Genomic DNA, 56,014 nt, shown 5'->3' with positions numbered 1-56,014 from the left:
GGCGCGGCGGGGCGAGGTGGCGCCGGACGGCCGCGCGGTCCTGCCGAGGCTATTGGCGGATACCGAACGCACCGCGCTTCGCGCACCGCTCACCGGTGCATCGGGCGCGGCCACCGAATCGGCCAAGTCGGTCTTTTCCGGCCGGGCTCCCGCTCTCCCCCGGCAGCGCCTCCCGCCCCGTCCGAAACACCCCTGCATGAACGGGGGGAGTGCGGGCAGAAGGACTCGCAGACCGCTCGTGGATGCCTCCCCCCGGCAGCCGCGAGCTCTCGGCCCCGCCCGTGATTCCACTCCCCCCCGGGATCGCGCGGCGGGGCCGCCGCGTTCTCGGCGACCGGGATCCCGAGGGGCGGCCGGCGTGAAGTCGGAGGTGTCCACGCTCGCGACGGGAATGCGAGGAATTTCCGGAGAGCGGGTGTCAGCGGCCGGGAAAGGGACACCCGTCGGCCTTCGGCGGTAAACACGCCGAGGAAAGGGTGACCGTGATCCGGTCATCGAAGCGCGCACGTGCAGCCCCGTATGGACGGCGGCGCGCGTCCGCGGACGAGTGGAGGACTTCTTCGTGAACGAGAACCTTTGGGGTTACGGCCCGACCAGCGGTCACACCGCCGACGACGACCTCACCGGTTACCGGGTGGAAGCGACCGACGGCCACATCGGGAAGGTCGACAAGCACTCCGACGAGGTCGGTTCTCAGTACATCGTCGTCGACACCGGCGTCTGGATCTTCGGCAAGGAGGTCCTGCTGCCCGCCGGAACGATCACGTCGATCAGCCACGAGGACAAGACGGTCCAGGTTGCCCGGACCAAGGACGAGATCAAGTCGGCACCGGAATTCGACACGGAAAAGCATCTCGGAGATCCGCATTATCGCGACCAGCTCGGCGGTCATTACGGCTCCGGCCACTGACGCGAAGCGAACCGCCGGTTCCGCCCGGATTCCGGGTGGCACCGGCGGTTTTCGCTGCCGCCGGTCGCCGTGGAAATACGGCGCCGCACAATAAGGGACCCCGGCTGGACGGGGGAGACCAGCCGGGGCCGTTCATGCGGTGTGCGGAGGGCGGTCGCCGCTCGGCTCCACGGGACTTCAGCCGGACGATCGTCCCGTGGGCCGTGGGTGAGGCCCGGGGACACTGTCCCCTCCACGCCACACTCCATTGAACGGCCGACCGCGCCGAATTGTTCCGCCATCGGAGTCCTCGGAGTCCTCGGAGTCCTCGGAGTCCTGGAGTCCCCGGGCCCGCGCCGTGCGACGCGCGGTACCCGGTACGCGGCAGGGTCTTCCGGCGTGGCCCCGCATCCGCCCGGCGCGCCCGACGGGAAGATCGGTTCAGGAGGGCGCGTGCGACGGCGCGGGGCCGTCGGTCTGTGCCCGGACCACGTCCGCGCGCCGACCGGCGCGCGGACGGACCGGCTGCTCGGAGGATGATGCCCATGACCGCGAAGCGCTGTGTGTCCGATGTCCTGGTCGTCGGCGGCGGGCTCGCCGGTCTGGCCTGCGCCCGCGATCTCACCGCGTACGGCTTCGGGGTCCGCGTCCTCGAGGCGTCGGACGGGGTGGGCGGCCGGATGCGCTCCGACCCGCACGAAGGCTTCGTCGTCGACCGGGGCTTCCAGGTCTTCAACACGTCCTATCCGCAGGTCCGGCGCCGGCTCGCGCTGCGCGACCTGGGACTGCGGCCCTTCACGCCCGGCATCCTGGTGCACACGGAGGACGGGCCGCTGCGCTTCAGCGACCCGACCCGAGGTCCACGGCGCCTCGGCGACCTGCGTCCGGGGCGGCTCGCGGGCACCCGCGACCTGATCGCGCTGGCCGCCCTCTCCGGCCGGGACATGCTCGCTCCCGCACGATCGCTCAAGCGCGGAGAGGACCGTACGACACGCACCGCGCTGGCCGCGGCCGGATTCTCCGAGGAGTTCGTCGAGCGGTTCTTCCGGCCCTTCCTGTCCGGAGTCTTCCTGGAGGACCAGCTGGAGACCTCCGGCCGGGTCTTCCACCTCGTCTGGCGCAGCATGCTGCGCGGCACCCTGTGCCTGCCCGGCGCCGGCATCGGGGCGGTGCCGGGCCTGCTGGCCGAGGCGCTGCCCCCGGACGCCCTACGCCTCGGCACCCCGGTCGCGCGGCTCACGGACGACGGCGTCGAACTGGACGCCGGAGGCGAACTCGCCGCGCGGGCCGTGGTGGTGGCGACAGGGCCGGGCCCCGCCGCCCGTCTGCTGCCCGGGCTGGACCTTCCGGCCTACCGCGTCGTGACGACGTACTACCACGCCGCGACCCGTTCCCCGCTGGCCGAACCCACCCTCCTGACGGACACGAGACGGCGCTTCCTCAACACCTGCGTCCTGAGCGAGGTGGTCCGCGGCTACGCCCCGCCCGGGATGTCGCTGATCGCCACCTCGGTCCTCGGGCACGACCAGGAGGGCCGGGAGACATGGCTGCGCGACGCGCTCGCCGACGTCTACGGCACCGACACCGCGGGCTGGGACCTGCTGACCGTGCGCACCGTTCCCGACGCCCTGCCGGCGATGCCTCCCCCGCAGCCGCTCGGCCGGACCGCCCGTGTGACCCCGGGCCGCTATGTGTGCGGGGACCACCGGGCCACGGGCTCGGTCCAGGGTGCGCTGGCATCGGGAGCCCGCGCGGCACGCGAGGTCGCGGGCGATCTGGCACGGTAGACGCGGTACGGCGCACCCCGCGTCTGCGGCAGGACGCGCGCCGGCCCCCCGCCTCTGGGGCGTGATCCGAACAACTGCCCCTAGGGCAGCGTCTGTTCGGTCCAGATCGTCTTGCCCTGCGCGGAGTAGCGGATGCCCCAGTTGTGGCTCATCTGCGAGCAGATGAACAGGCCGCGCCCGCCTTCGTCGACCGTGCGGGCGTGGCGCAGGCGCGGCGCCGCACCGCCGGCGTCGCTGACCTCGCAGGTGAGCGTCGAGTCCTTGATGAGGCGCAACCGGATCGGTGGCGCTCCGTACCGCACGGCGTTGGTCACCAGCTCGCTGACGATCAACTCGGTGGCGAACGCGGTCTCCTCGCTCACGCGCCACAGTCCGAGCCGCTCCCGGGCGTGGTGCCGTGCTGCCGCGGCCGCCGTGGGCACGGAGTCCAGGGCCCAGGTGGCGACCTGATCCGGCGGAAAGGCGCGGGTGCGGGCCAGCAGCAGAAGGACATCGTGATGGCCCGACGTGTCGCGCAACCTGTAGAGAATGTCGTCCCGCACGTCCCGCAGCGGGCGGTCCAGCCGGGTCAGGGCTTCGCGCAGCGGGTTCGACCGGTCTCCGTCCGGACTTCCGGTGGCCGGGAACGATGTGCTGCGCAGTGCGAGAACGCTGCCGTCCCGCATGGGGACGGAGGCGGTGGCGAAGGGAGGTCCGGCCCGGTTGCCCAGGAGAGGACCCGTCGGGATCTCCGGGACGTGCACCACACCGCCGGGGTGAGCGACGACGGGCGCGGGATGACCTGCGGCGGCCATGACACAGACCCCATGGAGCGGGTCGTGGACCGCGTAGACACAGCTGGCCCTGAGCGGCTGTTGGTGCAGTGGATCGCCTGGCGGCAGGGCCGCCCGCTCGTGGGCGAGCCGTACGACCGCGTCGTTGAGGCGGGCGAGCAGTTCGTCGGGTTCCAGGTCGAGCGCGGCAAGCGAATGGATCACCGTCCGGAGCTGGCCCATGGCGGTCGCGGCGTCGATGCCGCTCCCGCTGACCTCCCCGATCGCCAGGGCGGTGCGGGCGCCGGGCAGAGCGAAGGCGTCGTACCAGGTGCCCGCTCCCGCGTCGGCCGGGATGTGCAGCTGCGCGAATTCGATGGCCGTCCGCGAGGGCGGCTCAGGCGGCAGCAGGTGGCGTTGCAAGGCTGCCGCGATCGCGTGCTCGCGGGTGTAGCGGCGGGCGTTCTCGAGGCTGAGCGCGGTGTGCGTGGCCAGTTCATGGGCGACGGCGAGATCGTTCTCGTCGAAGGCGTCGTGCGGCCGTTCGCGATATAGGCTCAGCAGTCCGAGCACGGAGCCCCGCAGCGCCAGCGGGGCGGTGAGCAGCAGGCGGGCGCGGGAGGCCCGGATGGCGCGGGCCCGCTCCGGGTCGGCGTCGAGCCAGGGGGTGCCGCCGTCCAGGGCGACGGCCCGCGGCTTGAGATCGTTGAGCACTTGTGAGTACGGCGTCGGCGACGGCACGGCACGTACGTCGCCGACGGGATGCGCCTGAGCCATGGGGGCGGTTCCCCCGTAGCGGAAGGCCGCGCGCCGCAGCGGGACGTCGCGCCCGAGGGGGCTGAGCGGCGGATCCTCGCCCCGCACCACGGCGTCGACCACTTCGACCACCGCAATGTCGGCGAAGCCGGGCACCAGCGCGTCCACCAGTTCCTGACAGGTCGCGACGACGTCCAGGCTTCGCCCCACCCGCTCGCGCACCGAACCGAGAGCATCCAGACGCCTCTTGGTCCGCATGGACTCCGTGACCTCGGTCATGGAGACGACCGCACCGCGCGCGCTGTTCAGCGGGAACGCCGAGACCTTCGCGAAGCGCTCCGGCGACGAACCGGCCAGTGGGTCGAGCCGTACGACGTGGTCGGTGACGGACGTGCCGTCGGCCAGGACGCCCCGCAGGACGCCTTCGAATTCCTCTGGACGGGAGGGGCGGCACACATCGGCGACCGGGCGGTCGAGAGCCTTGTCCGCCTCGATGCCGCACAACGCGCAGGCCGCCGCGTTGAGGCTGAGAACGCGCAGCGCGGAGTCCAGGACGAAGAACGCCTCATGTGTGTTGGCGCGCAGGATGTCGAACACCGCGGTCCTTGTGCCGCGGGGGGCGGCACCGTTGTCCGCCTCGAAGACGCCCCACGCGACCGCGCCGTCGGAGAGCGGCACCACCTGGACCCGGAGATCGACCGGGTTCCCGTCGACGTCATGGATGACGAGGGGGCCGGATCGGGATTCCGTACCGCCGCCCGAGTCGTCGGTGTCGGAGTCCCTGGCGTCGGAGTTCCCGTTGCCGGAACCCCCGGTGTCGGGCGCGACCATGGCCAGGGCCGCTCGTCCCACGGCGTCGGAGTCCGATCGCAGCCAGATTTCGCGCGCTCTGCGACTCCACCGGACGACGACGCCCGCGCCGTCCACGACCATCAGCGGAGTAGCACCAGTCACCGGAAATCACCCCTGCTGTGCGTCCGGCTGGGCACCCCCGCGTCATGGGACGACTTCGACGGCTGAATCACCGGAGGAGGTCTTCTCGCGAACTATGTCCTTTTTGGTCCATAAAGTCATAATTCTACGGCGCGGCTGGACCGGAGGGCGATGTGACGGGGGCGGCGGGCGCCGGAGGGTGATGCGGCCGGGCGTGGCGGGCGATGTGGCCGGGCGCGGCGGCGATCCTGCGCGTTCGCTCCCGGCGCGACGGCCTGATCGGCGCCCCCGGGCGCCCCGTACGTGCCGGGACTCCCCGTTTCACCTGCCGGGCGGCCGGTCGCCGGCCGGGTGTTCCGGGGCGGGCCGGCCGCTCGGGGGCAGCAGAGATCGCAGTGCCATGTCCGTCAATTGGGCCTCCGTGGCGGCCCGGTCCGGCATCACCGCGCTGCGCAGGGGCCGCCCGGCGAGCAGCGAGATCAGCCACCAGGCGGCGGTGTCCGCGCTGATGTCGTCGCGAATGTCACCGGCGCTCTGGCCGCGGCGCAGCAGGCCTGCCAGGGCCTCGGCGAAGTTCTGGTGGATGTGCCGGGCGGCCTCGCCGAGCGCCGGGTCGTGGGCCAGGGCCGCCGCGTCGGCGAAGAGGAAACCGTGGGCGCCGCGCTGGTGGAAGCGGTCCATGTGGACCGGGTCCAGGAAGGCGGCCAGCACTTCGGGAACGGGGCGCCCGGTGTCGGCGGCCTCGGTCAGGAGCGCGGTGACAGCGGTGGTCACATGGTCGAGAGCCGCCTGGTAGAGGGCGGATTTGGAGCCGAAGTTCTGGAAGACCACCGGTTCCGTGACCCCCACCCGCCGGGCGATGTCGGAGACCTTGCCCCGCTCGTAGCCGGTCTCGGAGAAGACCTCGGTGGCCGCAGCCAGGATCGAGGCGCGCCGCTCGGCGGCGGGCATCCGGGTGCGGGTACGGGCCTTGCCCTGGTGGGCGGGGGTCTTCTCGGTGTCGGTCACGCACGCCATCGTAGGCCCCTTGCGGGTTTTCTTAGTCGAGACTAAGTTAGGGCTGTACTTAGTCGTCGCTAAGTTAAGGAGTGTGGCCGGTATGTCCATCGGGCGTCTCATGCAAGGAAAACCGCACGCGGACACCCCGGGGGTGACCATCGGTGCCCCGCGTGCCTACGAACTGTGCGGTGCGTTCTGTTTCGCGGGCCGGCGGAACCGTGCCTTCTCCCGGCTCGCCGCGCTGAGCGGGGCCGAGACCGGGGACCGGGTGCTGGACGTGGGCTGCGGCACCGGGTATCTGACGCGGCGCGTGGCCGTCGCCGTCGGACCGGAGGGAACGGTGACAGGCGTGGACCCGTCGCCCTCGGTGCTCGCCTACGCGCGGCGCAGGAACAGGGCCGGACAGGGCGCCACGTGCACCTACCGGGAAGGAGTCGCGGAGGCCCTCGACCTCCCGGACGGGACGTTCGACACCGTCGTCACCAGCTTGATGCTGCACCACCTGCCGGAAGAACTCCGGCCGACGGCCCTCAAGGAGATGTGGCGCGTCCTGCGGCCCGGCGGCCGCCTGCTGGTCGTCGAGTTCCGGCCGCCGAAGAGCACCGTCGGGCGCCATCTGGTGCACGGCGGCCTGGGCCACGCCATGTCCCACAACCGGACCGACCTGCTGGACGATTTCATCACCGGCGCGGGCTTCGAGATCCGGGGGAGCGGCGACGTCCGCCCGTGGCTGACGTACGTCCAGGGCGTCCGTCCGATGTCCAAGGAGCCTGCGGAAAAGCCGAGTTAGGACCGCCGGGCGGCGGCACCGGCCGCCGCCCCGAACGCCCCGGCCGCGTGAACTCCCGCACACCGCCGGGGCGGACGACGGCGGCCCGCGTGAACTCCCGCACACCGCCGGGGCGGAGGACAACGGCCGCTACTCGCGGGCCATGTCCGATTCGGCGGAACTCGCCGCGGACTCCGCGCCGTCGACCATCTTCTGCAGATGGGCGAGGTCCGTGGAGGCCGGGCCGGGGGAGGCGGGGGCGTTCGTGGTGTCGGTGGGGCCGCCGCACGCGGTCAGGAGCAGCGCGGTCGTGGCGACGGCCAGGGCCAAGTGCCGGGCGCGCATCAGGAGTTCGCTCCGTCCCCGTGGCTCGTGCACCACTTCTGTACGTCCGCCAGATCCTTCTGGCGGCCTTCCAGGGTCGGCACGAGCGAGCGCCGGAAGGTGAGCCTGTCGTTGAGATAGGTCTCGATCTGCGTGTGCCCGGCGGACTTGGCGTTGGCCACCCGCTGTTCCAGACGGGCGATGGAACCGCGCTGCGAGGCGTCCCCGTTCAAGCGTTCGAGGATGCGGTCGATCCGCTGGTCGATCTTCGGCGCGCGCTTGCAGAGCGCCTTCGCGCCGTCACCCGTCGGCGCGCCCGACGGGTGAGTCCCGGTGCCGTCGGCCGACGCGGCGCCCGCGGTGCCGAGCAGCGCCCCCACCGCCATCAGTGAGACGACGGTCGTCCTGGTCCTCGATGCCGCCGGCATCCGCGTCCTCGACGTACTCGACATGCTGAACTCCTCTTCGTTCCGGGGGCGGTTGCCCGCACGTCCGGAAAGCTAGGAGTCCTCTTTGTGGAATTCTTGTGGCCGGACACCGGCCGTCGTGATCATCCAGTTGCGCTGCGCGGGGAGCGTCGCCGCCGTCCCGGCCCCGCCGCCGAGCAGCGGGAGCAACACCTCGATCCGGGTCCCCGCTCCGGCCGGCGGTTCGAGGACGCGGATACGGCCCCGGTGCAGGTCGATCTGCTGCGCGACCAGGGTGAGTCCGAGGCCCGAACCCGGACTGTCCGGGCGGCGCTCGAACCGTTCGAAGACCTCGGCGCGACGCTCGGGCGCGATACCCGGCCCCTGGTCGTCGACGAACAGCACGGCCTGGTCACCGCTCGCGCGCAGTGTGACGCCGATGTGCGCCGGGCGGCCGTCGGCGCAGCCGCCGTGCACCAGCGCGTTGGTGAGGAGATTGTCCAGGACCGTGCGCAGGCCGGGCTCCCAGCCGTACACCCGCAGCCCCGGCGGACAGTCGCCGACGATGTGCGCGAGCGGATGGCGCCGCCGCTGCTCCCGCACACTCGCCTCGACGACGTCCGCGAGGTCCACCGGACCGAAGGCGTCCGCCTCGACCAGGTCACCGCGACCGAGCTCGCGCAGCATGACCAACAGGCCCAGCAGCCGGGCGTGTTCACGGCGCAGGTCGTCGAGGACCTCGTCGCGGTCGGGAGCGGGAAGCCCCGGATGCTCGGTGAGGATCTCCAGATTGGTCTGCATGCTCATCAGGGGAGTGCGCAGTTCGTGCGCGGCGGCCGAGGCGAAGGAACGGGCGGTGGCGAGCGCCTCCTCGGTCCTCGCGGCCTGTTCGTCGTAGCGGCTCAGCACCGTCTGGAGGGTGTGGGCGAGATCGTCGACCTCGGTGATCCGGGCCGGTGTGTGGTCGAGGCGGGCGGCGCTGGTCCGCGGGTCCAGACCGCTCGCACTGTTACGAAGCCGCCGCAGCGGACGGCTCGCGCGCCCGGCCACCGCCCCGGCCAGCAGCCCGGACAACGGCGCGGCGAGCAGCGCCACCGACACCACGCGCCTGCGCACCAGCCGCAGTTGGGTGTCCGCGGCGGTGTCGGGCGCGAACAGCCAGAGCGTGCCGCGCACTCCGGGCCGGCCACCGGCCACCCGCGTCGACAGAACCCGCCAGGTGTCCCCGCCGGCCCGCAGGGTGACCGGCACCCGCGCGCTCACGGGAAGCGACACCCCCTGCTCCGGCTGCGGGCCGCCCATGAAGGTCCCGCCGGGACCGGTCAGCCGTACTCCGACGTCCAGAGCGGAGGTGAACAGCCTTCGCTCACGGGCCTGTTCGACCGCCGCCGACCGGTCGGCGGCGCTCGCGCGCAGCAGTCCGCGGGCGTCCTTCGCCACGGCCGCCGCGCTCTCCCGCAGGTGCGCGTCCTGCTGGTCGTGCAGATCCGCCGCGACCAGCCGCAGCAGCAGCCAGCCGGTCGCCAGCACCAGTATCGGCACGGTCGCGCCGACGGCGAGCGCGATGCGGGTGGACAGTCTCATCTTCCGGCCTCCGGCCCGTCCTCGCGCAGCACGAAGCCCACTCCTCGTACGGTGTGGATGATCCTGGCGCGGCCCGGTGCCTCCAGCTTGCGCCGCAGATAGCTCACGAACGTGTCCACCGCGTCGGTGCGTACATCGAAGTCGTAGCCCCAGACGCGGTCGAGGAGCTGATCGCGGCTGAGAACGATGCCCGCGTTGCGCGCCAGGACATGAAGCAGCTCGAACTCGCGCCGGGTCAGCTCCAGTTGCCGCCCGTCCAGGCTGACCACGCGGGCCGCTGGATCCAGCGACAGCCCGCCCACCCGTACGGTGTCGGTGTCCCTCGGCGGCCGGCGCCGCAACAGCGCCTGGAGCCGGAGCACCAACTCCTGCAGGGCGAACGGCTTCACCAGGTAGTCGTCACCACCGGCCTGCAGCCCCGCGATCCGGTCACCGGTCTCGTCGAGCGCGGAGAGCATCAGCACGGGTACGTCGTTGTCCTCCTCGCGCAGCGTCCGGCACACGTCGATGCCGCTGAGGTCGGGCATGGAGATGTCCAGCACGATCGCGTCCGGAGGTGTCCGCCGGGCCACGGCCAGCGCGGGCCGGCCGCCGTCGGCGAGATCCACCGTGAAGCCGCCCAGCCGCAGACCGCGTTCGAGTGACCGTCGTATCGCCGCGTCGTCGTCGACGACGAGGACCCGGCCCCGATCTCCGCCCATGACCCACACCCCAGCTCGGAGTAACAGGCCGGTCGGCCGGCCCGTTTCGTCGCCCATGGTGCACCAGCCGCTTCCTCGACGGACTCGCGCGGTCCCGGCCAGGACGCTGCGGGCAGGCACGAATCGGTAACGAAGGACTTTGTGGCGAGTGAGGGCGCGACCTCGCAGCGTAATGTCCCACATGTCCTGGGCCCTCGTGGGGGGCGGCCCGGTGGTGTGGGGAGGGGAGTGTCATGCGTGCCATGACGCGGGCTCGAAGAATGTCCAAAACCGTTCGGGGCCGAGCCGTCGCGCTGATCTGCACCGGGCTCCTGTGCGCGTCGCTGACCGGCTGCGGGAACGACGGCGCGGCGACGGCCGACGCGTCGACGGCCTCCGCGAGCACCCTGGCGTCCAGCCCGCCGACCTCCGCGTCCGCCTCCGCGCCGGAGCCGACGCCCACGGTCAGCGAGGTACCGACACCGACGGAGACGCCGACGGAGGAACCGGCCACGCCGGCGACGTCGGACGAACCGGTGTCGGCCGACAGCTCGGAGGCGTCGGCCCTGTGGGGCAAGGCGTACAGCGGTACCGCGAGCGTCTCCGTCGACATCTACGACTACTGCTCCACCGACGGCTCCCGGCGCCTCGCGGACAGTCGGACTTACTCCATGAACAGCACACTCAACCTGAGCCGGCCCCGGACCGGCGGTGGCGAGACCGAGAGCAACCCGTTCTCGATGCTGTTCGCGGCGGGCAATCCCTCCCAGCCCGGAGCGGTCTCCTTCTGGTCCTCGTCGGTCAGCACGACCTCCGGCCAGGACCTGGCGGGCAACCCCCGGGATCCGAATCTCCTGCTGACCTACTGGAACATCGACTGGTCGGACGGCGAACTGGACGCCAGACTCACGGACCCGCACACCCAGCAGGCTGTCGTCCTGAACCTGCTCAACTGGCCCAGCCTGCTCGTCGCCTGCCGCTCCGACCTCGGCCAGTTGCCCGGCGGCTTCCCGCACGCACTGGCCGCCGGTACCACCTTCGCGGGCCGGCTCGACGGCTCCGGGGCGTCGCTCTCGGCCGAGGGCAGCACCGTCGACGGCGCGGTCGCGTTCCGGTTCAAGTTCGACGGCACCGCCTCGTGACGCCCATCCCGACCCTCTTCCCGACCCCCTTCTCGCGGACAACCGGGACCGGGCAGAAGGAACGCGAGGCGACCGGACCGGGGGAGGCCGGATGACGACACCTGAGCGACTGGACGTCTGGAGCGTGCGGATCGCCGAGTGGGCCGCTCCCGAGGAGACCGGGTTCGCGGCTCAGACCGCTCGCGCGTACGCCGCGGGCGGCGCGCCCCGCCGTAACCTCTTCTCCTCGCCCGGACAGGCACCCGGCGGTATGGGCGGTGGAGCGGTCTCCGTCCTTCCCGTCGTGCTGGACGGGCTGGCCTACGCCGCCGAGGCGCTCAAATCTGCCCTGGGCAGCCCGGAGTTGAACAACCTCCTGTCCGCCACCGGATTACTGGTCGGCTTACGGGCCCAGCGACACGCGGATGCCGCGTCCCGGCGACCGGGTGAGGACGGCACGGGCGCAGCCGAGCATCCCGCGGCGACCGGGGAGGGCGCGCCACCGCCACCGTCGCAGTCGCCGCCCCGGGCCGCGCGGGACGCAGAGGACGACGGGGACAGCGAAGACGTTTCAGGAGCCGTCGTACCCTCGGACGGCATGGGCGGCGCAGGCGGCGCGGACTCCGGATCGGCCGTGCCGACGCTGGAGGTCGTGCGAGCAGCTCTGCGCATGAGCGGGCGGCTCCGGGCCCGGGGGATCGCCCCGGCCGAAGCCGACGAACTGGCGGCACGGCTCACCGCCAGGCTGGTCACCGAGGACGATCCGGCGGAGGCGGCGTCCTTCCTCGACGCGCTGGTCGGTGACGAGCCGCCGCCGCCCCTGCGTGGGCCGGGCCCTTGGTGCGGGAAACTGCGCCGACTGCGTTCGGTGGCGTCGGGTCTGCTGTCCCGCGGCGGCAGCTCCCGCACGACGAGCCACGGGCCGTCGGCCGGTCCCGAGGGGACGAACCAGGGATGAGTACGGCGTCGACCGCACCGGTCCGCCGATCGTCCCGGGGCCTTGGCCACCGCCGTACGGTGTCATGAGGAGGCCGCCGCTCCGCCCCGCCTCCTCGTGGGGACCACCGCCCTGGCTGTGGCTGACCCTGGTGCTGTTCCTCGTCCAGCTCCCGACACTGATCGGACACGCTCTCGGAGTGGGCCCGGGCCTCGGCCAGTTCGGGGAGGCCGGACGTGGCCGCTTCGTCACGGCGGTGCTCATCGTGGTCCAGCTCCTGCCCCTGTTCTTCCTGCTCGCCGCGGTCCTCGCGCTCCTCGCCCCACGGGCACGCTGCCGTGTCGTCGAGCGCCGCTACGGACTCCTGGCGCCCGACGACCCGCTGATGGCGCCCCCGGTGCCGGCACCCGGGAATCCCGGCGAGCCCGCCGAACCGCACTTCTCCGTCGCGATGTCGGCGTTCGTCGACGAGCACGCACCGGGCACCCGGCTACGCCTGAGCACCCAGGACGGACTCTCCGCCCGCGTCTATCCGGGCAGTTGGCGCACCACCCGGATCGGTGTCTTCGCTCCGCTCGTCCATCTGTGGCAGACGGACGTCGAGGCGGCCCGCGCGGTGCTCCTGCACGAACTCGGCCATCTCCGTCAGGGCGAGCAGCACGTCACCGGACTCGGCAGCCCCTTCACCGCCCTGGTCCGCGTCTGGCCGTACGTCCTCGCGGCCTTCGTCGTCCTGCCGGTCACCCTGCTGTTCGCCACGGGCAACGCGACCGCCCGCCTGACGCTCGCCGAGGTCGTACTGGTCCTCTTCAGCGTGCCGAAGGTGCTGCTCCTCGTGGTCGCCGCGCTCTGGTCGGCGGAGCTCGGCGCGGACCGCTTCGCGGCTCGGACCGCGGGTGCCGACACCGTCGTACGAGCCCTGCATCGCCTGGAGAAGGGCGATCACGGGGGCCTCGCTCGGCTCTACCACCCGCCGGTCAGGATGCGGATCCGGTGCGTGTCGGGGGCCGAGACCACCAGGGTGCAGTTGCTGCTGACGCTGCTGTGGCCGCTCGCCCTGTTCGCCCAGTTGCTGCTGACGACCCTGGGGGCGGTTCCCGCGTACGCGCTGCTGGGCGCGTCGAGCGACCGCGCCGTCAGGCAGGTCCTCGCGCTGGCCCATGAGTCGCTGACGGCGCAGCCCGCCTGGTGGGCGACGCTCGCCGTCGCGGTGGTCTGGCCGCTGGTCACGGGCGGGCGACCCGCGCGGCGGGACCCGTCGGCGACGGCCCGGTCCACGAGGGCGTACGCGGTCGCGGTCCTGTTTCCGGCGGTTCTCCTGCTCCTCGGGCTGCTGCCTCTCGTCTCTCGCCCTCCCGGCGGCGTCTTCGCCGACGCCCCGGCCGGTCCGACCGCCCCGGCCGCACGGGCGCCGAGCGGCGGCGGTCCTGGTGCCGGGGGTGGGGCCGGGGGTGGCGCCACGACGACGGCGTGCCCCAGCCGTGCGGCACCGCGCGATCCGACCCGCCCGCCGGGGCTTTTGACGTTCACGCCCGGAAAACCGTCGCCGTCCGGCGACAGCGAACCGGACCGGCCGCCGGGACGACGCACCTTCCGCACACTCGACGTCACCTCCGCCGCGCCCCTCTCGGGAACCCGTACCCAGGCACAGGAAGTGGGCGATCGCCTGCGCGGCGCCCGCTGGACGCTGCACGACGACGGCACACTGACGGCCGACCTGGCGGAACTCCCCGTCCTGCGCACCACGTCCGTCGACGCCACGACACGCCTGCTGACCGGGGAGCGCACGGAACGCACCGACGTCAGCGCGACCACGACGTGGATGGAGGCCCGCCTTGTCGCCGGCGCGGGCCGGACGGCCCGGCTGGACCTCATCAGGGCCGCGACCCGGGACATGCGGGTCGTGGTCGACTGCAGGGAGTTCACCTCCACGTCGAGCACCGCCCAGTGCCTGTCGTTGAGCCTGGGCGGCTAGGACTGTCGTTCGGATCAGCGGCCCCTGGTCGTCCGGCCCCTGGTGATCCGTACCTGCCCCGTCACCGTCATGTCACAGCCCTGTGCGCACGTGAACCAGGAAAGCCGCTCGGCGATCTGTAGCGACGAGTGCCGGTGAGCGACCGGCGCCTGAACATCTCAATCGGGGGACTTCATGCAGTACGGGATGCACTTCGGGTCGCGTGTCCGCGGAGCCGCTCTGGCAATGGCGACCATGTCGGCGGCCACGCTTCTCATGACCGCGTGCCAGCCGGGCGCGGACGCCGCCGGCTCCTCCTCTTCGCCGTCGGGCAAGGCGGCCGGGCCGACGACCTCGTCCGCCGGCTCACCGACGCCCGCCACGTCGTCCGGCGGGACGGGAGCCTCGGCCGAGCCCGCGGGCGACTCCACCCCCAAGGCCCCGGTTTCGGCGTCCGTCACAGCGACCCCCGCGACGAAGACGAAGACATGTGCCGGGGAGTCGCTGAAGGCGTTCATGTACCAGGCCGATGTACGGCCCAAGGGCACCGGAACCGGCGCGGCGATCGTCGAGTTCACCAACATGTCCGGAGCGTCGTGCGCCGTCCAGGGGTATCCGACCGCGGCGGGAGCGGCCAACGGCTCCCCCGAGAAGAACCACCCGCTGGCCGTGACCCCGACGGGCTCCACGTCCAAGGTGCTGCTCGCACCCGGCGCGAAGGCATGGGTCAAGCTGACGTTCGTCCAGGTCCAGGGCGAGGGTGACGGCTACTGCGTGTCCGGGGCAACGCCGGTCACCTACCCGACTCTGGTGGTGGCTCTCCCCTCCGGAGGCGCGCACCAACTCGCCCTGGAAGACGGTGTGTTGGCAGAGTGCGACAACACGGCTACGGTCACCGCCGTCACGGCGACGAAGCCTTCCTGACCAGCACCAGCACCAGCACCAGCACCAGCACCGGGATCGGCACCGGGATCGGCACGGGAATCGGCATCGAGCTCGGCGCCGATCCCGGTGCTGGCGGGCGCCGCGCGGGTGGGTGGCAGAGAGCGGCGTCCGGAGAGGCCGTCCATAGGCTGCCGGAACCGGGCGGCGCCCCTCACGGCCCTGCGGTTGGGGACCGGAAGCATCGACCCGGGCCGGACCTACGGCACGGGCTCAGCCTGGACCTATGGCACAGGCAGGCTCGTACCGGCGGGCATGGGCCCGGCTCGGACCAGCGGAAACGGCCGGAGACGGTCAGGCCGAGCCGGTCCTCACCGCGGTGACCGCCACCGCCGCACAGGGCATGGTGAAGCGGCCTCCCATCGCGTCGATGGCGGCGCCCACCTCCTCCAGCACGGATGCCAGCGCGTTCGCGGGGAGCCGGGTCAGGGCGCCCTGGGTCGGCATCACGTCGAGCCACGCGTCTCGGGTGTAGGACCACTCCCAGGGGAAGGTCCATTCCTCCGGTTCGTCGAATCCGCCCGCCTCGCGGATCCCGTCGGCTGCCTTGGCGAGCATCGGCCGGTAGACGTCGACGGCCTGTCTCGTCATCGCCCGGAAGTCGATCGGGGAGTCGGGCATCGCCCGCCGGCAGGCCGCGGCGTAGGCATCCGCCACCTCGGGCGGCAACTGGAACACATGCCAGAACGCGGCGAACCGGCCGGTCGGCCGCGGTACCCGCTTCGCCACAGCGGCTCCCGCGACCGGATCGACCCAGTGCCAGGACTGGGCGGCGACGACGGTGTCGAACCCCCGCCCGGCCGGATCCCAGGCCTCGAACGTCGCCACCTCGACCTCGGTGCCGAGCCGCCGTGCGACATCGGCCATCCGCGCGTCGGGATCGACCCCGAGCACCGTGCGGCCCGCGGCCTGGAACTGCCGGGCCGCGATCCCTGTGCCACAGCCGACATCCAGGAGGTCGGGGCCGGGGCTGCCGGAGACGATCCGCTCCACCAGGGCCTCTGGGCCCCCGGGCCCCTGGCCGCGGGGCCTGCGGCGTGTCGTGCACCGCATGTCGGCCTGATGCCTGCGGCGTGTCGCATGCCGCGTCCGGGGCCCGGGAATGCGGACGCCGAGTGCGCTGTTACAGCTCACGTAACTGATTGGCATGCGCGACTCAAACCTCGCGCGTGGTGGGTGAAGGAGGACCTCATGGCACGCAGCAGCGCGCGCCCCGTCGTCACGCTGAAGTCGACGGCCGGGACCGGCGTCACGTACGTGACGCGCAAGAACCGTGGGAACGACCCCGACCGGCTCGTCCTGCGCAAGTACGACCCGCTGGCGGGAAAGCACGTCGCGTTCCGGGAGGAGCGCTGACCACACGCCGGGCACTGCCGGCAGACGTACCCGGCGTATCCGCAGACGTACCTGCCGTAACCGAGGAGGGAACCGCATGAGGCCCGACATTCACCCCGAAACGCGTTCGGTCGTCTTCCGGGACCGTGCCGCCGGTGTCGCCTTTCTGACGCGATCCACCGCGCACTCGACCAGGACGATCGAGTGGGAGGACGGCGCCGTCCATCCCCTCATCGACGTCGAGATCTCGTCGGCGAGTCACCCGTTCTACACCGGGACCAAGCGGGTCCTGGACACCGCCGGCCGGGTGGAGCGCTTCGAGCGCCGCTACGGCCGCACGGCGTCGAACCGGCACTGAACGCCGGAGCGCGCCGAGTTCGGCAGGAGGAGAACAGAGCCATGAAGGTACGCAACTCACTGCGCTCACTGAAGACCAAGCCCGGGGCCCAGGTGGTCCGTAGGCGCGGTGTGGTCTTCGTCGTGAACAAGAAGAACCCGCGCCTCAAGGCCCGCCAGGGCTGACGGCGTATCAGGTGAAGGACATTCGGTCCGGCCGGCGCACCGCGCGTCGGCCGGACCGGTCGCGTGTACGGCCGCCCCGCTGATTGTCCGCGACCGCACCGGGTGCGGCGTGCGGGAGCGAACGGTCCGACAGGACGCGGACCACCGGCGCTCCTATGCTGGAACGGTACGGCTTCGAGGCCAGTTGTCAGACGTGAGTTGTCTGACGTCGGTTGTCAGAGGCCTGTTGTCCGAGGCGAGGCAGTGACCCGCGACCCGCGACGCTTCGCGCTGGACCCACATCCGGTACGCACATGCCGTACCCGCGTCACGTACCCGCTGTCGCCTCGTACGCACGCGGGGGTAGTGCTCGTCAGCTGGGAGTCGGCCCATGAGGCATTCGTCCAGGCGATTGCGCAGGGGCGCCGCCACCGCCATCGTGGTGGGGACGTTCCTGGTACCGGTGGTGGGAGGCACGGCCTTCGCTGCCCCCGCGTCCGTACCCATAGCTGCCACAGCAACCGAACCGCCGTCACCGTCCGGCACGTCGAACGGGTTCCAGAACCTCACTCCGGCCGTGAGGCAACAACTCGACGACGCCGTACAGAAGATCATGCGCGAGGCGAACGTGCCCGGCGTGACCGTCGGGCTGTGGACGCCCCACCAGGGCAGCTATGTGCGCTCGTTCGGGCTCGCCGACAAGAGCAGTGGTCAACAGATGTCGCCAGATCTGTACATGCGCATGGGCAGTGAGACCAAGACCTTCACCGTCACGGCCCTGCTGCAACTGGTCGACCAGGGCGAGGTCGGTCTCGACGACACGATCGACCAGTACATCGGCGGTGTACCCAACGGCGACAAGATCACCCTGCGTGAACTCGCCGGGATGCGCAGCGGGCTCTTCAACTACTCCATGGACCCGGACTTCTTCACGGCGCTGACGTCCAACCCGCGTCGGCCGTTCACTCCTCAGGAACTGCTCGGGTACTCCTTCAAGCACCCCGTACTGTTCCCGCCGGGGGAGAAGTTCTACTACTGCAACACCAATCTCATCCTGCTCGGGCTGGTGGTCGAGAAGATCAGCGGCACTCCGCTCGGACAGTACATCCAGCGGAACATCCTGACGCCCGCCGGCCTCAACCACACCAACTTCCCCGTCGGCGCCGCCTTCCCGAGCCCGCACGCGCAGGGCTATACGGACCAGACCGCGAGCGGCAATGTCGAGGAATCGACCAACTGGGATCCCTCCTGGGCCTGGGCGGCCGGTGCGATGATCTCCGATCTGAGTGATCTGCGGGCCTGGGCACGTACGGTCGCCACGGGTGTCTTCCCCGACGGCAGGACCATGATCAGCCCCGCCACCCAGAAGCAGCGGCTCACCACGCCCCCGACTCCCATCCCGGGCGCGGGCTACGGCCTCGGCATCTTCGACGTCCAGGGATGGGTCGGGCACAACGGCTCCCTGCCGGGCTACGAGTCGCTGACCGTCTATTTCCCTCCGGCGCACGCGACCCTGGTCGTGCTGCTGAACACCGACATCAACTACAAGGGCTCGGAGCCCAGCACCCTTTTCGGAGACGCGATCACCAAGATCGTCACGCCGCAGCACGTCTTCAACCTGCCCGCGCAGCCCGCGGCTCACTGACGCACCGGTCTGCCGGGAGTTACGATCACGACCGTGACGTGCCCTTCTCCGCGGGCGACCGGATCGGCCGTGGACAGTGGTGCGGTGGATGCGTTGGATCCGATGCGTGACGGTCGCGCCGGGCGAAATACTCCGAAGGGAGCCGTTCGTGACCACGGCCAGGGACTTGTTCATCATCACGATGGACAAGGAGCCGGAACGTCCTGTGGGGCAGGGCGACCTGTCGCTCGCCCTTGCCGGCGCCGAGGTGATCGATCTCGTCGCCGGTGAGGTCATCACACTGGACGGTGACCGGATGGTGCCGGCGAGACAGCCGGCGACGGACGACCGTCTTCTGGGTGAGGCGGCGTCCTCGATCGTGCGGCAGGTCCCGTACGAGCGGGTCGAGGACTGGTTGTGGCGCAGAGGCCGCGACCTGTCGGCGGCCTATCAGAGCGATCTCGAACAGGCGGGCCAGCTCACCCGGCAGCGGCGGGGCCGTCTGCCGTTCGGCGCCAACCGTATGGAGTTGGTGGACTCACCGGCCCGCAGCCGGGCGATGCACCGCTGGGCCGCGGACGAGCCCGTCCTCGCCGCCCTCGCCGCGGTGGTCGGGATCCCCGCCGAGCAGACCGAGGACAGCCCGGCCGTCGAGGACGAGGCGGTGACGACGGTCCTGGTCGCAGTGCACGACGCGGTGATGGAACTGGAAGCCGTCCGCCAACGCCGGGCCATCGAGAACGCGGCGTTCGCCAACATCTGGCGGGGCGCCTGACAGACCGCGCGGGGCGCCCGGCGGAAACCCGCGCAGGGCGCCCGGCGGAAACCCGCGCGGGGCACCGGACGGAAACCCGCGCGGGGCACCGGACGGAAAAAAAACCGCGCGGGGCGTTTGACGGAAGCCCGCGAGTGGGGCGCGTCCGACGCGGTACGCGCGGCCGGGGCGATGGCACGAGGGCCGCTCCGATCGTACGAGGGACGGGCCCGCCGCTACGAGGGATGGGCCCGCCGCTACGAGGGACGGGCCCGCCGGTACGAGGCCGGGGCGGACGGTACGAAGGCCGGTCGCGAGTCGGTGAGGCGCGGGTTCGGATCGGCGGACGCGCCGTTTCCTCCGCGTGGTGGTCATCCGGAAGCCTCGCGGGCCCGCTCCTCGCTCTCGCGTGCCTCCTGGAGGTGGGCGTCGACGCGTGGCCCCCGCCGGGACAGCCACGAGTCCGTGACGCGCTGAAGCGTCTTCGTCAGAGGGTGCTTGTCCGGTCCCTGCGCGGAGCCCCGCACGGCGGACGCCGCGTCGCGGTACTCGGCCATGTCGGCGAGCGCCGCGTGGGCGAGTTCGGTCGCCTCGCGGTACAGGTCGCGCGACTTGGTCATGGCGTCGAGGGCTTCGGAGTACGAGGCCACCAGGGCGCGCGCGTGGGCGAGTTCCTCTTCGAGGGTCAGCAGATGCCAGTCCTCGCGGAGCGCGGTGAGGACCGCCGCCGCGTCGTCCGGCAGCGGCCAGGGCAGAGCCGCGAACTGTACGACCTTGTCGAGGAGTTCCGTCGGTTCCGAGCCGTCGAGGAAGACACTGCGCACCCTGAAGGCCTGCTCGTCGAACCCGAGCCGGGCGGGTGTGCCGGACAGAATGACGGCCCCGCCACGCGGCACGGACGTCCCGAGGTCGCCGAGCGCCCAGTTGACCGCGTGGAACTGCTCCGGCGTGGCGCGGTGTTCCACGACGCGATGCCGCAGGGCGGGCGGCAGCAGCCGGGTCAGTGGGAGGCGGCCGTCGGCGTCGGGCGTCATGGCCTCGTGCACGACGACGTTGATGCTCCAGCTGTGCCGGGCGGTGTCCTTGAGCAGACGGCGCAGTGCCGCGTCGTCCTTCGGCAGCAGGTTGATGTCCTGGAGCCGCAGCCCGGCCGCGGCGTCACGGTCCCAGGAGAGATCGCTGCGCTCGGGCCAGAGCAGGGCGGCAGGGGAGGGCCATCCGGGATCCCAGGGCTGTTCCGCCTCGGCCGCCAGCGTCCAGCGCCGGTCGCCGTCCACCTGCTCACGTCCGTCGGTGGCGAGGCGCGCCCGCACAGTGACGTCGTCGTCGACGAACCAGCGCGCCTCGAAGACGTGGGCGTCCGGCGTCGAGGCGTTCTCGGTCTCCAGGAAGTCCTGGATGCTTTCGCTGTTCTTGAGTTCCCGCAGGTGCTCCCGGAGAGCCGACTGCGGGGCGGGGCCGGTATGGCGCCCGGCGGCCAGCCAGACAGTTTCCGGGGCGGTGGGACGGTCTGTGGAGGACTTCGGCATGAGTCACTTTGCTGGTGGGGTGCGGTGTGCCTTCCCAGTATGGTCGCCTTTGGCCAAAAGTCGGGAGCCGAGGCCCCTCGGGATCACGGACCTCCGCCATCGGGTGACTATGTGCATTTCGTTGACGAACGGCCGTATTGCGGTCATCGCGAAGAATGCGAGCGGGCCGCCGATCACCGGGACGGCTCGCCTGGATGGTCCGGGCGGCAGGGTTCCCGACGTGCGTGTGCCGGCCGGCGACGGCGAGCGCCCGCCCTGGGGAAGGGCGCGGACCCGCGAGGACGCGGAGCTGGTTGACACTCTTTCAGATACCGTCGCTGGAAACGGTGTTGGCTGTTGCGCCCAGGCACTGAAAGGGCGCACACATTCCTTCCCGCGGTGTAGCTTCTACCCGTCAGTAGGGGCTTGAGCAAGGGTGGATGTGTGGTTGCCTCTCCGCAAACCGAAAAGTTCGCCGCTGGTCTACGGATGCTGAAGGACCGCAGTGGCCGGGGCTACGACCGCCTCGGCAAGGAGGCGGGCGTCAGTGGCTCCAGTCTGCATCGGTACTGCTCCGGCCTCAGCGTTCCGACGGACTACCGGGTGGTGCATTCCTTCGCCAAGGTGTGCGGCGCCAGTACGGAGGAGCTCCGTGAACTCCACCGGCTGTGGGCGATGGCGGACACCGACCGTGACGTACCGACGGCCGTGACCTCGGAGGATGTCCCGGAACCGAACCCGGACGGTCCTGCCGCGCCCGCGCAGGCGAGCCCCGGACCGGACGACGCCATCCCGCCGGAGATCAACCCCGACGAGGCCGAGAAGCCGCGGCGGTTCCGGGTGACCGAGAAGCTGTCGTCCCGTCTCGCGATGCTGGCCGCCGTGGTCGTGGTGGTGCTGGTGGCCGGTTTCGTGTGGATGCCCGCCGATGCCTCGCAGCGGGCCGACGACGGGCTGCTGTACTCCGACGCCTGCAAGTCGGTGAGCATGGGACAGCACGACGAGTGCGTCCGTGAGGTCCAGAGACTGCTGGTGCGGGCCAAGGGCACGCTCGCCGTCGACGGGGACTTCGGGCCGGAGACCCTGCGCAGACTGACCGCGTTCCAGGTGCTGGCGGGTATGCCGGCCAACAACGTGGTCGACGAGCCCACCAAGAAGGCGCTCTACGCGCAGAAGGTGAGCATGGCGACCTGGTCACCGGACAGGGTGGCGAAGCGGATCCGTGAGGTGTTCGTCGAGGATCCCCGCACCGCCGTGGCAATCGCCCACTGCGCCTCGTTCTTCGACCCGCTGTGGACGCTGCCCAACACCAACGGCAGCCGCAACTGGGGCGTGTTCCAGATCTCCGACGCCCGCCTGCGGGAGCTCGACGGCACACCGCTGAGGGCGTTCGACCCGGAGTGGAACATCCAGGCGGCCCACCGGCTGTGGAGCGCCCGGCACGACTTCCACGACTGGCCCTCCTGCGAGGCGGCGCTGAAGGACGATCCGAAGAACTGAAGCCCGGAAGTCCCGGGTACCGCCGCCGCGGTACCCGGGACTTCCGGCTCCGGATCAGCCGGGGCTGTGTCAGACCGTGCCGTCCTCCCACCACCAGTCGCGGCCGAGGTCGGCCCTGCTGTCGACGTGCTGGTGGTCGACGGTGTACGTCTCCAGTCCGGAGAACCCGCAGGTCTCCGCCTTCTGGTAGACGGTCTTGGTGGCCACGCCCGGCACATCGAGATCGGCCGCGGTGCCGTACAGGTGCATGCTGTCGCTGGCCCCGCCGATGTCGGCGTTGTGCGCGATGCTGCGGAAGCCGGAGTTGACCGTGATCGGCTTGTCGCCCAGCTTCTTGCGCAGCGCCTCCAGCTTGTACATGCAGCGGCGGGCGTTCTCCTTCACCTGCGCCGCGCTCAGCTTGCCGCCGTTGAAGTTGCCGGTCGACTGGTCCTCGAACTCACTCCAGTTGAAGTGGGCCGTGGAGCCGTCCGACTGCTCCAGCGCGTTGAGCTTCGCCTGGGTGTTGGGTCCGACGCTGGCGTCGGCGGTGAGACCGTACGCCGCCTGGAATCGCTTCACGGCCGCGGCCGTGCCGGGGCCGAAGTCGCCGTCGACGCCGACCCGGCTCTGGCCGGCGCTGTCCGCCGCCCAGCCCGCGACCCTGATCTGCAGCTCGGTCACGTCGGCGCCGGTGTCGCCCTGGTTCAGTGTGCGCGACCACGAATAGGCCTGTGCGACACCCGAGGACAGAACCTGACCGAACGCGACGCCGGCGCCGACGGCCAGCGTGCCGCGCAGCATCGTGCGGCGGTCGACGGAGCGGCTGCCGAAGGAGCGGCCCTCGGCGGGGCGGAAGAAAGTCATCGTCGTCCTTTCGGAACGGTGGTGCGAAAATCGGAACGTGGTGAGAAAAGAGGGTCAGTAGGCGAGCTGGAACGTCACGTTCTGCGCGTCGATGTCGTAAGGGCGCACGCGCAGAACGAAGTGGGTGCCGTCCTTGACGTCGGTGGCGACGGTCGCCCACTCGGTGCCGTGGGTGGTGTAGGCGTTGCCGTTGTTGCACTTGTCGGTGTGGTCGACGAACACCACACAGGCGTCCAGGTACGCCCCGTCCGGCGTGTTCGCGCTGAGCCGGATGTTGATGTCACCGCACCGCGAGGACGTGGTGTAGGTGCCGTACTCCACGGCGGCCGTCGAGTAGTGGTACGTCAGGGTCTTGGCGCCGCCGTAGCAGCTGACCGCGGCGGCCGAGGGCTGCGCGGAGGCGGGCGCGACGCCCACTCCCAGCAGCGCGGCCGCGGTGAACAGAGCCGAGGCGAACGCCCTGCTTCTGATCATGGTGGTCTCCGTTCGGGTGAGGGGGGTCAGAAGGCGATCAGCGTGGTGGCGGAACTGCCTTCCAGGTCAACGCCGTTGGGCACCGTGAACGTGGTGCCGTCCAGGACGTCGGTTGCGGTGGTGGCCGAGGCGGGCGCCGGAACGGTGAACCCCGGGGCGACGAGGGACGCGCGTGCGAACCGGTCGGCCGTGGGGATCCTCCTCGGTACGGCCGGGATCACCGGTTGGCGAGGCGGTCCAGATCGGCCTGGGTCCCGTTGAACACGTCCCCGGTCGCCGGTGCCTGGATGCCGGGGAAGAGCGCGGCGTCGGTGTACTGCCACATCGTCCAGGTCGTCGAGCCGTTCGGCAGCGGCGGCTGGGTGATCGACGTGCGGTAGTCCGCGAGTTGCAGCGGATACCGTGCGAAGGCGGTGGTCGAACCCAGGCAGTCGTCCAGGAAGGACTTCTGGGTGTAGATGATCGGAACGCGGCCGAAGGCGTTCTCCACCCGGTCGAGCCAGGCCTTGGCGTCGGCCACCGTGCCGTAGGTGGGACAGCGTCCGCTGCCGTCGTCCATGCGCTCCAGATCGAAGATCGGCGGCAGGTCGCCCGCCCGCTGCCCGGTGTAGCCGGTCGCCCGCACCGCGGCGATGAACCGGTCGGCCTGCGCGGCACCCGTGTCGGCCGCCGTACCCGTGTAGAAGTGGTACGGCGAGACGGCCAGCCCCGCAGCCCAGGCCGCCTCGAGATCGGTGGCGAGGTATTCGTCGGTGACGTTCAGGCCCCGGGTGGCCTTGACGGTCGCGAACTCGGCACCCGAGGCCCGTACGGCCTTCCAGTCGATCGGCGCGCCGCCGGGGTGCTGGTACTTCGCCGTGTCCAGGCCGTCGATCGGGTAGCCGGCGGGGTGGGGTGGCGTGCAGTACGTGTTACGACTGGACCAGTCCACCAATTTCGCCCACGTGTTCGGTCCCACCGCGCCGTCGGCACTGAGGTTGGCACAGTTCTGGAGCTCGATGACCCGGTCCTCGGTCCCGCCCCCGAAGTCGCCGTCGATCGTCAGCGGTGGATAGTGGGACGGCTCCATGGCCAGGTTCAGACGGCACTGCAATTCCTTGACTTCAGTGCCCTTCGCGCCCTGTTGCAGCGTCGGGCGCGCGTCGGTATGGCCGCACACGGTCGCCTGCGCCGTGCTCGACGTGCCCTTGGTCGCGCAGGTGTGCGGTTGCGCGGCCCAGGTGTTCAGCGCCGCCCAGGTCTGCGGGCCGAGGACACCGTCCACGCCCAGCCCGGCACACCGCTGGAACTCCTTGACGCGCGTCTCCGTTCCGGCCCCGAACGAGCCGTCCGCCGCGATCGGCGTGTACCGGCTCGGCTTCGTCGCCAGATCGAGTTCGCACTGCGCCTCGACCGTCGCGTCCCCTGTCGATCCCTGCTGCAGCGTGGGCTGTGCGCTCGTGTGCCCACAGACCGCGACCGCAGGGGCTGCGGACCCAGCCGCCTGCACCGCCGCGGGCCCGTACAGGGGCAGCACCGCTGCCACGGCGAGGGTCAGACCCCGCAGAAGCGTCCTTCGTCCCATCTCGTGTTCCCCCTCTGATCAGTGGCCGGGAACCCCGGCCGCTGATCATCCTGGCAGCGGTTGTTCCGAGGCGGATCCTCTTGCTCCGGATCGGGACGCTGGGACAGTCGCACGCCTGTGACCTGCGGGGACGCGTCATCGCTGGGATGGGAATGGGATACGGACGGCGGAGCTGGAGCTCACTGCGGAGGCCGACGGGCGCCTTGGCCGAGCCCCGTGCGGCCTTGCCTGTTGGTGTCTGGGCCGACGCGCGGTGCGCCAGTGGCTCGGTGGTGGGTCCATCGCAACGCGGTGTGCTCGCAGCGCACCCGGGCCCCAATCATCGGCGGCTCCTCGTGTGTCAACGGCTGCGGAACACATGGGGTACGCGGGCGGACCACACGGCGTCCCGTAGTAGCCAGATGCGCAAGCCGGCCCTGCCGACGCCCAGGACAGGGGCGACACCCTTGCGGATCGCCCGGGTTGGCCCCGTACAAGGCCACGACATCGCGCCGGTGTTCATCGCCCCGGGTGACGGCCGACGGGCCATGCACGAGGACGAGGGGGCGCGGCCTCACCCGGTCCATGAGCCGGGCGCACGTCTCGGGCGCGGTGGCGTCCAGCGCGTGCCACCGCAGCCGTTCGCGTCCCATAGCTGTGGCGCCCGGCGGCGGCGCGAGGCGACGGTGACGGTCTCGCCCGCCGTGGTCGGCCGCCGTGCGAGGCCCACGTGCGGCCGGGTGCGCACCGAAACGGGTCAGCGGACCGGCAGCGTGGTGGTGTGCTCCTCGCGTACGGCCTTCAGGGAGCGGGGGTCGAGACCGAGCAGGCTCAGGATCGTGGGTGCGATCTGTGTCGTCCGCACGCCCGTGGAGTCGCGTACGCCGTCCGGAACCGAGGCGCCGGACACGATCAGCGGGACGTCGAGGTCGTCAGAGTGGGCACCGCCGTGCTCGGCGATCTTCTTCGTGCCGCCGGTGTAGACGACGCCGTACTGCGCGAGGCCGAAGAGGTCCGGGACCCGGGCGTCGCCGGCCTCGACGTGGAAGAAGCGGGCCACGGCGCTCCCGGCGTAGACCTTGCTGAGCCCGCCGCGGGTGAAGGCCTTGGGCGCGGCGTTGATGTCGGTACCGGTGCCGCTCCGGGCGAGCAGGTAGGTCTTGGCGAACTCCGTGGCGGCCTTGGAGCGGTCGGTCAGCCAGAGCAGCATCGCGTCGTCGTCCACGCTGTGCGCGACCAGGTTGCCGGCGGCGGGGTGGAGCTTCCTCCAGGCGGCGTTGAGGCCGTCCAGCAGCGGGCCGTCGTCGATCCGGGTGAGCGCGGCGGGGTCGGCGGGCGACTGGCCGTGCTTGGCGGACAGGATGATCGTGGTGCTGCCGGTCAGGTGCCGCTCGGCGATCTCGGAAGTCATGGCGCCGATCCGGGCGTCGACGAAGTCCAGGTTCTTCGCCAGCAGCGGTCCGGGCACGTTCTTGGCGGTGTAGCCGCCCTCGAGGCCGTCGGAGGTGGGCAGTTTCTGCGAGGTGGAGACCGACTGGAAGTTGAGGCCGAAGATCGCCGGGGTGCCGACCTTGTGGGTTCGGCTGTGGTCGTAGCCGTCGATCTCGTTGAGGACGGCCTTCACCTTGTAGCCGTCGTACTGCTCGGTGGCCTGGTTGTCCTTGGTCCAGTCGTTCCCGGCCGGGTAGCCGAGGGCGTCACTGTTGATCTCGGGCGTGAACAGGTCCTGGATGCCCGTGCCCGAGGGCCCGTTGAGGATCTCGTACGCCGCGTGCTTGTCCGACCACGCGGTGCGCAGTCCCGCGTCGCGGGCGACCTCGAAGACGGTGTTCACCTTGAGGTACGAGTGCGGGTAGACCGGCTCGCAGGTCCTGGGACTGACCGGCAGCTTCGAGGAGTCGATCAGGCTCGTCGGGTCGCCGGTCATCGACAGGATGCTGTCCGGCAGACCGGTGAGGCCCTGTCCGGCGTCGATGGAGGCCTGGTTCTTGTCCAGGTCCTCCGTGAGGTCCACCTCGACACCGGGCTCGGCGCCCTTGCAGGTCGTGGTTCCGGCCGGGAGCAGCGCGGCGTTGTAGGTGTCGTCGTAGTAGACGCCGGTGGTGCCGGGGCCGCCGCCGGTCGCCTGGGCGACCATGCCGGGGAAGGAGTCGGACGGCGTAGTGGTCTTGGCGTGGGTGTACTCCACGCCACCGCCGACCAGCCGCGCCAGCGCGGACTCCGGGTGCCGGGCGACGTACCAGGCCAGGTCCGACTGGTGCAGCCCGTCGACCGAGATCAGCAGGACGTGCCGGGCGAGGGCGCGCCGGTGGGAGGCGGCGAAGGCGGAGGGTTGGGCGACCATCGTGCCGGCCAGTACCCCGGTGGCGGTGAGGAGGGCTGCCTGCCTGACGTAGCGTCTGGACATAGAGGTCTCCCGGGTGTTCAGAGTGAGCTGCGAATGCCGGAACCATCAGAGTCGCGCCCTGTGTACCGGAAACGGCGCATGTGTGAACGCACACGGAATGAGGGGTCGGGTCTTGGCCAAGCAGGGTCTGGATTTCGCCAGGAAGGAGGATCGTCCGTGGCCCTGGACTGGTTCTCAACCGGGCCGCAGGCGAAGGGAAACGACTCTGCGGCCCGATGCGGGCGGAGCCGTGCCGGTCTGTGCGGTGCAACTCCCCCTATTCTGAGCCTTGTCCTCCTAGAATTCCCCCATGGACGCGATCATCGGCGAAGTGGCGACGGTCGTCGGGCTGGTGACCACGCTGGCGTCAACGTACTTCGGTTACCTCGGTGTTCGGCATCTGATTCGACGACGGCACGCCGGTCGGCCCGAGGGGGAACCGGTGGCGGAGCCGTCGGCGGAACCGACCGGTGGATCGGCGGCCCACCCTGGGGACGACCGCTCCGGCGGGCAAGGAACGTACGACGTCTTCGTGTCGTACGCGGACACGGAGAGCGACGCGGCGGAACGGCTGGCGGGGTGCCTGCGGGAAGTGGACGCGTCGGTGTTCCTGGTGCGGTGGGTCGAGCCGGGGCTGATCCCGCTCATGGAGGCCGAACGGGCTCTGGACGGAGCCGCGTTGGGGGTACTCCTCTTCGGGCGTACGACCATGGACGACGCCAGGATCGCCGACGAGTACGCGGCGCTCCTCCAGCGCGCGCACCAGGGCGACCTCCGCTTCGTGCCGGCGCCGGTCGACGATGTCACGCTCCCGGCGTTCGCCGCCGTCCGCCAGCCGGTGGACCTGCGTGCGCCCGGCTCCGCCCGGTACGACGCCGAGGTCGGGCGGCTGGTGCGGATCGTGCGTGGACGGCGCCGCGTGCCGGACGCGTAAGGACTTCCTCCTACCCCAGTGGATGCGTGTAGGGGACCAGTTACGCGAAGGCCGGCCGGAGAGGGGTATTCCGCCCGTACTTTGGTCGCCCGCAGCGGACAGTTCGGTTCTGCCGCGCACCCAGGAGTCCAGCGGTCGGTCGAGGAGGTCCGCGCGGATGAACCATGTGTCGCTCTCCGGCGAATTGCCCCCGTCCTACGACGTGTTCCTCTCCTACGCCGCCGACGACGCGGCCTGGGCCAGGACCCTGGCCGAGCAGCTGGCCGGGCACGGGCTGTCGCCCTTTCTCGAGCAGTGGAGCATCGAGCCGGGCGATGTCGTCCTCCACCGAGTGGAGGCCGCCCTGCGCGCCTCCGCCCACGGCATCGCCGTGATCAGCCCGGCGTCCATGCGCGACGCGCGCGCCATGGACGAGTACGCCGTGCTGGCCACCGAGGCCGCCTCGAGCGGCCTGCGCTTCATCCCGGTGCTTATCGGGCATGTGCCCGCACCCCCGTTCGCCGCCCACCGTGTCTGGCGGGACTTCAGCGACGCCACCGGCCGGGAGTTCACGCTGAAGGCCGCCGAGCTCGCCGCCGTCATCGGGGACCGCCCCGCCCCGACGGACGGCACTCCTTCCCCGGACACCCTCCGCGCCACCCACCCCACTGCGCCCCGGCCGGTCACGCCTCCGCCCCGTCCCGCCTTCGTCGTCTGCTACGCCCCGGGCGATGCCGTGTACGGCGCTCGGCTGGCCCGACAACTGCTCGTGGCCGGGCTGCCGGTGTGGTCGACGGAGGATCTCCGGCCCGGCGACGGCCACTTCTGGACGATCAGACAGCAACTCCGGTACGCGGTCGCGGTCGTTGTGGTCATGACTCCCCGATCGCAGGACTCCGACGACGTCACCCGCATGATCCTGGAGGGCCAGGTGCACGGGCGGCCCTTCGTGCCCGTACTGCTGGACGGTGACGTCAACTACCACCTGGCCGCCACCTGGTACGTGGACGCCCGCGACGGAGCCCTGCTCGACGCGGCGCGACTCGACCTGCTGCGCCGACTGTATGAGGACGTCAGGGAGAACCGCCCCGTGCGGCTTCCCGAGGCGGCGCGCCGCGTGCCCGGCGGCGCGGGGGACCCGGTGCCTGCCATGACGGCGTCCGCCGGGCTCGAAAGGCTGCGCGCCCATCTCGCCGAGGACGAGTACGAGCACGCGGACCTGCTCACCACGCGGCTCGTCCTGGAGGCGGCGGGCCGGCTCACGGAGGGCTGGCTGCGCGAACGGCACGCCATCGGCGTCCCGTTGAACCTGTTGGCCGGCATCGACGCGCTGTGGACCGCCCGCTCCGGCGGCCGCCAGGGCTTCGGCCGACAGCTGGCGCGGGCCCCCGCCCGGGGCCGACGCCCCCCGCGCTTCACCGAGTTGGGCAGGGCCCTGGGCTGGCGCGACGCGCCCGAGGACCCGGTACCCCGGCTCTACCGCGACTTCGTACGGCGGTCCGCACCCGTCGGCGAACAGGGCGGACCCGGGGTCGACTCGGAGCCCGGCCCGCTCCGGCTCCCCGGATTCTTTCCGACCCTCCGGGACCCCGGACACGAGAACGACCCCGACTGGTACGACCGTTGGAGCTCAACCGTGCTCGCTGTGCACGCACGGCTGCGCGAGTGGAAGGCTGCCCGATGATGTTGATGCTGATTGTGTTCTTACTCCTGCTGGGAGCCGCCGGGTGGGCCGGCTGGGCGGGACGCGTGCTGGTGCCCGCCGATCATGTCGGCATCGTCACCCGCCGTTTCGGCCGCTCGCACGACGATCCCGCGTTCAACGAGATCAATCCCGACAGCGCGAAGGGTGTGCACGCGCGCACCCTGCTCCCGGGCGGGTTCCACTGGCGGGCGCCGGTGCTGCACACCGTCGAGTACGTCCCTCGTGTGCATGTTCCGGCGGGGATGATCGGCCTGGTCACAGCGACGGAGGGCAGGGACCGCACCGACGGGCGCATGCTGGGCCGCCATGTCGAGTGCAACAGCTTCCGGGACGGTCAGGCCTTCCTGCGCGGCGGCGGTGAACAGGGTGTCCAGGTGACGATGCTGGCCGGCGGTCAGTCGTACTACCTCAACACCCGGCTCTTCGAAGTCGAGATGCGCCCACGCATTCAGGTGCCGGCGGGCACGATCGGTCTGGTCCAGGCCAAGGCAGGGGCCGTACGGCCGCCGGACCAGCGGTTCGGCCGTCATGTCGAGTGCGACAGCTTCCAGGACGGCCAGGCCTTCCTGTCCGGCGGCGGCGAGCAGGGCAAACAACTGGCCATTCTCGGCGGCGGGACCTCGTACGCCATCAACCCGGCCCTGTTCGAGGTCATCACGGTCGACAACGTGGCCGATTCGAGCGAGGGACTGGCCAAGGCCCACCTCCGGGAGATCGCCATCAACGAGGGGTACGCCGGAGTGGTCGTCACCCTGGACGGGACCGAACCCCCGCAGGACGACGAGTCCGGCGCGGTGGCCCCGCGGGTGCCGGGCCACAGCAGCTTCCGTCGGCCCTGGGACTTCCTGGCGAAACAAGGACAGCGCGGTATCCAGGCGGAGACGCTGGGCCAGGGCACCACGTACGCCCTCAATCCCTGGTTCGTCCGCGTGATGCTGATCCCCACCCGGGTTCTGATCCTCACCTGGCACAACAAACAGGGCGCCGAGACCGACAACTACGACGCGGACCTCGGGCAGATCGTCGTCAACGTCCAGGGCTTCGACCTGGCGGTGACGCTCTCGCAGAACCTGCAGATCCCGCCGCGCGTGGCACCGAAGCTGGTCAGCCAGTTCGGCAACGACCGCGACTCCGACCTGGGCGGCCTCGTGAACGACCGGGCCCCCATGAAGCGCTTCGTGCGGGACGTCCTCGGCCTCGCCGTCGCCGGATACTTCGCCGAGATCGCCACGACCAGCTCGGTGCTCGACTTCCTCGCCAGCTACCACGACGTCCGCAAGGAACTCACCGACCGGGTCATGCACGCGCTGGAGAAGTGGGAACTCGGCATGCTGGGCACCACCCTCGGCAGCTTCACCCCCACGGACCCGGTCCTCCTGGAACGCCTCAAGGAGAAGTTCTACGAGGAGATGCGCGGAGAAAACCTCGGCGTGAGCCTGCAGAACGCCAAACTGGAGGATCTGATCGACAAGTACCGCGCCCGGCAGGAATCCCGGCGGGTCGCCCTCGACCTCAAGGCGGAGGTGGCCCTGCTGGGCCCCGACAACGTGTCGATGATCCGCATCGTGCGGGAGTTCGCCAAGTTCGACGTCCCGGAGTACATCGGCGGCGGCGACATCTCGGCACTCGTCCAGGCCCTCCCGATGACCACCATGCAGGACCTGCTCGCCCGGCTGCGCGAGCTGCGCACGGGCCAGGAGATCGTGGCCGCCCCGAAGCGGAGGGAATTGACCGAGGACGGCACGGACACGATCGACGCGGACACCGATGGGGTCGAGTACGACGATCTGGGCGCGGACGCGGACGACGGGCACGACGAGGAGTAGCCGACGACGACCGTCTCGGAACCGTCATCGGGCGCCGGAGTTCCAGCCTCCCCGATCCCCCGACCGGGTGAGCGGTCGAGGTCCGAGGGCCCGCAGGCTCGCCGACCCGTTCAGCAGGGGTGCTACGACGCTGCGCCGTGCTGTCCCGGGTAGGCAGAGAGCCGCTCGGATCCGGGCGGCGGGCAGGTCCGGTGCGGCCGCGTTCCGGGGGCGCAGGTGGCGGGTGGCGATGCGCTGTCCGCCGGTGTCGGCGACGGCGAGGTTCCAGGCCGTTCCGTCACCGTCGTCGCCGTCCTGGCGACGCGTGAACTCGTGGGCCAGGAGCCGTACTTCGGGGCCTCGGCTCCAGCGGTACACGTGGTGGTTCTGTCAGCTGAAGCTGTACGGAGGGAGCGGACCGTCGAGCCGGAAGTCGAAGCCCTCGCCCATCTGGTGGGCGAGGCTCAACTCCGTTGCGAGGAACAGCTCGTCCTGCTCCTCGCTCACCAGGAAGGAGACGCTGAGGAAGTCCGTTCCGTCCGGCTGGGTGGAGTGGATCTCCCGGGCGAACGCGCGGAGCGCCTCGATCACTCCCGACGCCAAGGCCTCCTGCCGTGCCCGCGTTTCCACGGCGACCAGTTCACCCAGACGCGGGGGTGCGTCCGGGGCCGCCGTGCCTTCGCGGACCTGGTCGTCGAGCCGTCGGGCCACCTCCGACTCCGAGAAGATCTCCCGCAGCAGCATCTCCTCGTCCTGCGACGCCTTCAGGTTGTACTCGACACAACCTTCCAACTGGCCCAGCCTGTCGGCGAATTCGTCCGCCCGCGCCTCCAGCGCCAGCCGGACCGCTTCGTCGTCCGGGGTGGTGTAGCCGAACTTCAGTGGCAGAACGGTGCCGTCCGTCATGAGCCGCTTCTGGACCTCCTGATGCGCGCCGATGTCCCGTTGTTCGAGGGGCGGTTCCTCCGGCACATCACTCACCACCGCGCGGAGCGGGCCCGCGCTCACCGTTCGCAGCCGGGCGGGAGATGGGCCGACGCCGTCGAGACCGTCGAGGCGTAGTGGATGGTCCTTGAAGGTGATCGAGTAGACGTATACGGCCATGGCTCACTCCTCCGCGTGAGACGCGCTGCTCTCCCGCTGGGAGGAGCGTCGGGCCGGTCTCCGCCCTCGCTCGACCGTCTCCTCCTCGTCCCCACTTCTCCCTCGTCCGCCTCTTCGTCGCAGCCCCGTTGCCCGTCACTCCCCGGAGCGCTTCGGTGACATGGCGCCTCCTTTCACCGGTCGTGACGCCTCCGCGCCGGTCGGTCTGCCCCACGTGTGGGCGGCATCCGTCGCCGGTATCGAAAAGGGCTAATACCATCATATAGGGGGCATTTGTTGCATCGGGTGAGCAGGGGTGGCAGAGGTCACCGATGAGGCACCTCCGTCGGATCATGCGGCCCGGGGGAGTCGCGGGCCGCGTGATCCGACGGGAACACTCAGAGCGGGCACTGCCCGGCTGGGTGGTACGTGAGCCGCCGGGTCATGCGTTCGCCAGGTCTCGTCCTCCATGCGGATCACCCTCCTGAGGTCCTCGTGCGCCTTGCCGGGTGCGCCTTCCTGCGCTTCCAGCAGCGCCGCCGCGATGGCGTCCAGCTTGCGCTGGATCGCCGGCTCGGACCGGAGTTCGGAGTTCTTCAGCAAGGCGAGGAGCAGCAGCGTCACCGCGGTCATCGCCTCGCCGACGAGAAGGAGCCATTGCACGGCGAGCCCCGCGATGTGCGCGGCGACAGCGAGGGACACCAGCCCGACGCAGAAGGCGAAGAAGACCGGCGAGCTGGTGAACCTCGACCCGGACTCGGCGAGCCGCTCGAACCTGCCGCGTGCGTCGCCACCGCGGTCGGCGGGATGCTGAAAGGTCACGGTCAGTGGTTGGTCCACTTGTGGACGCGCGCCGTGGCCTTCTCCGTCATCTCCTGGGCCTTGCCGCGCAGTTGATCACGGCGCCCCGCTCTTTGGACCGACGTGTCGCCCAACGCCTTTCCGACGGACTCCTTCACCTTGCCCTTGACCTGTTTCACCTTCGCGTTGCCCTTGAACATCATGGTCGCCGTCCTCTCGGGGCGCTCCGTGCCGCGACCCGGCGGGCCACGTCTCCTTCCTCACCGTGTGGCCTCGCGGACGGCACCGCAAACCGGCATGTCCGCCCACGTACGACGCCCCGTGGCGTACGGCCGCGTTTCCCCGCGGAACCAAGGGGGACCCGGTACTGACAGCCCGGAGCCGTAGGAGAGGCCGGACCCGACAGGGCCCGAACACAGAGGAAACCGGGGCCGAGCAGAGAAGGAAGATGAAGCGCCGTGACCGCGGACATCAGCACCAGGATCACCGCACGACCCGAAACGGGATGGGCCATGGCGCGACGTCGGCGCAAGAGTGGTCCGCGGACCTGTGTTCCGGCGACGGCCGACCGAACGGCCCGCACGGACCGGTTCGTCCCCGAGTGGAACATCGTCAGGGGCGAGGACTGACCAGCCGTCACCTCGGCTTCGTACGTCCACCTCGGCTTCGTACGCTCACCTGGGCTCCGTACGAACTCGGGCTTCGTACGAACTCGGGGACCGTGCCTACTCGTTGCCCGCGTCCCGATCCTCGCTAGGGAGCGGTGTCCGTCTTGGAACGCAGTCGACGGACCTCGTCCTCCGGGGGTCGGCGCACGTCCTCGTCCGGCAGGCGCTCCGGCATGTCGTCGTCAGGAATCAGGTGGCCGGCCGCTGACTCCTCCTCAGCGGAGGGGCCGCCGTCGTCGGAGCCGACGTCCTCGGCGATCATGTCGTGCTCGGCGTCCTGATGGGCGCCCTCGTCGAGGGCCAGGATCCGGTCCGCAGGGTCCGGGCCCACCTCGTCGTCCGGGAGTTCGCCCTCGGCGCCCTCCATATCGCCCGTGCCGTCGTTCTCGTCGGGCTCCTCCAGGGCCGGATCCGTCCGTTCCTCGGCCAGCTTCTCGTCCAGGGTCTCCCCTTCGCGCTGCTCACGCGCCGTAGTGCCTCGATGTTCCACCGCGAGCGGGCGTTCGGGCGGCGACCACCCTTCGTCGAAGGGATCCGAGCCCCGGACCTCAAGGGTGTCCTCCGGGTCGAGGATGCCTTCGTCCTCGCGGACATCGGGGCCTCCTGGCTGGTAGACCTCATCACCCATGACGTCGTCCTCGCTCTGGCTGCCCAAGACGGGCGTGACCCTCCGGACGGATCGAAGGGTCATCGGCCCATGTATCCAGGCTGGCCCAGCCCACCCATTCCGGCACGCCGGAGCCGCACGCGACCACGGAGGGTGACCAATCGGCCCGGGGTACTGATCCTCGATCTCCACGTTTGGCGCGGGCTGGACGGGTCACCCGATGACCCGACACCCGAAGTCGATCGTGATGGGGAAGTGAGACATCGTGGGTGGCGAGGAGAAGGCCAAGGCCAAGATGGAGCAGGCCAAGGGCAAGACGAAGGAAGCGGCCGGACGTGCCGTCGGCAACGAGCGGATGACCGCCGAGGGCCGGGCCGAGAAGGCGAAGGGCGACGCGCGACAGGCCAAGGAGAAGACGAAGGACGTCTTCAAGCCCTGACCCCGCACGTTCAGGGAGTCGGTGCGGTCGTTCCGACCTAACGACGTGGGGCCCGTTCCGGAGAACGGGCCCCACGGTCATGCGCCGCCACGGTCATGCGCCGCCACGGTCATGCGCCGCCACGGTCATGCGCCGCCACGGTCACGTGTACCCCCACGACGCCCGCCCTCCTCGCGCGGTGAGCTGCACGTGAGGTTCTGCCCCTCCTGGGCGTGAGCCGCACAGGACCTCGTGTTGCCGGATGCCCGCACGGGCCGAAGATGGTGGTGAGCGGCGGAGAGGAGCCCCCGGCGTGGCACCGGACACGCAGGCAGGCGGACGCGGGGACAGGACGCGAGGGGCGGCCGAGGGCGCCGACCCGCGGCGGTGGCGCGCTCTGTGGGTCACCCTGGTGGCCGGGTTCATGAGCCTGCTCGACGTCACCATCGTCGCGGTGGCCCTGCCCTCGATGCAGCGCGACCTGCACGCCACCGCCCCGTCCATCCAGTGGGTCGTCTCCGGCTACGCCCTCACCTTCGCGCTGGTTCTCGTGACGGCCGGACGGCTGGGCGACGCGATCGGCCGACGGCGGATCTTCCTGCTGGCGCTCGCTGCCTTCGTGCTGTGCAGTGCCGCGGCCGGTGCCGCCCCGACCATCACGCTCCTCATCGTGGCCCGACTGGCGCAGGGGGTGGCCGCCGGCTGCCTCGCACCGCAGAACTCCGCCCTCATCCAGCAGATGTTCCGGGGAGCCGAGCGCGGTCGGGCCTTCGGACTCTTCGGTGCCACGGTCGGCATCTCCAGCGCGGTGGGCCCCGTCATCGGCGGACTGATCCTGATGCTCGCCGACGGACCCCAGGGCTGGCGCTGGATCTTCTACGTGAACGTACCGGTCGGAGCCGTCGCCTTCCTGCTGGGCGTGCGCCTGCTGCCCAAGGTCGCTCCGGGCCGCCGGGAACGGCTGGACCTGCGGGGTGTCCTGCTGCTCGGCTGCGGAGTGCTCGCGATGATGCTTCCGCTGGTCCTCGCGGAGTCCGGCGGCGCTCGGAAGCTGTGGTGGCTCTTCCCGGTGGGGCTGGGCCTCCTCGTGGCCTTCACGCGGTGGGAGCGTCGCCTGGCCGCGGGCGGCGGTCAGCCGCTCCTGGATCCCCGCCTGGTGACGAGCACGCGGGGGTACGCCGCCGGAGCGGCCATCGCCGCCCTGTACTTCGTGGGGTTCAGCGGGGTGTGGCTGGTGTTCGCCCTCTACTACCAGAACGGTCAGGGCTACTCCCCACTGCGCTCGGGACTCGCGGTGACCCCCTTCGCCATCGGTTCGGCCGCGGCGGCCGTGGTGGCCGGACGGCTGGTGGAGCGGCTGGGCCGGCTGCTGACCGTCTGCGGTCTCGCCGCCGTCGCTGTCGGTCTGGGCGGAGCGGTGCTGATCCTGCGCCTCGCTCCCGGCGACAGCGCCGTGTGGTTCGCGGCTCCCGTCCTGTTCGTCGGCGGTCTGGGCAGCGGTTGTGTCATCTCGCCCAACGTCACGATGACGCTGCGGGACGTGCCGGTGCGGATGGCGGGAGCGGCCGGTGGCGCGTTGCAGACGGCCCAACGGCTGGGCGGCGCCGTCGGTACGGCCGCGCTGCCGGGGCTGTTCTACGTGGTGCTCGGCACCGGCCGTCACGACTACCGCTCCGCCCTGGTGATCGCCATAGGCTCCGGGATCGTGTTCATCCTCGGCGCCCTCGGCCTCGCCGTTCACGACTGGCTGCGCGACCGCAAGCCCCAGCCTCCGCCCTGCCCACCCGAACTGTCCCACGGCCACACCCACGCGAGTCAGCTCTGAGAGCCGGTCCTCTGCGGACCGGTCCTCGGACTCCAGGTCCGCAGAGGGCGGTTCCTCCGAAACCGGCCGAGCAGCCGAGCGACTCTGGGTAACTGGGTAACTGGGTAACCGAGTAGCTGAGTGACTGAGCAACTGAGCGTCCGGCGGTCCGCCGAGCGCACCCTTCTCCGCCACGAGGCGTCCGGACGCCGGTCCGTACGAGTCGGCGATGGCGGTCGCGTTCACAGCCACCTCACAGGGGCCGAAATGGTCTCACCGAGGTGATGAACTCGCAGTTGGCAATGGTCAGTTCAAGCCGATGTCTTGTCGCCTCCATGACAAGACCATCGCTGAGATGTCACTCTGCTGTCGACCGTTCACGCTTCGTTCACGCCCCCGCGCCCCTCATCCCCCACCAGCGCGCCCGCGCTCCTCGCGATTCGCCCCCTCGCGATCCACACGCTCACGATCCGCCCCTTCGCGATCCGCCCGTTCATGATCCGCCCCCTCACGATCCACGCGCCGCCGAGTCCGCGAGCGCTTTCGTGCGGGCTCTTCCTGCGGCGCTCCTCCCAGCCAGCCCTCCGCGCACCGGCCGTACCCCCTCGGTCCGGTCGCCCAGGGTCTCCACCCGGGCCACCCCCCCCCGCAGAAGGAGATGACCTTGAACCGGCAACACCCTTCCGCCCGTCGGCGCAGACGCGCCGCTGCCCTCGCCCTCACCGCCGCGAGCTCGTTACTGGCCCTGGCCGTCCAGCCGGGCTTCGCGTCCGCCGCCTCCGCGGACCCCGTCCCCGCCGGAAGCGTCGCCAAGATCGTCGCCAAGCCCCGGGCCGCCGCGGCCCAGGTCCCGCTGTCACCCGCCAGGCGCACCGCCCTCGTTCGTAGCGCCGGAGCGGCGGCGAGTGCCACCGCGAAGCGGCTCGGCCTCGGCGCGCGGGAGAAACTGGTCGTCAAGGACGTCGTCCAGGACGTGGACGGTACGACCCACACGCGGTACGAGCGCACCTTCGCGGGACTTCCGGTGGTCGGCGGTGACCTGGTCGAGCACCTGAAGAACGGCCGGAGCACCGTGTCCGAGGCCAGTCGGGCCACCATCACCGTGCCGAGCACCAGGCCGAGGATCGCCGCCGCCGGTGCCGCGGCGAAGGCCCTCACGGTGGGCAGGAAGGCGGCCGTCGGGCGATCCCGGGTCGACGGGGCACCCCGGCTCGTCGTCTGGGCCGCGGGCACCCGCCCGGTCCTGGCCTGGGAGTCGGTGATCGAGGGCTTCCAGCGCGACGGCACACCGAGCGAGCTGCACGTCGTCACCGACGCGGCCACCGGCAAGGTCGCCTCCCAGTACGAGGGCGTGGACACCGGCACGGGCACGGGCCAGTACGTGGGCACGGTGCCGCTCTCCACCACGCCGTCCGAGTCGGCCTACCAACTGGTCGACGCGGACCGTGCGGGCCACCGCACCTACGACCTCAACCAGGGAACCTCCGGCACCGGAACCCTCTATACGGATGACAACGATGTCTGGGGCGACGGCACCCAGAGCGACCGGCAGACCGCCGGCGTCGACGTCGCGTACGGAGCGGCCGCGACCTGGGACTACTACAAGGACGTCTACGGCCGCAACGGCATCCGCAACGACGGTGTGGCCGCCTACAGCCGGGCCCACTACGGAAACAGCTACGTCAACGCCTTCTGGTCCGACAGCTGCTTCTGCATGACCTACGGCGACGGCTCGAACAACGCCAAGCCGCTGACGGCGCTGGACGTGGCGGCCCACGAGATGAGCCACGGCGTCACCAGCGCCACCGCGAATCTGACGTACTCGGGAGAGTCCGGCGGCCTCAACGAAGCGACGTCGGACATCTTCGCCGCGGCGGTGGAGTTCCACGCGAACCTCGCGGCCGACGTCCCCGACTACCTCGTCGGCGAGAAGATCGACATCCGCGGCAACGGCACACCGCTGCGCTATATGGACAAGCCCTCCAAGGACGGTTCCTCCCGCGACTACTGGGACTCCTCGCTGGGCGGCATCGACGTCCACTACTCCTCGGGGCCCGCGAACCACTTCTTCTACCTGCTCTCCGAGGGGAGCGGTGCGAAGACCGTCAACGGGGTGTCGTACGACAGTCCGACCCATGACGGCCTGCCGGTGACCGGCATCGGCATCGAGAACGCGGCCCGGATCTGGTACCGCGCGCTGACCACGTACATGACGTCGACGACCAACTACGCCGGTGCCAGGGTCGCCACGCTCCAGGCCGCGGCGGATCTCTTCGGGGCCTACAGCGACACCTATCTCGCCGTGGCGGACGCCTGGGCGGGCATCAACGTCGGCGACCGTATCGCCCTCGGTGTCAACGTCGCCCCGCTGGCCGACCAGACCTCCGGGGTCGGCCAGGAGGTGTCCCTCCAGGTGAACGCGTACACCACGAACACCGACGCGAGCCTGACCTACGCGGCCGGCGGCCTGCCGGACGGTCTGGCCATCAGTGACACCGGGCTGATCTCCGGGGTCCCGACCACGATCGGGACCAGCGACACGACGGTCACGGTGACCGACAGCACCGGAGCGGCCGTGTCGGTGGCCTTCCAGTGGCGGATCGCCTACATCTACGCAAACAGCACCCGCGTGGACATCCCCGACCTGGGTGCGGCGGTCGAGTCGCCCATCACGATCACGGGCCGGCCCGGCAACGCCTCGGCGACCACCGAGGTCTACGTCAACATCATCCACACCTACCGCGGTGATCTGAAGGTCGATCTGGTCGGCCCCGACGGCACCGTGTACTCGCTGCTGAACCGCAGCGGGGGTTCGGCCGACAACGTGGACCAGACGTTCACGGTGGACGCCTCGGCGCAGCCGGTCGAGGGTACTTGGAAGCTGCGTGTCCAGGACCTCGCGTCGATCGACGTGGGCTACATCCAGCAGTGGCGGATCACTCCCTGATGCAGGACTGACCCGTGCCCGTCCGGACCGCCTTCGCGGGCCGGACGGGCTTGCTGTTTTGTGCCGAGTGCCCGCGGGCGTCCCGCCGTTGCGACGGCAGGCCCCCCGGACGCTCGGCTTCCGTGCGTCCTCGGCCGTTTGTCCTCGATCATGAGATTCGTGGTCTTCTCGAACGCGGGTTCCGTGACGGGCTGCCCGGGTGTCCCGCGCCCCTCCATGCCCTCCCGTGTCTTCAAGCCTTGACGGATCCGAACGGCTTCCCGTCCGTCCGTGACGCCCCCCGTCCAGGTCAAACCCCATGAAGTGGCCCATCAACGGGGCCTCCGCGCGTACGAGTTGAAGAAACTCGTGTCGCGGGACTTGCCACCTTGATGGTTCATTACTTAAATCAAACCGTGAACTAAGAGCGCCGGAAGGCCAGTTCATACCCCTCCCTCTCACATGGCAGAGCTGTGTCCTCAGCTCCCGATTCAGTGTGTCCGCTCCGCTCGTCACCCCACCCGCATGGAGTCACGGCATGAAACTCAGAACCCTGGGTGTCGCGCTGGCCGCAATGGCCGCGCTCGTCACCCTGCCCTTGCAGAGACCGGCCGCCGCGGCCGATCTCCCGCTGTCCCAGGGCAAGACGGCCACGTCCTCCTCGGACGAGAACGCGGGCACTCCCGCCGCCTCGGCCGTCGATGGCAACACCGCCACCAGGTGGTCCTCGGCAGCCACGGACACCCAGTGGCTCCAGGTCGACCTCGGCGCCTCGGCCACGATCAACAAGGTCGTCCTCAACTGGGAGACCGCGTACGGCAGTGACTACCGCGTCCAGACATCGCCGGACGGCAGTACCTGGACCGACATCAAGACGGTGACCGGCGGCGACGGGGGCACCGACAGCCTCGACGTCTCGGGCCAGGGCCGCTACGTACGGATGTACGGCGTCCACCGCGCCACCCAATACGGCTACTCCCTCTGGGAGTTCCAGGTGTTCGGCACCAGCGGCAGCACCACGCCCGCGACCTGTGACGCGGCCAACGCGGCGCAGGGCAAGACGGCCACCGCCTCGTCCACCGAGAACGCGGCGAGCCCGGCCTCGGCCGCCTTCGACGGCAACACCGGAACGCGCTGGGCCAGCGCCTTCGCCGACCCGCAGTGGGTCCAGGTCGACCTGGGAGCCACCAGCGACCTGTGCCGGATCGACCTCAACTGGGAGGCGGCGTACGGCAAGGCCTTCCAGATTCAGGCCTCCACGGACGGCCAGAACTGGACCACCCTCAAGACCGTCACCGACGGCACCGGGGGCACGGTCTCCTACGACGTCTCCGGCAAGGGCCGCTACGTACGGATCTACGGGACGACCCGGGGAACCGTCTACGGGTACTCCCTGTGGGAGGTCGCCGTCCACACCGGTACGGGAAGCGGCGTCCCGCCCGTGCAGGGCGGCGGCGACCTCGGGCCCAACGTCATCGTCGTGGACCCCTCGACCCCCGATCTGCAGGCCAAGTTCGACCAGGTCTTCGCCCAGCAGGAGTCGAACCAGTTCGGCGCCGGCCGGTACCAGTTCCTGATGAAGCCCGGCACCTACAACGGCATCAACGCCCAACTCGGCTTCTACACCTCGGTGTCGGGCCTTGGTCTCAACCCCGACGACGTCCACATCAACGGCGACATCACCGTGGACGCGGGCTGGTTCAACGGCAACGCCACCCAGAACTTCTGGCGTTCGGCGGAGAACCTGTCGATCACCCCCTCCAACGGCACCGACCGCTGGGCCGTGGCGCAGGCCGCACCCTTCCGCCGTATCCACGTACAGGGCGGCCTCAACCTCTCCCCGAACGGCTACGGTTGGGCGTCGGGCGGCTACATCGCCGACTCCAAGATCGACGGCACGGTCGGCCCGTACTCGCAGCAGCAGTGGTACACCCGTGACAGCTCCGTCGGTGGCTGGACCAACGGCGTCTGGAACATGACCTTCACGGGTGTCCAGGGAGCGCCGGCGACGAACTTCGACTCCGGCCCGTACACCACTCTGGACACCACCCCGGTCTCCCGCGAGAAGCCCTTCCTCTACATGGACGGCAGCGCCTACAAGGTGTTCGTGCCCTCCAAGCGCACCAACGCCCGCGGGGTCTCGTGGCCCAACACGGCCGGTACGTCGATCCCGCTCGACCAGTTCTACGTCGTCAAGCCCGGCGCGACCGCGGCGACCATCAACGCGGCCCTCGCGCAGGGCCTCAACCTGCTGTTCACCCCGGGTGTCTACCACCTCGACCAGACCATCAACGTGACCCGGGCCAACACCGTCGTCCTCGGTCTCGGGCTCGCGACCATCGTGCCGGACAACGGCATCGACGCGATGCATGTCTCGGACGTCGACGGAGTCAGGCTCGCCGGATTCCTCATCGACGCCGGCCGCTCCAACTCCGACACGCTGCTCCAGATCGGCCCGTCGGGCTCCTCGGCCGACCACTCCGCCAACCCCACCACCATGCAGGACGTATTCGTGCGCATCGGCGGCGCGGGCCCCGGCCTCGCCACCAACTCGGTCGTGGTCAACAGCGACGACGTCGTGATCGACCACACCTGGCTCTGGCGCGCCGACCACGGCGACGGGGTCGGCTGGGACACCAACCGTGCCGACTACGGCCTCGTGGTCAACGGTGACGACGTCCTGGCGACCGGCCTGTTCGTCGAACACTTCAACAAGTACGACGTGCTGTGGAACGGCGAGAACGGACGCACGATCTTCTTCCAGAACGAGAAGGCGTACGACGTGCCCAACTCCGCCGCCATCACCCATGACGGCATCGTCGGATACGCGGCCTACAAGGTCGCCGACTCCGTCGCCGTGCACGAGGCATGGGGTCTGGGAAGCTACTGCAACTTCACCACGGACCCGTCGATCGTCCAGGCGCACGGCTTCCAGGTCCCGGTGAAAACAGGGGTCAAGATGCACGACATCCTGGTGATCTCCCTGGGTGGCAAGGGCCAGTACGCCCACGTCATCAACAACACCGGCGCACCCACATCGGGGACGGACACCGTCCCCTCCAAGGTCACGCAGTTCCCGTGACCCTGAAAGGCGCCGACTGACAGGCACGCGGGTGCCGGGCTCCCCCTGTTCCGGGGGAGCCCGGCACCCGCAAGTCGTTCGCGCCGGGCAGGGCCTCCCGTCGCCGTCGCCGTCGTCCGCTCAGGCGGAGCGGTGCTCCGAACGGGAGCCCGTCGCGGTCCCCGGCGAGGTCCCCGCCGCGGTTCCCGTCGGGTCGCCGGACATGTCGTGGGCGCGAGGTGCTTCCCGGTCGGGCGGCCCCGCCGGTTCCACCAGGGCGGCGTGGGCCAGGAGACGACGGGCCAGTTCACGTGCCTCGGCGGGGGTGAGTGAGGCCCACACCCCGTGCTCGTCGCCCTGGTCCGGGCCCACGTCCAGGGTGACGCGGCCGATCGGCCGGTCCGGCGTGGCCAGCCGCAGTTCCTTCACGGAGATCATCCGGCCGCAGGAAGTCACCAGCGGCAACTCACCCGCCCCGGCCCCCTGTAGCCGCCGCTGTCCGGACGCCGTCATCGCTCTCACGCCTTTCCACGAACAGAGCCGCCGGGTGGTCCACCTCACCGGGTGACACTCCGGCCCCGGCACCCGCCGGGCTATTCAGATCAGCATCAAGCGGTACAGGTTTGTTCCCCGCGTCCGATCGTCACGCGCCCCCACAACCGGTCGCGCCGAGCCGCCTGTCGGCCCCGGGGAGCCTCGAACGCACGGCGGCGTTCGGACGGTTGACGGAATCCGGCTCGGCGCGCGGACGTGGGCTGATCGGACAGCGATCGCGACGACCCGCCGGGTCAGCGGTGAGCGGACTTCTTGGTGCGCAGGGCGCCGAGGCGCTCCAGGAGCAGGCCCTCCCTGGTGGACCAGGGGGAGATCTCCACGCTCGTGGCCCGGCAGGCCTCCATCAGGGCTTCCGCGACCAGCGCCCCGGCCAGGGACTGCCCGGCCCGGTGACGTGAGATACCGGGCAGACGGCCTCGGCCCACGGACCCGTTCTTGGCCAGCACGCCCACCGCGGCCCGGACGTCGTCAAGGGTCAGCCGCTGCGGGGCCCGGGAGCGTTCGCGGCCGGCGGTGGTGTAACGGGCGAGCTGGGTGAAGGTCTTGGAACAGGCCAGCACGCGCCCGTCGGGCTCGGCCCTCGGCAGGTCGGCCACCTCGGCCAGGCGGTCGCTCAGGTGGTCGCGTACCTCGGCCAGCCGTCGCTTCGATGACACGGCCTCGTCGAGCTTCCAGTCGCGGGTGACCGTCCGGGCGCCCAGCGGCAGGGAGAGGGTCGTACGGGGCTGCTTGGACGTGCCGGACGCGATCTCCACGGTCCCGCCGCCGATGTCGAGCACCAGCAGGGAACCGGCCCGCGCGCCTGCCCATTGGCGTGCGGCCACATACGCCAGGCGGGCCTCCTCCTCGCCGGACAGCACCCGCAGCCGGGTGCCGGTGGCGCGGGCCACCTGGGCGAGGACCTCCTCGCGATTGGGCGCGTCGCGAATCACCGACGTGGCGAACGCGTACACCTCCGGCAAGGACTCCCGGTCCTCGGCGAGCGTTTCGGCCACGGCCAGTTGCACACTGCGAACGCCTGATCTGTCCAGGCGTCCCGTGGCGTCGAGCGTCTCGTGCAACTGGAGTCGTACCTTTCGGGACAGCACCGGCTCCATGTCGACCCCGGCGCGTCGCCGCGCCACGGTGAGCAACGCGCTGTGACATCCGACGTCTAGTACACCTGCCTGCCGCACTGTGTTAACCACCCGTTTTCCTGTCGAAGGAGATCTGCGAACTCACCATTGTCCCGCAAGCCGGCCGCAGTGACGCGACACGATTTCGTTTCGGCTCTTCAGGGCGCTCTTAAGGCGCCCTTCAGGGTGCCACGGCGACTCCGCGTGGCTGCCGACGACGATTTCGCACGCGTCGGCGCGATCCCCGCCGTTGCGGGGGTGACGGGGTTCGGCGTCAGGTGACGGAGTGGCTCATATCACTGCCCGGCGGGTCGGCCAGCGTCACCACGGCGGTGATCCGTTTGCCGACGGGTTCCCGGTGCACCTCGAAGGCGTGGCACACGGCCATGACGATTTCCAGCCCGTGCTGGCCGACCCGGCCCGCGTCGGCGGCCCGCGCCACCGGAAGGGTCGGGTCGGAATCCCACACGGTCGCCTTCACGGCGCCCTGGTCCACCTCCAGCGACAACAGGCACGGTCCGCCCGAGTACTTGACCGCGTTGGTCACCAGTTCACTGACGACCAGTGGCACCATGCCCATCACCCGCGCGGAGACCGGCAGCCCGGCGACCGCCTGCACCCGCGTCAGGAAGTCACGGGTGAACGCCCGCGCCTGTGCGATGCACGCGGAACCACCGTCGTACGCGACGGACGCCTCGATGAGTGCACCCCGCTGTTCCTGCTGTCCCGCTTCGCTCACCGGTTGGCCCATACGATCCGTCCCGCATCCACCCACTTCGACGTTCGGCGTCTGCCCCGGAAATCCCACTTCACTCCACTCGGTCACGCATTCGTTTTGGCGGGCACGAAAGCCCGGCTCCGGAGCGGGTCAGTCGTCGGCGATCGTCACGGTGACGGGGGTACCTGCCTCGACCGTCCGGCTGACCGTGCAGAGCTTGTCGTGGGAGGTCTTGACGGCCCGGGGGAGGATGGCACGGGCCCGGTCGCCGGGTTCGCCGTCGGGGAACGCCACGGAGAAGGTGACCGCGAGGTCGGTCATCCGGTTTCCGAGCTCGTCGCCGATCTTGTTGCCGGTAACGGTCACGGTGAACCGCGAGGGCTCCGCGTGGCGGCCGGTCGCGACATCGACGTCGGCCGCGGTGCAACCCCCGATGGCGGCGAGCAGCAACTCGACCGGGGTGAACGCGTCCTCCCCTTCGGTACCGGAACCGGTGCCGAAGGCGATCGTCCCGCCGCGCGCGTTCGTCGCGGTGAAGTGCCCGGTGCCGGTCCGCTCCACGGTGACGAGGCGCAGGTTGTTGTCGGTCATACCGCCGACCCTAATGCCGCCCCGCACCGCCCGCCTCGGATGCGCCTCGGCCCGGTCACCGACCGCGGCCACGCCGCCCGAGTCGTCCGCCGTCGGACGCATGCGCCCGTTGCCGAGGGTGGAGTATGCGCAGTCCTCGACGGGCTCGGGGAAGTCAGTCGGGCGGGTTCGGGCGGACGAGGCCGAGGTCGTAGGCGAGGATGACCGCCTGGACCCGGTCGCGGACTCCGACCTTCGACAGGACGCGGCCGACATGGGTCTTGACGGTGGATTCCGCCACGACCAGGCGCTCGGCGATCTCGCTGTTGCTCCAGCCCTCGCCGATGGCGACGAAGATCTCGTACTCCCGCTCGGTGAGGGCGCGTACGCGGGTGTCGTCCTGGGGTCTCCCGGTCGACGAATCCTGCGGGAGATGCTTGGCGTAGGCGTCCAGGAGGCGGCGGGTCAGAGCGGGGGCGATCACCGCGTCGCCCGCGGCGACGGCGCGGATACCGGCGAGCAGTTCCTCCGGATGGGCGTCCTTGAGGAGGAATCCGCTGGCTCCCGCGCGCAGTGCGGCGTAGGCGTATTCGTCCAGGTCGAACGTGGTCAGGATCAGGACGCGGGAGCGGCCGCCGGACGCGACGACCCGACGGGTGGCCTCGATGCCGTCCATGCCGGGCATCCGTACGTCCATGAGGATCACGTCCGGGCGGAGTTCGGCGGCTCTGCGGACGGCGTCCCCGCCGTGGGAGGCCTCGCCGACGACATCGGTGTCCGGCGTGCTCTCCAGGAGCATGCGAAATCCGAGGCGCTGAAGCGGCTGGTCGTCGACGATGAGCACACTGGTCACGCCGCACCGCCCGCGGCTGCCGACGGAGCGAGATCGGTCCCGGCCAGCGGCGTGAGATCGAGGGTGGCCCGCAGGGTCCATCCGCCGCCGGGGGCGGGTCCCGCGACGACTGTCCCGTTGTAGAGGGCCGCGCGTTCTCTCATGCCGGGGATTCCGTGTCCTTCGTCGTCGTGCGGCCGGGAGCGGGGGGTGCCGGTACCCGGGCCGGTGTCGTGGACGTCGATGTGCAGCAGGGTGTCCTCGACGCTCACCTTGAGATCGACGCGTGTCTCGGGGCCCCCGTGCTTGAGGGCGTTGGTGAGAGCCTCCTGGACGATGCGGTAGACGGCCAGTTGGACGCCGCGGTCCAGGCTGCCCAGTTCGCCACTGCTGCGGTGGACGACGCGCGGGCCGGCGGCCCTTATCCGCTCGCACAGGCCGTCGATGTCCCCGATGCCCGGTTGGGGGCTCAGCTCGGGCGTGGTGGGCGTCTGGGTCTGCTCGCGCAGGACGCCGAGCATGCGGCGCAGTTCGCCGAGCGCCTGCCGCCCGGTGTCGCCGATGAGCAGCAGGGCCTGCTTGCCGCGTTCCGGCGCGAGGTCGGTCGCGTACGCGCCGCCGTCGGCGAGGGTGATGATGACGGAGAGGTTGTGCCCGACGATGTCGTGCATCTCGCGGGCCACGCGGGTGCGTTCGGCGGCGGCCGCCAGCTTGCTGCGCTGGTCGCGTTCGACCTCCAGCCGGGTCGCGCGGTCCCGCAGGACGGCGAGCTGGCCACGCCGGATCCGTACGGCCAGTCCGAGCGCGACGGCCGCGGTTATGGTGCTGAACAGGAAGAACAGCGCGTCCAGGACATGCACGTCGGACGGCAGGCGTACGGCGACCAGCCCCAGCGCACCGGCCGTGACCGCGCAGGCCGCGGGCAGCCGTCGCAGCTCTCCGTGCAGCACCAGGCTGTAGAGGGCGATCAGCACGGCGACGTCGGCGCGCAGAAACACGCCCAGCGCGAGCTGGAGGATGAACACCGCGGTGATCACGGCGAAGGCGAGAGACGGCCTTCTGCGCCGCCACAGCAGCGGGAGCACCAGTCCGGCCTGCAGCGCGAGCGTCCCCGGCCAGGGCAGGTGGGTGAACCGGGTGTCGAAACCATGGTGTCTGCCGTCGTCGTCGTGCACCAGGTCGGGCACGCAGAACAGCAGCGCCACGACAGCCGTCACCGCCGCGTCGAGGATCCAGGGACGCTTTCGGTCGCCCTGCTTGAGCCGGCGGCCGAAACGGGACAGCGCACGGGCCAGCGGATGGTTCCACGGCAGGTCGGCCTCGGCGAAAGGCCCGTCGTCCGCCGGTCCGAGCGGGGCGGTGTCGTCGATGTTCATGGGAGTCACTGGTCCGCGTTCATGGGTCTCACCTGTCCATTGTGGGTCCGGCCGCGTCCTCGTACGCGCCTCCTTGTTTCCTCGTACGGGCGTCACCGCGCGGGTCGGTCGTGGCGCCTGTTCCCGGGTGCCCGGACGGCACGACACCGGACCGGGTGATCCGGTCGGGTGCCGTGCCGGTCGTGCGGCGCGGTGCGCGGTGTGTCAGGCGTCCGAGCGGACGAGACGGTAGGCGGCGCCCGCCAGGGCGAGCACGGTCCAGCCGAGGAAGACCACGAGCCCGGCGGTGGGCGACAGGGCGGTCGAGTCGTGGGTCAGCGCGAACATCGACTCGCCCGCGTTGCTCGGCAGGTACGGGCTGATGTTGTCCTGCCACGAGCTGGGCAGCAGCGAGATCAGACCCGGCACCAGCATCAGCGACGCGACCAGGACCGAGATGCCGCCGGCGACCGAGCGGAGCAGGGCGCCCAGGGCGGTGCCGATCACGCCGACCAGACCGAGGTAGAGGCCCGCGCCCAGCAGGCTCCGGACCACGCCCGAGTGGGACATCGTGAGGGCCGCGGGCGTACCGGAGACGATGCCGCTGTCGATCGTGAACGCGACGAAGACGCCGATGGTGGCGACGACGAGGGCGACCAGGCCGAACACCGAGGCCTTGGACCACAGCACCGGCAGGCGGCGCGGTACGGCGGCCAGCGTGGAACGGATCATGCCGGTGGAGTACTCACCGGCGGTGATCAGGACACCCAGCACACCGAGGGCGAGCTGCGCGAAGTTCGTGCCGAACACGGAGAGGCTGAGCGCGGTGGCCGCGACGTCGTCCCGGTGCATCGGACGGCCGGAGTTCAGCTCGGACTTGTAGTGCGCGGCGGCGATCACGCCGAACGCGACGAGGAACAGCAGGCCGAGGCCGAGGGTGATCCAGGTGGAGCGCAGCGACCACAGCTTCGCCCACTCGGAGCGCAGCACCCGGCGGCCGGTGACCTTGTACGTCGGACGGGCCGCCCGCGCGGGTGCCGGTGCGGGGCTGTCGGTGACGGTGGCGGTGCTCATGCGGCCCTCCCGGAGGACTCGACGGTGGCGCTGGCGTGGTACTCGACAGCGTCGCGGGTCAGATCCATGAACGCCTCTTCGAGGGAGACGGTCCGGGAGCTGAGCTCGAACAGCGGGATGCCGTGCTCGGCGGCCTTGAGACCGATCGCCCGCGGGGTCAGACCCGTCACCTGAAGCTCTTCGGATCCGGCCGCGCCGGTGATCTCGACGCCGGGGCCGGCCAGCAACTCGCGCAGGCGGGACGCCTGGTCGGTCGCCAGGGTGACCGTGTCACCGCCGGCCTGCTGGATCAGCTCCCGCACGGTGGTGTCGGCCAGCAGCCGTCCACGTCCGACGACGATCAGGTGGTCGGCGACCAGCGCCATCTCGCTCATCAGGTGCGAGGAGACGAAGACCGTACGACCGTCCGCCGCGAGCCCGGTCAGCAGGTTGCGGATCCACAGCACGCCCTCGGGGTCCAGTCCGTTGACCGGTTCGTCGAGCATGATCGTGGCCGGGTCACCGAGGAGGGCCGCGGCGATGCCGAGGCGCTGGCCCATGCCGAGCGAGAAGGCGCCCGCGCGCTTCTTGGCCACCGTCTGGAGGCCCGTCAGCTCGATGACCTCCTCCACCCGGCGGCGCGGAATGCCGTGGGTGTACGCCTGGGCCATGAGGTGGTCGAACGCGGACCGGCCCGGGTGGATCGACTTGGCCTCGAGGAGCGCGCCGACTTCCTGGAGCGGCGCGGTGTGCTGGGCGTAGTGCTTGCCGTTGACCGTGACGTTGCCGCTGGACGGCGCGTCCAGTCCGACGATCATGCGCATGGTCGTGGACTTGCCTGCGCCGTTCGGGCCCAGGAAGCCGGTGACGGTGCCGGGCTTCACGACGAAGTCCAGCTGGTCCACCGCCGTCTTCTCCCCGTACCGCTTCGTCAGCTGATGTGCCTCGATCATCGATGTTCCCTTACGTTCGGGGGCAGGCCCCCCACCTGACTGCTCACCCTCAACGCTAGGAGACCATCGCGCCGGATCCGTGGCACCTGAGAGCTGGGTTGCCCTGCGGCCCGTAGTACCGCGGTATCACTCGGATCGGGCGCTCGGATGACAGGCCGGGGAACCGGCGGACACCACGATCGGAGCCACCGCCTCGTGCGGGCCGCGCCATCGCCGTGCTGCTCGATGCCGGAGCCGCCGGGGGCACCCTCAAGGACGGTCTCGATCCCGGGGACGTCCTGCTGCGGCTCAGCGTGTTGTGGAGGATCGACCCGGCGCGCGGTGGCGAAGTCCGCGCCGCACGGATCCTCGACCTGATCGTCGACGGCCTCCGCCGGCCGCGCCCCGAGCCGGCGGCGTGACGAATTCCGTCCCTGCCACCAAGGTCGTTATCATCCGATAGAGATGTCTTCTTAACATTTCTTTCATGTGTGGCTTTCCTCCCGGGGTGGTCGATGTCCCGCAAGCCCCCGACGGGCGACGACGACGAGCTGCTGGCCAGGCTCGGGTCGCTGACCGCCCAGGCGCGTGAACGCGCCGAGTTCCAGCGCTCGCAGGTCGAACTGGCCATCGAGCTGCAACGCGGCATGCTTCCGGGAGACATGCCGTCCGCCCCGGGATTCGACGTGGCCGTCCAGTACGCGCCCGCCTGCTACGGCCTCAACGTGGGCGGGGACTGGTACGACGCCTTCAAGCTGCCCGACGATCGCATCGCCCTGTCCATAGGCGACGTACAGGGCCACAACATCGAGGCCGCCGCGTTCATGGGACAGGTCAGGGTCGGCCTGCGTGCGCTCGCCTCCGTAACGAGCGACCCGGGAGAGATCCTCGCCCGGACCAACGACCTCATCCTGTCCATCGGCGCCGACCTCTTCGCGACCTGCACCTTCATGCGGCTCGACCCGGCCACCGGCGTGCTGGAGACCGCGCGGGCCGGGCACATACCCTCCGTCTGGGCGACGGCGGACGGCAAGTCCGGCATTGCCGAGGACGAAGGGGGGCCGCCGCTCGGCATCGAGGCGGGGATGCAGTACCCGGTGACCCGGCACCGGCTCACCACCGGCGGAGTCTTCGTCCTGCTGACCGACGGCGTCGTCGAGGGACCTTCCCTGAATGTCGACGAGGGGCTCGACCAGGTCGTCCGGCTCGCCGGCATCGCCGCGGTCGCGGGCCTGTCGGCCGGTTCGCTGGCCGCCGCGGTGATCAGGGGCGCCGAGCGTGTGGGACACGAGGACGACGCGGCCGTACTCGTGGTCGGCCACGGCGCGCCCACCGTCCCGCCCCCTGGGGACGCGCCCACCGTCCGGCCGTAGGGGGCGGCGCCACTGTCCGGCCCTGGGGACGCCACCGCTGTCCGGCCGTAGGGACGCCATCACCGTCCGGTCCCAGGGACGCGACCCCCCGTCCGGTTGTAGGGACGCCATCACCGTCCGGTCCCAGGGACGCGACCCCCCGTCCGGTTGTAGGGACGCCATCACCGTCCGGTCCCAGGGACGCGAACCCCCGTCCGGCCCCAGGACTGGATGCCGCTCGCCTCGCCGACAGGGCCCCGGCGGTGTCTGATGGCTCTGTGGTGGCTACACACGAGCTGCGCCGGCCGGCCGTCGTCGCCGTTCAGACCCTGGTGATCGCCGCCTGCTACTACGGAGCAGGGCGGCTGGGACTCCTGCGGCGGCTCTCCGTCGAGGGAGCGGTGTTCACACCCATCTGGCCGCCCACCGGCGTGGCCGTCGCCGCCCTGCTTCTCCTGGGGATCGGGGCGTGGCTCGGGATCGCGATCGGGGCCCTCCTGGTCGTCCTGTCCCTCTCCTCGTTCTCCTCGTTCCAGCCCTCCGCGATAGGCATCGTCGCGGGCAACACCATCGCCCCGATCTGCGCCTACCTCCTGCTGCGCGGAGTGCGCTTCCGCACCGATCTCAGCCGTTTGCGTGATGGCCTCGCCCTGGTGTTCCTGGCGGCCCTGGGCAGCATGATGATCAGCGCGACGGTGGATGTCGGTCTGCTGGTGCTCACGGACAAACTCGCCCTGGAGGGCTTCTGGGCGGTCTGGCTGGCGTGGTGGGTGGGTGACGCGATGGGCGTCCTGATCATCACCCCGGTGCTACTGATGCTGTACGCCGTCCGCCCGCCCCTGCGCCTGACCCGGTGGAAGGAGGCCGCCCTCCTGACGGCCGCGGTCTGCGTGCTGGTGCCGCTCGCCACGCGCGATTCCATCAGTCTGCTGTTCCTCGTCTATCCGCTGCTGATCTGGGCGGCGCTGCGTTTCGAGCTACCGGGCAGTCTGGCGTGCGCCCTCTTCGCCTCCGTCATGGCCACCGTCGCGGCCACGGACCAGGTCGGTTCGTTCGACGGACTGAGCCATACCGAGATCATGATCAAGCTGCAGGCCTTCAACGGAACCATGGCCCTGACAGCGCTTCTCCTGTCCGCCGTGATCACCGAACAGCGCAACACCAGACGCTCCGTCGAACTGGCCTGCCAGGAGCTGGTTCAGGTGCTGGAACACCTGACCGCCGGGAACCCCACGCCCAGACCGCCTCCCATGCCCAGACCGCCTCCCGCGGACGACGACGGACTGGGCTGACGGCGGGGGAGGGGCGAGGGGACGTTCTTCTGCCGTCCCGGTCCGTCCGCCGCTCCGTCGCTGCCGCCGCCCTCGACTGAAGGTGCCCGGCCGCCCTCGCGAAGGGATGCGGCCCAGCGCGGCTTCAGCCGTCGCGACGGCTGCCGTACCGCCGTGGAGCCCGGTGGGGAAAGATGAGACCACCAGCGAAGAACCACCGATGTGGAGGTGCGGGCACATGCAGCACGAGCGAGCGGGCCGTACGGCCGGCCCCGAGGACCTCGTCGACGTAGCCCGGTTGGTCACCGCGTACTACGCGCTCCACCCCGACCCGGCCGAACCCGGCCAGCGCGTCTCCTTCGGTACGTCCGGACACCGCGGTTCGTCACTCGCGACCGCCTTCAACGAGGACCACATCGCCGCGACGAGCCAGGCCATCTGCGAGTACCGCGACGGCCAGGGCATCGACGGCCCGCTCTTCCTGGGCGCCGACAGCCATGCGCTCTCGGAGCCCGCGAAGGTCACCGCTCTGGAAGTGTTCGCGGCCAACGACGTGTCGGTGCTCCTCGACAGCGCGGACGGGTACACGCCCACTCCGGCGGTCTCGCACGCCATCCTCACCCACAACCGCGGACGGTCCTCGGGTCTCGCGGACGGCGTTGTGGTCACTCCCTCCCACAATCCGCCGGCCGACGGCGGCTTCAAGTACAACCCGCCGAACGGCGGCCCGGCGGGCTCCGAGGCCACCTCCTGGATCCAGGATCGCGCCAACGAACTCATCAGGGACGGCCTCAAGGACGTACGGCGCGTCACCTACGCCAGGGCGCTCGCCGCTCCCGGCACCGGCCGTCACGACTTCCTCGGCACCTATGTGGCCGATCTGCCCCAGGTGATCGATCTGGACGCGATCCGCGCGGCCGGAGTGCGCATCGGCGCCGACCCCCTGGGCGGGGCCTCAGTCGCCTACTGGGGGCGCATCGCCGAGCAGTACGCGCTCGACCTGACCGTGGTCAACCCGCTCACCGACCCCACCTGGCGGTTCATGACGCTGGACTGGGACGGCAAGATCCGGATGGACTGCTCGTCGCCGTACGCGATGGCCTCGCTCATCGAGCGGCGCGACCGTTTCCAGATCTCCACCGGCAACGACGCCGACGCCGACCGCCACGGGATCGTCACCCCGGACGCCGGGCTCATGAATCCCAACCACTATCTCGCCGCCGCCATCGCCTACCTCTACACCCATCGTGAGCAGTGGCCCGCCGACACGGGGATCGGCAAGACCCTGGTGTCGTCCGGGATGATCGACCGGGTCGCCGCCGACCTCGGCCGTCAGCTGGTCGAGGTGCCCGTCGGATTCAAGTGGTTCGTGGACGGGCTGGTCGACGGCTCCATCGGATTCGGTGGAGAGGAATCGGCGGGTGCCTCCTTCCTGCGCCGCGACGGCTCGGTCTGGACCACCGACAAGGACGGCATCATCCTGGCCCTGCTCGCCTCAGAGATCACGGGAGTGACCGGCAAGACGCCCTCCGAGCACTACGCCGGGCTCACCGCGCGCTTCGGCGAGCCCGCCTATGAGCGCATCGACGCCCCGGCGTCCCGCGACGAGAAGGCCCTGCTCGCCAAGCTCTCGCCCGCCCAGATCACCACGGACACCCTCGCCGGGGAAGCGGTCACCGCGGTCCTCACCGAGGCTCCGGGCAACGGCGCGCCCATCGGCGGAATCAAGGTGACCACCGAGAACGCCTGGTTCGCGGCCCGCCCGTCGGGTACCGAGGACGTCTACAAGATCTACGCGGAGTCGTTCCGCGGAACCGATCACCTCCGTCAGGTGCAGGACGAGGCGAAGGCGGTCGTCTCGGCGGCACTGTCCGGCTGAGAGCACGCCACCGGCGCCGCGGTCCCCGCGACCCGGCGCCGGCATCCGTGACCCAGCACCCGTCGACCGCTGGGTGCGCGGTGTTCCTTGCCGAGGCGCGCGGTCTTCGGTGTTCCGTGCCGAGGTGCGCGGTGTGTGTGGCGCCGTGTTCGGTGCCGAGGTGCGCGGTGTGTGGCGCCGCGTTCGGTGCGTGTGGCACGTCTCGCGGATCTCGCCGCCGGGCGGTTCGGCGGCATGATGGCCCGCATGCGCATCCGTATCGACGCCATTGACCTGCCCGGCCTCACGTGCCCGGCCCCCGAGGGCCGCACCGTCTCGGCGTACGACAACATCCACGTGGCTGTGCAACGCCGCGACCGCCCGGCCGAACTGCTCGATCCCCAGCCGGGCGACGGCGCGTCCGCGACCTGGACCCTCGAATGCACCGCGACACCCTCGCCGAGGGGTGTCGAGGTGAAGGGTCCCTATGTGCAGGACCGGCTGGGCCACCGGTTCATCTATCTGTCGTGGGGCACCGTCGACGAGGCGGGCGTCTTCAGCATGTTCCGGCGCGCCAAGCTCATGATCGACGCCATCCCCTCCGACGTGCTCGCCGCGGCCGCGCGCGAGGGTCTCCTCGTCGGGCGCCTGGGCCTGACCGACGAGAGCGGCCACCCGCGGTGCGCCCGGGTGGTGCCGCCGGAGATCGAGTGGACCGCCGAGCCCGTCGCGTAGACCCCGCCTCGAGTTAGAACCTATAACGAAAGCTCTTGACGTTCACGCTCGTGAGTTATAGCTTCTAACGAAAGCGATAGTAAATAACTCGCGCGAAGCGCAGTGGAGGTCGTCATGAACGCCGAAGGGCTCGTCGAGGTCGTCCTGCCGGGCAAGGTGGAGCCGGAAGGGCTGGAGATCCGGCACGGCGCCGTCCCCGTCGCGGGCCCCGGCCAGGTCGTGATCCGGATGGAGGCGACCGGTGTCTCCTTCGCCGAGCAGCAGATGCGCCGCGGGCGGTACTACGACCAGCCGCCGTTCCCCTTCGTACCCGGCTACGACCTGGTCGGCACGGTCCTCACCACCGGCCAGGGAGTCGACCCGGGGCTGGCCGGCACCCGGGTGGCCGCTCTCGTCAAGGTCGGCGGCTGGGCCAGTCATGTGCTCGTGGAGGCGGCGGACGTGGTGCCGGTGCCCGACGGGATCGGCGCGGCGGAGGCGGAGACCGTGGTCGTCAACGGCATCACCGCCTGGCAGATGCTGCACCGCAAGGCACGGGTCCGGGCCGGACAGACGATCCTGGTGCACGGAGC

51 protein-coding genes and 1 pseudogene (1 of these 52 cut by a window edge) are annotated in these 56,014 nt (G+C 70.7%); 26 read left to right on the top strand and 26 right to left on the bottom strand.

What is annotated here, in order from left to right:
- Window positions 1-562: 562 nt before the first annotated feature.
- Together ACFYR3_RS15175 and ACFYR3_RS15170 are read left to right on the top strand one after the other, a co-directional pair.
- Entirely contained in the window at window positions 563-910 is a 348-nt protein-coding gene (locus ACFYR3_RS15175) for a PRC-barrel domain containing protein (RefSeq protein ID WP_389283239.1), read from the top strand.
- A gap of 515 nt (window positions 911-1,425) precedes the next feature.
- Window positions 1,426-2,676, top strand: a complete 1,251-nt coding sequence (locus ACFYR3_RS15170) for an NAD(P)/FAD-dependent oxidoreductase (RefSeq protein WP_389283237.1) — start codon at window positions 1,426-1,428, stop codon at window positions 2,674-2,676.
- An 80-nt stretch (window positions 2,677-2,756) separates the two neighbouring features.
- On the opposite strand, the gene ACFYR3_RS15165 is transcribed toward ACFYR3_RS15170, so the two are convergent.
- Both ACFYR3_RS15165 and ACFYR3_RS15160 read right to left on the bottom strand, forming a co-directional pair.
- Complete coding sequence (locus tag ACFYR3_RS15165) at window positions 2,757-5,138, bottom strand: SpoIIE family protein phosphatase (protein ID WP_389283235.1); 2,382 nt, start codon at window positions 5,136-5,138, stop codon at window positions 2,757-2,759.
- Between the two features lie 300 nt (window positions 5,139-5,438).
- A complete protein-coding gene (locus ACFYR3_RS15160) occupies window positions 5,439-6,125 on the bottom strand; it encodes a TetR/AcrR family transcriptional regulator (protein ID WP_389283233.1) in 687 nt (228 codons plus the stop codon).
- A gap of 91 nt (window positions 6,126-6,216) precedes the next feature.
- On the opposite strand from ACFYR3_RS15160, the gene ACFYR3_RS15155 reads away from it, so the two are divergent.
- On the top strand, window positions 6,217-6,906 hold the full coding sequence (locus ACFYR3_RS15155) for a class I SAM-dependent methyltransferase (RefSeq protein ID WP_389283231.1): 690 nt from the start codon (window positions 6,217-6,219) through the stop codon (window positions 6,904-6,906).
- 129 nt (window positions 6,907-7,035) lie between these two features.
- On the opposite strand, the gene ACFYR3_RS15150 is transcribed toward ACFYR3_RS15155, so the two are convergent.
- The 4 genes from ACFYR3_RS15150 to ACFYR3_RS15135 are packed head-to-tail and all read right to left on the bottom strand — an operon-like array spanning window position 7,036 to window position 9,901.
- A complete protein-coding gene (locus ACFYR3_RS15150) occupies window positions 7,036-7,230 on the bottom strand; it encodes a hypothetical protein (protein ID WP_355856934.1) in 195 nt (64 codons plus the stop codon).
- Window positions 7,230-7,661: a hypothetical protein gene (locus ACFYR3_RS15145; protein ID WP_355856931.1), complete on the bottom strand. Its 432-nt coding sequence runs from the start codon at window positions 7,659-7,661 to the stop codon at window positions 7,230-7,232. Before ACFYR3_RS15145 ends, ACFYR3_RS15150 begins: the two co-directional genes overlap by 1 nt.
- Before the next feature lie 48 nt (window positions 7,662-7,709).
- A complete protein-coding gene (locus ACFYR3_RS15140) occupies window positions 7,710-9,200 on the bottom strand; it encodes a HAMP domain-containing sensor histidine kinase (RefSeq protein WP_355856929.1) in 1,491 nt (496 codons plus the stop codon).
- Window positions 9,197-9,901 carry a response regulator transcription factor gene (locus tag ACFYR3_RS15135; RefSeq protein WP_355856926.1) on the bottom strand — a complete coding sequence of 235 codons (705 nt, stop codon included), beginning with the start codon at window positions 9,899-9,901 and terminating at the stop codon, window positions 9,197-9,199. Before ACFYR3_RS15135 ends, ACFYR3_RS15140 begins: the two co-directional genes overlap by 4 nt.
- A gap of 260 nt (window positions 9,902-10,161) precedes the next feature.
- Between ACFYR3_RS15135 and ACFYR3_RS15130 the strand changes: the two genes are divergently transcribed.
- From ACFYR3_RS15130 to ACFYR3_RS15115, 4 genes are all read left to right on the top strand, one after another.
- Window positions 10,162-11,022 carry a hypothetical protein gene (locus ACFYR3_RS15130; protein ID WP_389283228.1) on the top strand — a complete coding sequence of 287 codons (861 nt, stop codon included), beginning with the start codon at window positions 10,162-10,164 and terminating at the stop codon, window positions 11,020-11,022.
- 91 nt (window positions 11,023-11,113) lie between these two features.
- Window positions 11,114-11,959 (top strand): hypothetical protein, encoded by an 846-nt coding sequence (locus ACFYR3_RS15125; RefSeq protein ID WP_389283226.1) that lies wholly within the window; start codon window positions 11,114-11,116, stop codon window positions 11,957-11,959.
- A 64-nt stretch (window positions 11,960-12,023) separates the two neighbouring features.
- Entirely contained in the window at window positions 12,024-13,913 is a 1,890-nt protein-coding gene (locus tag ACFYR3_RS15120) for a M48 family metalloprotease (RefSeq protein ID WP_389283224.1), read from the top strand.
- 225 nt (window positions 13,914-14,138) lie between these two features.
- Window positions 14,139-14,816 (top strand): DUF4232 domain-containing protein, encoded by a 678-nt coding sequence (locus ACFYR3_RS15115; protein ID WP_389283222.1) that lies wholly within the window; start codon window positions 14,139-14,141, stop codon window positions 14,814-14,816.
- 312 nt (window positions 14,817-15,128) lie between these two features.
- Here the strand turns inward: ACFYR3_RS15115 and ACFYR3_RS15110 are convergent, their stop codons facing one another.
- Window positions 15,129-15,887 (bottom strand): class I SAM-dependent methyltransferase, encoded by a 759-nt coding sequence (locus ACFYR3_RS15110; protein ID WP_355856908.1) that lies wholly within the window; start codon window positions 15,885-15,887, stop codon window positions 15,129-15,131.
- Window positions 15,888-16,025: 138 nt separating this feature from the next.
- Here ACFYR3_RS15110 and rpmG point away from each other — a divergent pair, with 138 nt between their 5' ends.
- From rpmG to ACFYR3_RS15085, 5 genes are all read left to right on the top strand, one after another.
- Window positions 16,026-16,190, top strand: coding sequence for a 50S ribosomal protein L33 (gene rpmG / locus ACFYR3_RS15105; protein WP_355856905.1), 165 nt, complete (start codon window positions 16,026-16,028; stop codon window positions 16,188-16,190).
- 76 nt (window positions 16,191-16,266) lie between these two features.
- Entirely contained in the window at window positions 16,267-16,527 is a 261-nt protein-coding gene (locus ACFYR3_RS15100) for a type B 50S ribosomal protein L31 (RefSeq protein WP_355856903.1), read from the top strand.
- A 41-nt stretch (window positions 16,528-16,568) separates the two neighbouring features.
- On the top strand, window positions 16,569-16,691 hold the full coding sequence (ykgO, locus tag ACFYR3_RS15095; RefSeq protein WP_355856900.1) for a type B 50S ribosomal protein L36: 123 nt from the start codon (window positions 16,569-16,571) through the stop codon (window positions 16,689-16,691).
- A 370-nt stretch (window positions 16,692-17,061) separates the two neighbouring features.
- Window positions 17,062-18,315: a serine hydrolase domain-containing protein gene (locus ACFYR3_RS15090; protein ID WP_389283219.1), complete on the top strand. Its 1,254-nt coding sequence runs from the start codon at window positions 17,062-17,064 to the stop codon at window positions 18,313-18,315.
- Window positions 18,316-18,463: 148 nt separating this feature from the next.
- Window positions 18,464-19,069: a GPP34 family phosphoprotein gene (locus ACFYR3_RS15085; protein WP_355856894.1), complete on the top strand. Its 606-nt coding sequence runs from the start codon at window positions 18,464-18,466 to the stop codon at window positions 19,067-19,069.
- A gap of 350 nt (window positions 19,070-19,419) precedes the next feature.
- Here ACFYR3_RS15085 and ACFYR3_RS15080 read toward each other — a convergent pair whose 3' ends face one another.
- A complete protein-coding gene (locus tag ACFYR3_RS15080) occupies window positions 19,420-20,577 on the bottom strand; it encodes a hypothetical protein (protein ID WP_355856891.1) in 1,158 nt (385 codons plus the stop codon).
- Window positions 20,578-21,000: 423 nt separating this feature from the next.
- Here ACFYR3_RS15080 and ACFYR3_RS15075 point away from each other — a divergent pair, with 423 nt between their 5' ends.
- Complete coding sequence (locus ACFYR3_RS15075) at window positions 21,001-22,056, top strand: helix-turn-helix domain-containing protein (RefSeq protein WP_389283215.1); 1,056 nt, start codon at window positions 21,001-21,003, stop codon at window positions 22,054-22,056.
- 69 nt (window positions 22,057-22,125) lie between these two features.
- On the opposite strand, the gene ACFYR3_RS15070 is transcribed toward ACFYR3_RS15075, so the two are convergent.
- The 5 genes from ACFYR3_RS15070 to ACFYR3_RS15050 form a co-directional block, all read right to left on the bottom strand.
- Complete coding sequence (locus tag ACFYR3_RS15070) at window positions 22,126-22,902, bottom strand: D-Ala-D-Ala carboxypeptidase family metallohydrolase (RefSeq protein ID WP_355848993.1); 777 nt, start codon at window positions 22,900-22,902, stop codon at window positions 22,126-22,128.
- Window positions 22,903-22,956: 54 nt separating this feature from the next.
- A complete protein-coding gene (locus tag ACFYR3_RS15065) occupies window positions 22,957-23,376 on the bottom strand; it encodes a hypothetical protein (RefSeq protein ID WP_355848995.1) in 420 nt (139 codons plus the stop codon).
- Window positions 23,377-23,402: 26 nt separating this feature from the next.
- On the bottom strand, window positions 23,403-23,597 hold the full coding sequence (locus ACFYR3_RS15060) for a hypothetical protein (protein WP_355848998.1): 195 nt from the start codon (window positions 23,595-23,597) through the stop codon (window positions 23,403-23,405).
- A complete protein-coding gene (locus ACFYR3_RS15055; RefSeq protein ID WP_389283212.1) occupies window positions 23,594-24,940 on the bottom strand; it encodes a GH25 family lysozyme in 1,347 nt (448 codons plus the stop codon). The genes ACFYR3_RS15060 and ACFYR3_RS15055 overlap by 4 nt, the downstream gene beginning before the upstream one ends.
- A gap of 736 nt (window positions 24,941-25,676) precedes the next feature.
- Entirely contained in the window at window positions 25,677-27,326 is a 1,650-nt protein-coding gene (locus ACFYR3_RS15050; protein ID WP_389283210.1) for an alkaline phosphatase family protein, read from the bottom strand.
- 289 nt (window positions 27,327-27,615) lie between these two features.
- Between ACFYR3_RS15050 and ACFYR3_RS15045 the strand changes: the two genes are divergently transcribed.
- The 3 genes from ACFYR3_RS15045 (at window position 27,616) to ACFYR3_RS15035 (ending at window position 31,749) form a co-directional block, all read left to right on the top strand.
- Entirely contained in the window at window positions 27,616-28,239 is a 624-nt protein-coding gene (locus ACFYR3_RS15045; RefSeq protein ID WP_389283208.1) for a toll/interleukin-1 receptor domain-containing protein, read from the top strand.
- A gap of 157 nt (window positions 28,240-28,396) precedes the next feature.
- Window positions 28,397-29,902, top strand: coding sequence for a TIR domain-containing protein (locus ACFYR3_RS15040; protein ID WP_389283206.1), 1,506 nt, complete (start codon window positions 28,397-28,399; stop codon window positions 29,900-29,902).
- A gap of 5 nt (window positions 29,903-29,907) precedes the next feature.
- Window positions 29,908-31,749, top strand: a complete 1,842-nt coding sequence (locus tag ACFYR3_RS15035) for an SPFH domain-containing protein (protein WP_355849024.1) — start codon at window positions 29,908-29,910, stop codon at window positions 31,747-31,749.
- 24 nt (window positions 31,750-31,773) lie between these two features.
- Here ACFYR3_RS15035 and ACFYR3_RS15030 read toward each other — a convergent pair whose 3' ends face one another.
- The 5 genes and pseudogenes from ACFYR3_RS15030 to ACFYR3_RS15010 form a co-directional block, all read right to left on the bottom strand.
- Window positions 31,774-32,106 carry a hypothetical protein gene (locus ACFYR3_RS15030; RefSeq protein ID WP_355849026.1) on the bottom strand — a complete coding sequence of 111 codons (333 nt, stop codon included), beginning with the start codon at window positions 32,104-32,106 and terminating at the stop codon, window positions 31,774-31,776.
- A 12-nt stretch (window positions 32,107-32,118) separates the two neighbouring features.
- Window positions 32,119-32,832 (bottom strand): GvpL/GvpF family gas vesicle protein, encoded by a 714-nt coding sequence (locus tag ACFYR3_RS15025; RefSeq protein ID WP_355849029.1) that lies wholly within the window; start codon window positions 32,830-32,832, stop codon window positions 32,119-32,121.
- Between the two features lie 330 nt (window positions 32,833-33,162).
- Entirely contained in the window at window positions 33,163-33,633 is a 471-nt protein-coding gene (locus ACFYR3_RS15020) for a low affinity iron permease family protein (RefSeq protein WP_355849032.1), read from the bottom strand.
- A gap of 2 nt (window positions 33,634-33,635) precedes the next feature.
- Window positions 33,636-33,815, bottom strand: a complete 180-nt coding sequence (locus tag ACFYR3_RS15015; protein WP_355849035.1) for a CsbD family protein — start codon at window positions 33,813-33,815, stop codon at window positions 33,636-33,638.
- Between the two features lie 634 nt (window positions 33,816-34,449).
- Window positions 34,450-34,935 (bottom strand): annotated as a pseudogene (locus ACFYR3_RS15010) (DUF5709 domain-containing protein); the annotation flags it as partial.
- A gap of 217 nt (window positions 34,936-35,152) precedes the next feature.
- On the opposite strand from ACFYR3_RS15010, the gene ACFYR3_RS15005 reads away from it, so the two are divergent.
- The 4 genes from ACFYR3_RS15005 to ACFYR3_RS14990 all read left to right on the top strand — a co-directional run bounded on the left by ACFYR3_RS15005 (window position 35,153) and on the right by ACFYR3_RS14990 (window position 43,117).
- Window positions 35,153-35,326, top strand: coding sequence for a CsbD family protein (locus ACFYR3_RS15005; RefSeq protein ID WP_355849040.1), 174 nt, complete (start codon window positions 35,153-35,155; stop codon window positions 35,324-35,326).
- A gap of 241 nt (window positions 35,327-35,567) precedes the next feature.
- Window positions 35,568-37,130: an MFS transporter gene (locus ACFYR3_RS15000; RefSeq protein WP_389283202.1), complete on the top strand. Its 1,563-nt coding sequence runs from the start codon at window positions 35,568-35,570 to the stop codon at window positions 37,128-37,130.
- 637 nt (window positions 37,131-37,767) lie between these two features.
- Entirely contained in the window at window positions 37,768-40,056 is a 2,289-nt protein-coding gene (locus tag ACFYR3_RS14995; RefSeq protein WP_355849046.1) for a M4 family metallopeptidase, read from the top strand.
- A 517-nt stretch (window positions 40,057-40,573) separates the two neighbouring features.
- On the top strand, window positions 40,574-43,117 hold the full coding sequence (locus ACFYR3_RS14990) for a discoidin domain-containing protein (protein ID WP_389283200.1): 2,544 nt from the start codon (window positions 40,574-40,576) through the stop codon (window positions 43,115-43,117).
- Window positions 43,118-43,237: 120 nt separating this feature from the next.
- Here the strand turns inward: ACFYR3_RS14990 and ACFYR3_RS14985 are convergent, their stop codons facing one another.
- The 8 genes from ACFYR3_RS14985 to ACFYR3_RS14950 all read right to left on the bottom strand — a co-directional run bounded on the left by ACFYR3_RS14985 (window position 43,238) and on the right by ACFYR3_RS14950 (window position 50,247).
- Window positions 43,238-43,609: a hypothetical protein gene (locus ACFYR3_RS14985; RefSeq protein WP_389283198.1), complete on the bottom strand. Its 372-nt coding sequence runs from the start codon at window positions 43,607-43,609 to the stop codon at window positions 43,238-43,240.
- 275 nt (window positions 43,610-43,884) lie between these two features.
- The gene (locus ACFYR3_RS14980) at window positions 43,885-44,748 is read right to left on the bottom strand and encodes a Ppx/GppA phosphatase family protein (RefSeq protein ID WP_389283325.1); all 864 of its coding nucleotides are present in this window, start codon (window positions 44,746-44,748) and stop codon (window positions 43,885-43,887) included.
- Between the two features lie 292 nt (window positions 44,749-45,040).
- The gene (locus tag ACFYR3_RS14975; RefSeq protein ID WP_389283196.1) at window positions 45,041-45,517 is read right to left on the bottom strand and encodes an ATP-binding protein; all 477 of its coding nucleotides are present in this window, start codon (window positions 45,515-45,517) and stop codon (window positions 45,041-45,043) included.
- Between the two features lie 117 nt (window positions 45,518-45,634).
- A complete protein-coding gene (locus ACFYR3_RS14970; RefSeq protein WP_355849060.1) occupies window positions 45,635-46,075 on the bottom strand; it encodes an OsmC family protein in 441 nt (146 codons plus the stop codon).
- A gap of 154 nt (window positions 46,076-46,229) precedes the next feature.
- Complete coding sequence (locus tag ACFYR3_RS14965) at window positions 46,230-46,907, bottom strand: response regulator transcription factor (RefSeq protein WP_355849063.1); 678 nt, start codon at window positions 46,905-46,907, stop codon at window positions 46,230-46,232.
- Window positions 46,904-48,262, bottom strand: coding sequence for a sensor histidine kinase (locus ACFYR3_RS14960; RefSeq protein ID WP_389283194.1), 1,359 nt, complete (start codon window positions 48,260-48,262; stop codon window positions 46,904-46,906). The genes ACFYR3_RS14965 and ACFYR3_RS14960 overlap by 4 nt, the downstream gene beginning before the upstream one ends.
- Window positions 48,263-48,466: 204 nt before the next feature.
- Window positions 48,467-49,315 carry an ABC transporter permease gene (locus tag ACFYR3_RS14955; protein ID WP_355849069.1) on the bottom strand — a complete coding sequence of 283 codons (849 nt, stop codon included), beginning with the start codon at window positions 49,313-49,315 and terminating at the stop codon, window positions 48,467-48,469.
- Window positions 49,312-50,247, bottom strand: a complete 936-nt coding sequence (locus tag ACFYR3_RS14950) for an ATP-binding cassette domain-containing protein (protein WP_355849072.1) — start codon at window positions 50,245-50,247, stop codon at window positions 49,312-49,314. The genes ACFYR3_RS14955 and ACFYR3_RS14950 overlap by 4 nt, the downstream gene beginning before the upstream one ends.
- Window positions 50,248-50,462: 215 nt before the next feature.
- Between ACFYR3_RS14950 and ACFYR3_RS14945 the strand changes: the two genes are divergently transcribed.
- From ACFYR3_RS14945 to ACFYR3_RS14920, 6 genes are all read left to right on the top strand, one after another.
- Window positions 50,463-50,648: a hypothetical protein gene (locus ACFYR3_RS14945; protein WP_389283191.1), complete on the top strand. Its 186-nt coding sequence runs from the start codon at window positions 50,463-50,465 to the stop codon at window positions 50,646-50,648.
- Between the two features lie 93 nt (window positions 50,649-50,741).
- Complete coding sequence (locus ACFYR3_RS14940; protein ID WP_355849078.1) at window positions 50,742-51,599, top strand: PP2C family protein-serine/threonine phosphatase; 858 nt, start codon at window positions 50,742-50,744, stop codon at window positions 51,597-51,599.
- Window positions 51,600-51,856: 257 nt separating this feature from the next.
- On the top strand, window positions 51,857-52,870 hold the full coding sequence (locus ACFYR3_RS14935; RefSeq protein WP_355849081.1) for an MASE1 domain-containing protein: 1,014 nt from the start codon (window positions 51,857-51,859) through the stop codon (window positions 52,868-52,870).
- A 217-nt stretch (window positions 52,871-53,087) separates the two neighbouring features.
- Complete coding sequence (gene pgm / locus ACFYR3_RS14930; RefSeq protein ID WP_389283188.1) at window positions 53,088-54,728, top strand: phosphoglucomutase (alpha-D-glucose-1,6-bisphosphate-dependent); 1,641 nt, start codon at window positions 53,088-53,090, stop codon at window positions 54,726-54,728.
- 234 nt (window positions 54,729-54,962) lie between these two features.
- Window positions 54,963-55,442: a DUF5990 family protein gene (locus ACFYR3_RS14925; RefSeq protein ID WP_355849283.1), complete on the top strand. Its 480-nt coding sequence runs from the start codon at window positions 54,963-54,965 to the stop codon at window positions 55,440-55,442.
- Between the two features lie 114 nt (window positions 55,443-55,556).
- Window positions 55,557-56,014: the beginning of a medium chain dehydrogenase/reductase family protein gene (locus tag ACFYR3_RS14920; protein WP_355849087.1), read on the top strand. 574 nt of this gene lie beyond the right edge of the window; the window shows 458 of its 1,032 coding nt (coding positions 1-458); it begins with the start codon at window positions 55,557-55,559; the stop codon falls past the right edge of the window.

The organism is Streptomyces sp. NPDC005784 (assembly GCF_042871525.1).
GTDB lineage: Bacteria > Actinomycetota > Actinomycetes > Streptomycetales > Streptomycetaceae > Streptomyces.
The sequence above is the reverse complement of the archived record's forward strand: the minus strand, read 5'-3'. Positions and strand labels throughout refer to the sequence as shown.

Bases quoted from the DNA above. Each gene is read 5' to 3' on its own strand.
- ACFYR3_RS15170 (WP_389283237.1), top strand. From the start codon at position 1,426: ATGATGCCCATGACCGCGAAGCGCTGTGTGTCCGATGTCCTGGTCGTC.
- ACFYR3_RS15155 (WP_389283231.1), top strand. From the start codon at position 6,217: ATGTCCATCGGGCGTCTCATGCAAGGAAAACCGCACGCGGACACCCCG.
- ACFYR3_RS15150 (WP_355856934.1), bottom strand. From the start codon at position 7,230: ATGCGCGCCCGGCACTTGGCCCTGGCCGTCGCCACGACCGCGCTGCTC.
- ACFYR3_RS15145 (WP_355856931.1), bottom strand. From the start codon at position 7,661: ATGTCGAGTACGTCGAGGACGCGGATGCCGGCGGCATCGAGGACCAGG.
- ACFYR3_RS15140 (WP_355856929.1), bottom strand. From the start codon at position 9,200: ATGAGACTGTCCACCCGCATCGCGCTCGCCGTCGGCGCGACCGTGCCG.
- ACFYR3_RS15135 (WP_355856926.1), bottom strand. From the start codon at position 9,901: ATGGGCGGAGATCGGGGCCGGGTCCTCGTCGTCGACGACGACGCGGCG.
- ACFYR3_RS15130 (WP_389283228.1), top strand. From the start codon at position 10,162: ATGTCCAAAACCGTTCGGGGCCGAGCCGTCGCGCTGATCTGCACCGGG.
- ACFYR3_RS15125 (WP_389283226.1), top strand. From the start codon at position 11,114: ATGACGACACCTGAGCGACTGGACGTCTGGAGCGTGCGGATCGCCGAG.
- ACFYR3_RS15120 (WP_389283224.1), top strand. From the start codon at position 12,024: ATGAGGAGGCCGCCGCTCCGCCCCGCCTCCTCGTGGGGACCACCGCCC.
- ACFYR3_RS15115 (WP_389283222.1), top strand. From the start codon at position 14,139: ATGGCGACCATGTCGGCGGCCACGCTTCTCATGACCGCGTGCCAGCCG.
- ACFYR3_RS15110 (WP_355856908.1), bottom strand. From the start codon at position 15,887: ATGCGGTGCACGACACGCCGCAGGCCCCGCGGCCAGGGGCCCGGGGGC.
- rpmG (WP_355856905.1), top strand. From the start codon at position 16,026: ATGGCACGCAGCAGCGCGCGCCCCGTCGTCACGCTGAAGTCGACGGCC.
- ACFYR3_RS15100 (WP_355856903.1), top strand. From the start codon at position 16,267: ATGAGGCCCGACATTCACCCCGAAACGCGTTCGGTCGTCTTCCGGGAC.
- ykgO (WP_355856900.1), top strand. From the start codon at position 16,569: ATGAAGGTACGCAACTCACTGCGCTCACTGAAGACCAAGCCCGGGGCC.
- ACFYR3_RS15090 (WP_389283219.1), top strand. From the start codon at position 17,062: ATGAGGCATTCGTCCAGGCGATTGCGCAGGGGCGCCGCCACCGCCATC.
- ACFYR3_RS15080 (WP_355856891.1), bottom strand. From the start codon at position 20,577: ATGCCGAAGTCCTCCACAGACCGTCCCACCGCCCCGGAAACTGTCTGG.
- ACFYR3_RS15070 (WP_355848993.1), bottom strand. From the start codon at position 22,902: ATGACTTTCTTCCGCCCCGCCGAGGGCCGCTCCTTCGGCAGCCGCTCC.
- ACFYR3_RS15065 (WP_355848995.1), bottom strand. From the start codon at position 23,376: ATGATCAGAAGCAGGGCGTTCGCCTCGGCTCTGTTCACCGCGGCCGCG.
- ACFYR3_RS15055 (WP_389283212.1), bottom strand. From the start codon at position 24,940: ATGGGACGAAGGACGCTTCTGCGGGGTCTGACCCTCGCCGTGGCAGCG.
- ACFYR3_RS15050 (WP_389283210.1), bottom strand. From the start codon at position 27,326: ATGTCCAGACGCTACGTCAGGCAGGCAGCCCTCCTCACCGCCACCGGG.
- ACFYR3_RS15045 (WP_389283208.1), top strand. From the start codon at position 27,616: ATGGACGCGATCATCGGCGAAGTGGCGACGGTCGTCGGGCTGGTGACC.
- ACFYR3_RS15040 (WP_389283206.1), top strand. From the start codon at position 28,397: ATGAACCATGTGTCGCTCTCCGGCGAATTGCCCCCGTCCTACGACGTG.
- ACFYR3_RS15035 (WP_355849024.1), top strand. From the start codon at position 29,908: ATGCTGATTGTGTTCTTACTCCTGCTGGGAGCCGCCGGGTGGGCCGGC.
- ACFYR3_RS15025 (WP_355849029.1), bottom strand. From the start codon at position 32,832: ATGGCCGTATACGTCTACTCGATCACCTTCAAGGACCATCCACTACGC.
- ACFYR3_RS15015 (WP_355849035.1), bottom strand. From the start codon at position 33,815: ATGATGTTCAAGGGCAACGCGAAGGTGAAACAGGTCAAGGGCAAGGTG.
- ACFYR3_RS15000 (WP_389283202.1), top strand. From the start codon at position 35,568: ATGCCCGCACGGGCCGAAGATGGTGGTGAGCGGCGGAGAGGAGCCCCC.
- ACFYR3_RS14995 (WP_355849046.1), top strand. From the start codon at position 37,768: ATGACCTTGAACCGGCAACACCCTTCCGCCCGTCGGCGCAGACGCGCC.
- ACFYR3_RS14990 (WP_389283200.1), top strand. From the start codon at position 40,574: ATGAAACTCAGAACCCTGGGTGTCGCGCTGGCCGCAATGGCCGCGCTC.
- ACFYR3_RS14985 (WP_389283198.1), bottom strand. From the start codon at position 43,609: ATGACGGCGTCCGGACAGCGGCGGCTACAGGGGGCCGGGGCGGGTGAG.
- ACFYR3_RS14980 (WP_389283325.1), bottom strand. From the start codon at position 44,748: ATGGAGCCGGTGCTGTCCCGAAAGGTACGACTCCAGTTGCACGAGACG.
- ACFYR3_RS14975 (WP_389283196.1), bottom strand. From the start codon at position 45,517: ATGGGCCAACCGGTGAGCGAAGCGGGACAGCAGGAACAGCGGGGTGCA.
- ACFYR3_RS14970 (WP_355849060.1), bottom strand. From the start codon at position 46,075: ATGACCGACAACAACCTGCGCCTCGTCACCGTGGAGCGGACCGGCACC.
- ACFYR3_RS14960 (WP_389283194.1), bottom strand. From the start codon at position 48,262: ATGAACATCGACGACACCGCCCCGCTCGGACCGGCGGACGACGGGCCT.
- ACFYR3_RS14955 (WP_355849069.1), bottom strand. From the start codon at position 49,315: ATGAGCACCGCCACCGTCACCGACAGCCCCGCACCGGCACCCGCGCGG.
- ACFYR3_RS14950 (WP_355849072.1), bottom strand. From the start codon at position 50,247: ATGATCGAGGCACATCAGCTGACGAAGCGGTACGGGGAGAAGACGGCG.
- ACFYR3_RS14940 (WP_355849078.1), top strand. From the start codon at position 50,742: ATGTCCCGCAAGCCCCCGACGGGCGACGACGACGAGCTGCTGGCCAGG.
- pgm (WP_389283188.1), top strand. From the start codon at position 53,088: ATGCAGCACGAGCGAGCGGGCCGTACGGCCGGCCCCGAGGACCTCGTC.
- ACFYR3_RS14925 (WP_355849283.1), top strand. From the start codon at position 54,963: ATGATGGCCCGCATGCGCATCCGTATCGACGCCATTGACCTGCCCGGC.